56 protein-coding genes and 1 tRNA gene (1 of these 57 only partly in view) are annotated in these 56,628 nt (G+C 66.5%); 8 read left to right on the top strand and 49 right to left on the bottom strand.

What is annotated here, in order from left to right; genetic code table 11:
* The 4 genes from K228_RS0101855 to K228_RS26670 form a co-directional block, all read right to left on the bottom strand.
* Positions 1-940 carry the 5' portion of a thiopeptide-type bacteriocin biosynthesis protein gene (locus K228_RS0101855; protein ID WP_025616867.1) on the bottom strand. It extends 164 nt beyond the left edge of the window, so the window shows 940 of its 1,104 coding nt (coding positions 1-940); the start codon lies at positions 938-940; its stop codon lies off the left edge, out of view.
* 14 nt (positions 941-954) lie between these two features.
* The gene (locus K228_RS0101850; RefSeq protein ID WP_025616866.1) at positions 955-2,217 is read right to left on the bottom strand and encodes a lanthionine synthetase C family protein; all 1,263 of its coding nucleotides are present in this window, start codon (positions 2,215-2,217) and stop codon (positions 955-957) included.
* On the bottom strand, positions 2,214-5,108 hold the full coding sequence (locus tag K228_RS0101845; RefSeq protein WP_245603404.1) for a lantibiotic dehydratase: 2,895 nt from the start codon (positions 5,106-5,108) through the stop codon (positions 2,214-2,216). Before K228_RS0101845 ends, K228_RS0101850 begins: the two co-directional genes overlap by 4 nt.
* A gap of 248 nt (positions 5,109-5,356) precedes the next feature.
* On the bottom strand, positions 5,357-5,491 hold the full coding sequence (locus K228_RS26670) for an FxLD family lanthipeptide (RefSeq protein ID WP_016815038.1): 135 nt from the start codon (positions 5,489-5,491) through the stop codon (positions 5,357-5,359).
* Positions 5,492-6,009: 518 nt separating this feature from the next.
* Here K228_RS26670 and K228_RS0101835 point away from each other — a divergent pair.
* Positions 6,010-6,885, top strand: a complete 876-nt coding sequence (locus K228_RS0101835) for a helix-turn-helix domain-containing protein (RefSeq protein WP_025616864.1) — start codon at positions 6,010-6,012, stop codon at positions 6,883-6,885.
* On the top strand, positions 6,882-7,091 hold the full coding sequence (locus K228_RS0101830) for a DUF397 domain-containing protein (protein ID WP_012180837.1): 210 nt from the start codon (positions 6,882-6,884) through the stop codon (positions 7,089-7,091). The genes K228_RS0101835 and K228_RS0101830 overlap by 4 nt, the downstream gene beginning before the upstream one ends.
* 111 nt (positions 7,092-7,202) lie before the next feature.
* On the opposite strand, the gene K228_RS0101825 is transcribed toward K228_RS0101830, so the two are convergent.
* The 6 genes from K228_RS0101825 to K228_RS0101805 all read right to left on the bottom strand — a co-directional run bounded on the left by K228_RS0101825 (position 7,203) and on the right by K228_RS0101805 (position 17,399).
* Entirely contained in the window at positions 7,203-7,598 is a 396-nt protein-coding gene (locus K228_RS0101825) for a hypothetical protein (protein ID WP_025616863.1), read from the bottom strand.
* Position 7,599: 1 nt separating this feature from the next.
* The gene (locus K228_RS0101820; protein WP_025616862.1) at positions 7,600-8,934 is read right to left on the bottom strand and encodes an NsdA family TPR-like regulatory protein; all 1,335 of its coding nucleotides are present in this window, start codon (positions 8,932-8,934) and stop codon (positions 7,600-7,602) included.
* Positions 8,935-9,506: 572 nt separating this feature from the next.
* Entirely contained in the window at positions 9,507-13,964 is a 4,458-nt protein-coding gene (locus tag K228_RS0101815) for an NACHT domain-containing protein (RefSeq protein ID WP_025616861.1), read from the bottom strand.
* A 589-nt stretch (positions 13,965-14,553) separates the two neighbouring features.
* The gene (locus tag K228_RS29320) at positions 14,554-14,751 is read right to left on the bottom strand and encodes a hypothetical protein (RefSeq protein ID WP_080671520.1); all 198 of its coding nucleotides are present in this window, start codon (positions 14,749-14,751) and stop codon (positions 14,554-14,556) included.
* A 310-nt stretch (positions 14,752-15,061) separates the two neighbouring features.
* On the bottom strand, positions 15,062-17,017 hold the full coding sequence (locus K228_RS0101810) for a DUF3987 domain-containing protein (protein ID WP_025616860.1): 1,956 nt from the start codon (positions 17,015-17,017) through the stop codon (positions 15,062-15,064).
* Between the two features lie 130 nt (positions 17,018-17,147).
* Positions 17,148-17,399: a hypothetical protein gene (locus tag K228_RS0101805; protein ID WP_029723288.1), complete on the bottom strand. Its 252-nt coding sequence runs from the start codon at positions 17,397-17,399 to the stop codon at positions 17,148-17,150.
* Between the two features lie 142 nt (positions 17,400-17,541).
* On the opposite strand from K228_RS0101805, the gene tcmP reads away from it, so the two are divergent.
* The gene (tcmP, locus tag K228_RS0101800; protein WP_025616858.1) at positions 17,542-18,735 is read left to right on the top strand and encodes a three-Cys-motif partner protein TcmP; all 1,194 of its coding nucleotides are present in this window, start codon (positions 17,542-17,544) and stop codon (positions 18,733-18,735) included.
* A gap of 1 nt (position 18,736) precedes the next feature.
* Here tcmP and K228_RS0101795 read toward each other — a convergent pair whose 3' ends face one another.
* From K228_RS0101795 to K228_RS0101715, 14 genes are all read right to left on the bottom strand, one after another.
* On the bottom strand, positions 18,737-19,501 hold the full coding sequence (locus tag K228_RS0101795; RefSeq protein ID WP_080671515.1) for a DUF5131 family protein: 765 nt from the start codon (positions 19,499-19,501) through the stop codon (positions 18,737-18,739).
* 129 nt (positions 19,502-19,630) lie between these two features.
* Positions 19,631-19,897 carry a hypothetical protein gene (locus K228_RS0101790; RefSeq protein ID WP_025616856.1) on the bottom strand — a complete coding sequence of 89 codons (267 nt, stop codon included), beginning with the start codon at positions 19,895-19,897 and terminating at the stop codon, positions 19,631-19,633.
* 574 nt (positions 19,898-20,471) lie between these two features.
* Positions 20,472-22,598 carry a hypothetical protein gene (locus K228_RS0101780; RefSeq protein WP_029723286.1) on the bottom strand — a complete coding sequence of 709 codons (2,127 nt, stop codon included), beginning with the start codon at positions 22,596-22,598 and terminating at the stop codon, positions 20,472-20,474.
* Positions 22,595-24,175 carry a hypothetical protein gene (locus K228_RS29315; RefSeq protein ID WP_245603395.1) on the bottom strand — a complete coding sequence of 527 codons (1,581 nt, stop codon included), beginning with the start codon at positions 24,173-24,175 and terminating at the stop codon, positions 22,595-22,597. Before K228_RS29315 ends, K228_RS0101780 begins: the two co-directional genes overlap by 4 nt.
* Positions 24,172-24,366 carry a hypothetical protein gene (locus K228_RS0101760; protein WP_025616852.1) on the bottom strand — a complete coding sequence of 65 codons (195 nt, stop codon included), beginning with the start codon at positions 24,364-24,366 and terminating at the stop codon, positions 24,172-24,174. The genes K228_RS29315 and K228_RS0101760 overlap by 4 nt, the downstream gene beginning before the upstream one ends.
* A gap of 1 nt (position 24,367) precedes the next feature.
* On the bottom strand, positions 24,368-24,877 hold the full coding sequence (locus K228_RS0101755) for a Pycsar system effector family protein (RefSeq protein WP_155251545.1): 510 nt from the start codon (positions 24,875-24,877) through the stop codon (positions 24,368-24,370).
* Between the two features lie 17 nt (positions 24,878-24,894).
* Positions 24,895-25,584, bottom strand: a complete 690-nt coding sequence (locus tag K228_RS0101750) for a diguanylate cyclase domain-containing protein (RefSeq protein ID WP_025616850.1) — start codon at positions 25,582-25,584, stop codon at positions 24,895-24,897.
* A gap of 109 nt (positions 25,585-25,693) precedes the next feature.
* A complete protein-coding gene (locus K228_RS28710; protein ID WP_188116153.1) occupies positions 25,694-25,852 on the bottom strand; it encodes a hypothetical protein in 159 nt (52 codons plus the stop codon).
* A 21-nt stretch (positions 25,853-25,873) separates the two neighbouring features.
* Complete coding sequence (locus K228_RS0101740) at positions 25,874-26,677, bottom strand: hypothetical protein (protein WP_025616849.1); 804 nt, start codon at positions 26,675-26,677, stop codon at positions 25,874-25,876.
* Positions 26,674-26,988: a hypothetical protein gene (locus K228_RS0101735; RefSeq protein WP_025616848.1), complete on the bottom strand. Its 315-nt coding sequence runs from the start codon at positions 26,986-26,988 to the stop codon at positions 26,674-26,676. The genes K228_RS0101740 and K228_RS0101735 overlap by 4 nt, the downstream gene beginning before the upstream one ends.
* Positions 26,989-27,116: 128 nt before the next feature.
* Positions 27,117-27,437, bottom strand: coding sequence for a hypothetical protein (locus K228_RS0101730; protein WP_155251544.1), 321 nt, complete (start codon positions 27,435-27,437; stop codon positions 27,117-27,119).
* 21 nt (positions 27,438-27,458) lie between these two features.
* On the bottom strand, positions 27,459-27,923 hold the full coding sequence (locus K228_RS0101725; RefSeq protein ID WP_025616846.1) for an NUDIX domain-containing protein: 465 nt from the start codon (positions 27,921-27,923) through the stop codon (positions 27,459-27,461).
* Between the two features lie 78 nt (positions 27,924-28,001).
* The gene (locus tag K228_RS28705; RefSeq protein WP_188116152.1) at positions 28,002-28,145 is read right to left on the bottom strand and encodes a hypothetical protein; all 144 of its coding nucleotides are present in this window, start codon (positions 28,143-28,145) and stop codon (positions 28,002-28,004) included.
* A gap of 30 nt (positions 28,146-28,175) precedes the next feature.
* Entirely contained in the window at positions 28,176-28,412 is a 237-nt protein-coding gene (locus tag K228_RS0101715) for a DUF6284 family protein (RefSeq protein ID WP_018829188.1), read from the bottom strand.
* A 642-nt stretch (positions 28,413-29,054) separates the two neighbouring features.
* Between K228_RS0101715 and K228_RS28125 the strand changes: the two genes are divergently transcribed.
* Complete coding sequence (locus K228_RS28125) at positions 29,055-29,291, top strand: hypothetical protein (RefSeq protein ID WP_155251543.1); 237 nt, start codon at positions 29,055-29,057, stop codon at positions 29,289-29,291.
* 9 nt (positions 29,292-29,300) lie between these two features.
* Here K228_RS28125 and K228_RS0101710 read toward each other — a convergent pair whose 3' ends face one another.
* Complete coding sequence (locus tag K228_RS0101710; protein ID WP_025616845.1) at positions 29,301-29,543, bottom strand: helix-turn-helix domain-containing protein; 243 nt, start codon at positions 29,541-29,543, stop codon at positions 29,301-29,303.
* Between the two features lie 144 nt (positions 29,544-29,687).
* On the opposite strand from K228_RS0101710, the gene K228_RS0101705 reads away from it, so the two are divergent.
* Together K228_RS0101705 and K228_RS26650 are read left to right on the top strand one after the other, a co-directional pair.
* Positions 29,688-30,446: a hypothetical protein gene (locus tag K228_RS0101705; RefSeq protein ID WP_025616844.1), complete on the top strand. Its 759-nt coding sequence runs from the start codon at positions 29,688-29,690 to the stop codon at positions 30,444-30,446.
* 4 nt (positions 30,447-30,450) lie between these two features.
* Complete coding sequence (locus tag K228_RS26650) at positions 30,451-30,921, top strand: NUDIX hydrolase (protein ID WP_033776393.1); 471 nt, start codon at positions 30,451-30,453, stop codon at positions 30,919-30,921.
* On the opposite strand, the gene K228_RS26645 is transcribed toward K228_RS26650, so the two are convergent.
* The 21 genes from K228_RS26645 to K228_RS0101600 all read right to left on the bottom strand — a co-directional run bounded on the left by K228_RS26645 (position 30,909) and on the right by K228_RS0101600 (position 50,050).
* On the bottom strand, positions 30,909-31,457 hold the full coding sequence (locus K228_RS26645) for an HD domain-containing protein (protein ID WP_245603393.1): 549 nt from the start codon (positions 31,455-31,457) through the stop codon (positions 30,909-30,911). The genes K228_RS26650 and K228_RS26645 overlap by 13 nt on opposite strands.
* 72 nt (positions 31,458-31,529) lie before the next feature.
* Positions 31,530-33,047, bottom strand: a complete 1,518-nt coding sequence (locus K228_RS0101700) for a tyrosine-type recombinase/integrase (RefSeq protein ID WP_025616843.1) — start codon at positions 33,045-33,047, stop codon at positions 31,530-31,532.
* Between the two features lie 81 nt (positions 33,048-33,128).
* Positions 33,129-33,201, bottom strand: a tRNA-Arg gene (locus K228_RS0101695).
* 379 nt (positions 33,202-33,580) lie between these two features.
* Positions 33,581-34,033 (bottom strand): SitI3 family protein, encoded by a 453-nt coding sequence (locus K228_RS0101690; RefSeq protein WP_025616842.1) that lies wholly within the window; start codon positions 34,031-34,033, stop codon positions 33,581-33,583.
* Between the two features lie 14 nt (positions 34,034-34,047).
* Complete coding sequence (locus tag K228_RS0101685) at positions 34,048-34,458, bottom strand: CdiA C-terminal domain-containing protein (protein WP_025616841.1); 411 nt, start codon at positions 34,456-34,458, stop codon at positions 34,048-34,050.
* Positions 34,459-34,643: 185 nt separating this feature from the next.
* Entirely contained in the window at positions 34,644-35,171 is a 528-nt protein-coding gene (locus K228_RS0101680) for a DUF6244 family protein (protein ID WP_025616840.1), read from the bottom strand.
* A gap of 354 nt (positions 35,172-35,525) precedes the next feature.
* On the bottom strand, positions 35,526-35,990 hold the full coding sequence (locus tag K228_RS0101670; protein ID WP_025616839.1) for a PPC domain-containing DNA-binding protein: 465 nt from the start codon (positions 35,988-35,990) through the stop codon (positions 35,526-35,528).
* Complete coding sequence (locus K228_RS0101665; protein WP_025616838.1) at positions 35,983-37,041, bottom strand: asparaginase; 1,059 nt, start codon at positions 37,039-37,041, stop codon at positions 35,983-35,985. Before K228_RS0101665 ends, K228_RS0101670 begins: the two co-directional genes overlap by 8 nt.
* Positions 37,042-37,181: 140 nt before the next feature.
* Entirely contained in the window at positions 37,182-37,394 is a 213-nt protein-coding gene (locus K228_RS0101660) for a hypothetical protein (protein WP_025616837.1), read from the bottom strand.
* A gap of 129 nt (positions 37,395-37,523) precedes the next feature.
* Positions 37,524-37,973 carry a SitI3 family protein gene (locus K228_RS0101655; protein ID WP_025616836.1) on the bottom strand — a complete coding sequence of 150 codons (450 nt, stop codon included), beginning with the start codon at positions 37,971-37,973 and terminating at the stop codon, positions 37,524-37,526.
* Positions 37,974-37,986: 13 nt separating this feature from the next.
* Positions 37,987-38,787 (bottom strand): class I SAM-dependent methyltransferase, encoded by an 801-nt coding sequence (locus tag K228_RS0101650; RefSeq protein ID WP_025616835.1) that lies wholly within the window; start codon positions 38,785-38,787, stop codon positions 37,987-37,989.
* Positions 38,788-38,992: 205 nt separating this feature from the next.
* Complete coding sequence (locus K228_RS0101645; protein WP_018255323.1) at positions 38,993-39,445, bottom strand: SitI3 family protein; 453 nt, start codon at positions 39,443-39,445, stop codon at positions 38,993-38,995.
* 15 nt (positions 39,446-39,460) lie between these two features.
* The gene (locus tag K228_RS0101640; protein ID WP_025616834.1) at positions 39,461-39,862 is read right to left on the bottom strand and encodes a CdiA C-terminal domain-containing protein; all 402 of its coding nucleotides are present in this window, start codon (positions 39,860-39,862) and stop codon (positions 39,461-39,463) included.
* A 200-nt stretch (positions 39,863-40,062) separates the two neighbouring features.
* Positions 40,063-40,590, bottom strand: coding sequence for a DUF6244 family protein (locus K228_RS0101635; protein ID WP_025616833.1), 528 nt, complete (start codon positions 40,588-40,590; stop codon positions 40,063-40,065).
* Between the two features lie 309 nt (positions 40,591-40,899).
* Positions 40,900-43,881, bottom strand: coding sequence for a glycine--tRNA ligase (locus K228_RS0101630; protein ID WP_025616832.1), 2,982 nt, complete (start codon positions 43,879-43,881; stop codon positions 40,900-40,902).
* Between the two features lie 5 nt (positions 43,882-43,886).
* The gene (locus K228_RS0101625; RefSeq protein ID WP_050564730.1) at positions 43,887-44,873 is read right to left on the bottom strand and encodes a glycosyltransferase; all 987 of its coding nucleotides are present in this window, start codon (positions 44,871-44,873) and stop codon (positions 43,887-43,889) included.
* 62 nt (positions 44,874-44,935) lie between these two features.
* Positions 44,936-45,799 (bottom strand): SDR family NAD(P)-dependent oxidoreductase, encoded by an 864-nt coding sequence (locus tag K228_RS0101620; RefSeq protein ID WP_025616831.1) that lies wholly within the window; start codon positions 45,797-45,799, stop codon positions 44,936-44,938.
* The gene (locus tag K228_RS0101615; protein WP_018255329.1) at positions 45,796-46,503 is read right to left on the bottom strand and encodes a class I SAM-dependent methyltransferase; all 708 of its coding nucleotides are present in this window, start codon (positions 46,501-46,503) and stop codon (positions 45,796-45,798) included. Before K228_RS0101615 ends, K228_RS0101620 begins: the two co-directional genes overlap by 4 nt.
* Positions 46,493-47,848 carry a hypothetical protein gene (locus K228_RS0101610; RefSeq protein ID WP_245603392.1) on the bottom strand — a complete coding sequence of 452 codons (1,356 nt, stop codon included), beginning with the start codon at positions 47,846-47,848 and terminating at the stop codon, positions 46,493-46,495. Before K228_RS0101610 ends, K228_RS0101615 begins: the two co-directional genes overlap by 11 nt.
* A 50-nt stretch (positions 47,849-47,898) precedes the next feature.
* Positions 47,899-49,035, bottom strand: a complete 1,137-nt coding sequence (locus tag K228_RS0101605; RefSeq protein WP_025616829.1) for a cupin — start codon at positions 49,033-49,035, stop codon at positions 47,899-47,901.
* A gap of 25 nt (positions 49,036-49,060) precedes the next feature.
* Positions 49,061-50,050, bottom strand: a complete 990-nt coding sequence (locus K228_RS0101600; RefSeq protein ID WP_245603403.1) for a glycosyltransferase family protein — start codon at positions 50,048-50,050, stop codon at positions 49,061-49,063.
* Positions 50,051-50,524: 474 nt separating this feature from the next.
* On the opposite strand from K228_RS0101600, the gene K228_RS0101595 reads away from it, so the two are divergent.
* Positions 50,525-51,907, top strand: coding sequence for a helix-turn-helix domain-containing protein (locus tag K228_RS0101595; RefSeq protein ID WP_025616827.1), 1,383 nt, complete (start codon positions 50,525-50,527; stop codon positions 51,905-51,907).
* On the opposite strand, the gene K228_RS0101590 is transcribed toward K228_RS0101595, so the two are convergent.
* The 3 genes from K228_RS0101590 to K228_RS0101580 all read right to left on the bottom strand — a co-directional run bounded on the left by K228_RS0101590 (position 51,880) and on the right by K228_RS0101580 (position 55,902).
* On the bottom strand, positions 51,880-53,067 hold the full coding sequence (locus K228_RS0101590; RefSeq protein WP_025616826.1) for a prolyl oligopeptidase family serine peptidase: 1,188 nt from the start codon (positions 53,065-53,067) through the stop codon (positions 51,880-51,882). The genes K228_RS0101595 and K228_RS0101590 overlap by 28 nt on opposite strands.
* Positions 53,068-53,949: 882 nt before the next feature.
* Positions 53,950-54,666, bottom strand: coding sequence for a creatininase family protein (locus tag K228_RS0101585; protein WP_025616825.1), 717 nt, complete (start codon positions 54,664-54,666; stop codon positions 53,950-53,952).
* A 3-nt stretch (positions 54,667-54,669) separates the two neighbouring features.
* Entirely contained in the window at positions 54,670-55,902 is a 1,233-nt protein-coding gene (locus K228_RS0101580; RefSeq protein WP_025616824.1) for a helix-turn-helix domain-containing protein, read from the bottom strand.
* 277 nt (positions 55,903-56,179) lie between these two features.
* Between K228_RS0101580 and K228_RS0101575 the strand changes: the two genes are divergently transcribed.
* Positions 56,180-56,628 (top strand): APC family permease (locus tag K228_RS0101575; protein WP_425414490.1); only part of this gene is annotated, 449 nt, incomplete at its 3' end.

The raw sequence follows: 56,628 nt of genomic DNA, 5'->3' as shown, positions 1-56,628 counted from the left end.
CGAGCGTGCTGGCGAGTTGTTCGCGGAGCGTCGCGGCACTCGACGTTCCCGGTGCGGTGGGGGAAGTGTTCACTGCGTTGACCCTACTTCCGATCTTGGCGGCGGGTTGATAGCCGGATGGGGTGTCGAACTGGTGGTGGAAGGTGACGGTCACGGCCGCCGTCGCGAGTAGCCAGGTGTCAGCGGCGGAGATGCCGAGCCGGTTGAACAGGAACAGAAGGTGGTGGGTCAGCACCTCGCGTAGGTCACGGGTCAGCGCCCCGTGCCGGTCGAGGAAGCCGAGTTCCCCGCCCGCCTGCTCGTGGGCTTGTGGCCATGGCGGGGTGATGACCAGAGGGCTTCCGGCCGTGTCGTCGGCTGCGGTGATCAGGCGCTGCACGGCCACGACGAGCCTGGGGCTCGGCGTGGGGGCGTTCGGTTGGTGCCGGCGGGAGTTGAGAAGCCGCCAGACGTCGCCCTGCTCGGAGAACTCCAGTCCGGCGGCGCGCATGAGGCGAGTGGCGAGCAGGACGCCGAGTTCACGCCGGTGGGTGCCGCCGGCGGTGGCGAGATGGCCGAGGATGTGGCGGCTGTCGGCGTGGAAGAGGGTGTGGGCGATCGTCATGGCCTGGTCCCCGCCGAAGACGTACGCCTCCGGGCGGTAGACGGGCTCCGTGACACCGCGGATGCACTCGTCGTCGGTGATGGAGGCGAGGAGGGCATAGACCTGGGCGAGCTGGTCGCCGGGCAGTAGCCGCAGCCGCCACGTCTCGCTCTTACGGATAAACCAGAAGGCGGTAATCGCCCGGTGGTCTTCCGCAGCGGTGAGCTCAGAGGCGAGCCGCGTTGCGGCGAAATCCTCAGCGGCCTGCCAGTCCGAGAAAGTCAGGTTGAGCTGGCGCCATCGGCTCGCCGGCGCCAGGCTTGGTGGCTCGGTGTCGGGTTCGGAATCGAGATCCACGACGCTCTCCTTGTCTAGTTGATCAGCAGGCTGGTGGCCCAGCGGACGTCGGTGCCGGTCGCGACGGTATGCAGGGTGAGTGCGATTCCGGCGGGGCCTGTGATCAAGCCGGATCGTGCCGGGGTGGTGTCCGTGGCGTGCTGGATCAGCAGGCGCACGATCTGGGGCAGCTGTTTCTGGAGGCTGGTGGTGCGGGCGTCGGCGGCGGTGTACCAGGCCGTAGCGGCAAGTCCTGCCCAGCCGTGACACAGCGACGGATCGACGATCCGGTTGAGTTGGAGGGGGTCGGCCAGGCAGCGGGTCAGGACCTCTTCTGCCGCCTCGTGCCGGGCAGGGTCGTCGAGGGCGATCCCGGCCAACTGCTGGGCGCGGGCGACTCCAGGGATGCCGTAGCACCAGGACGGCCGCGCCGGTCCGCTGATGGAGGGCTTTCCGGCGTGCAACTCCGCGACGGTGATCTTCTCTGGCCACCACGGGCCCGCAGGGCTCGCCTGCTGCCAGCAGTCGAGCCACGTGCAGATCCGGCGGATCGCCTCCGCGTGCCCCGACACCCGGATGTCCTGCCGCATCGCCAGAGCCAGGAGGGCCAAAGGGCCGGCGATGCCGTGCGCCATGCCGACGTTGGCATGCCCGCCCTGCTCCGAACCTTCGCGGTCGGCTGCGTCTGCGCTCCACCACCCCGGCGCGAACCGGCCCGCAGCGTCGTCGGTGTGCACCGGCTCGGTCAGCCGAACCAGGTACGCCAGCACCCGCCGGAGCAAAGGTCCGTCCGGGGCGCGGCGCAGCAGGTGGGCTCCCAGGCCCGTCAGCCCACGTACGAGGTCGAACTCCGACAGCGAAGGCCGGGAACCCGCCGCGAGGCGTGCTGTGGCAGCGGCCAGACGGCATTCCACCAGGTCATCGAAGGCATGATCAAGCACGTCCAGGGCTGCCGGGCGGGCGTGCGGCATGGCGATGGTCAGTGCGTGGGTGACAGCGGGTGCGCCGAACCAGAGTCCGGCTCCGCTGCCGTTGTTCAGGGTGTCAGCGGTCGCGCGTCGCAGCCATGCATGGACCGGTTCCCACCCGCCGTGTCCTGTTTGCGCTCGCGCCCCGTGCAGGAGTGCCACCCCGGCGGCGCCCCGGGACAGCGACTGGGCGTACCAGCGGGTACTGCGTGGCCCGTAGTCGTTCGCTCCGAAGTCCGGGGGCGGCGGCTCGGTCAGGGTGTCGGTGATGCATGCGGCCATCGTCTCGGCCGCCCGTAGCAACGGTGTCCTCATCAGTGTTGCGGTCATCGGGACGCTCCTTCGGCGCGCACCCGGCGGCGCACCGCCGCCAGCGCGATATGGCGGGCCAACCGGTACGTGAGCTGTTCGGCTTCTTCGTCGGGGCCGAGAGCGCGAACGACGTGCAGGTGTATCAGCGACGTGAGCACCGAGGCGGGGGTGAGCGGGCCGGCGACGGCGGACAGTTCGGCGGCGTAACGGTTTGCGGCCTTGGAGCGTTCCTGCCATGCATGCTGGATGGGCTCGGGAAGTTCGCTCGGGTCGAGGGTGACCGCTTGGCGCAGCACGTCTCGCTGGACCGGTGCCTGCCCGGTCTGCTCGGGGCGCGCCACCAGCCACTCGCACCCGGCGGTGCGGCTGCCGAGCATCGAGGCGGCTAGATCGACCATGCTCTGGGCGGTCAGTGTCCGCCGATCGATCCCAGACTCAGGCTGCGCAACCAGCTGTGCCAGGGCTGCGGTGGAATCAGCGGCGAACAACATCTCGGCCGCTGCCAGCGCGGTGCCGCAGCCGTAGCGACCGGACTCGGGATGGTACGTGTCCAGGCTCCAATCGCCGGCAAGGCGCTGCTGTCGGAGCCCGGCGACCCACCGCCCGACCCGTACCGCCGCGTCGCCGTAGTCATCGGTGTGCAGTCGTAGTCGAAGATGCGGAGTGGGGCGTTGCATGCGCACGAACCACCACAGCGGCGGCGCGGGCCAGTCGGCGAACAGCGCGGGCAGCCCCCGCATCACCACCAGCTCCATCGTCGAAGGCTCGACGGCCACCGAAGCGGACAGCAGGCCACTGGCACCCGGTATGACCGGCTCGGGGGGAGCGGGCGGGGGCCATGCGCCGCGCTCGGTCACCGCAGCCGGCGCGGCAGCGGGCTCAACCGTCGAGGCGACGGGCACGACGATCTCGTGGGCGCGGCCGGAGAGCCAACCGAAGTCCTCTGGGCCCGCCGCGTCCACCACGGTTACCGGTCCGGCGCTGGCGTCCAGGTGGGCACGAAGCAGGGCATGATCCATGGACTGATCGAGGTGGAGCCGAAGCCGCTGGTCACCGTTGCCGACCTGCACCCACGCCGGCAGCCGCAGCCTCGTCCGCAGCGCCTCCCAGGCCGTCAACCATTCGCCATCGCCTGCGTTCGCACCGGGCAGGGACGTCGGATCGACGCGCCACCGGGCCGCCACCAGGAGGACGCGGCCGTACCTCAGCGCGGGTCGAAACGGCAAGCAGGAAGCCGCACCCCAGTCGAACGGTTTCAGCCGGGCATCCGTGGCTCGCGGCAGCTCCAGGAGAAACCGGACGAGCAGCGGCATCGTGTGTACGGCCGCAGCATGCGCCACCGTCGGCTCGACCACCCGCCGCCGCGACATCGACACCAGCACCAGCCGATCGCGGCCGGCGGTCACACCGAGGTCGTCGAGGTCAATGACGTTCTCGGTCACGGGTCGGTGCTCGGCGAGGCTGATAAGCCGCGGGAGTACCTGCCGGGAGTTGAGCACGTTCTGGCTGTGTAGCTTCCGCGGCGGGAAGCTCAGCTGCGCCGGCATGGCCCCGGCGACCGCGACAGGAAGGTGGGCGAACTCCCGGCACATCAACTCTCGGTCGGTGTAGGGCAGCCCTTCGAGAAAGCGCCCGCTCGTCGCCATCGCCGAGCGGCCCATGCCGGTCAGCGCGACAGTGAACCGTCCCTGGGTCAGCGCCTCCAGCGAGACCGAGCGGACCTCTGCCGAGACGTCGACGTGAGGGCTGACAGGCCCGGAGACCTGGCCAGTGCCGGCGAGCCGTTCGACGGCCGCGTCATCGAGAACCACCTCACGAGCACCGTCGATCACCGCCTGCTGAGCCATCGCGAGCAGGCGCTCGTCACGACCGGACATCAGAGCCGCAGGCGCGTCGGCCACGGTGTCGAAGTGTGCTGGGAAGCCCAATCCCACGAGTGGATCTACCAGCCGGGCGAGCGGCACCACTGCCGTCATCCCGTAGCGGTCGACGAACCGGGTCCGGTACGCACACCACTCTGGCCGCCCCGCCGGATCTGGCGTCAGCCGTCGTAGCACCTCCACCGATGCGGCGATCTCGGCGGCGACCTGCTCCGGCAGGGCGACCTGATCCGCGAGCTGAAGATCCACCGCGAGCGGCTGGGTGGCCGTTGCCGCGCTGCGCATATCGTCGGCGAGCCCACGAAGGTACGTCGTGCGCCATGCGCTGGTACCACCGAGACGACCATGCAGCGAGCACAGTTTGGCCCGAAGGGCTCGCTGTCCCTCAGGAGCACCGTCGAACGCCGCATCGAGGGTGTCCAGGACATGCCTGATCGGGTCCATGCACGTCGATGGTGGTCGGAGAGCGGAGATCAACACTCCGTGGTCCACCAAGCCGGCGACCATCGCGTTAGCGGACGCGCGTGGGAAGCCTGGAAACGCAGCAGCGACCGCGTCGACCAGCTCAGCCCACGGCAACGGGGCAGGGGCGAGTGACACCGCCAGGCGTACCGCTTCGGTGTTCCTCACCGAGGTCGACTCCGCGCTCGCGGAGGCGTGCGGCCGGCGCGCCACGACGATCCGAGGCCCCTCCACCAGCGCCAGTTTGTTTGCCTGCACGGGCAAACGGCGGCGCACGTCGGGGTCAGCTTCGAGGCGCGCAATCAGGGACGCTAGCCAACTCGCGTCCGGCCGTACCCGGATCGCCGGCTGCCCTGCCGGCACCACCGCAGCCACCGTGTCGAACCACAGGGTCGCCACGCCCGAGAACAACCCGAAGGGCGTCGCACGCCGCTGCGCACGAACCAGGTACCGCGCCAGCGCCAGCGCCATCCGCCACCCTCGGTCCGGACCAGTGCTTCCTGTGACGAGTACGGCTTCTACGCGAGCAGCGAACTCAGGGCTGGCGGCCCAGACAGCCTCGGCCAGGCCGACCTTCCGCTACGCCGCGTGCAACCAGTCCCCGATTCCGGAGGTGTCGCTCCGGTCCGGCCACGGCGCTGGGCCGTCGGGCCATGAGTGAGCGGCCATGCGGATCGTCGCGGCATCGACCGACCGAAACATGGGTTGTCCTCCTTCCGTCACGAAGCGCTCCTCCGGGGAATGGCTGGGCTGTAGGGGTGCCGGTTCCGGCAGGCATCGGGGGATCGCCTGCCGGAACCAGCGGGGGTGTTCGGTCAGCAGTCGCTGCCCTTCACGGTGTCGCAGCCGTCGTCCGTGTCGGCCAGCAGCGCGGCGGCGACCGGCCCCTCCGTGACGATCTGCACGTCGAGCTCGAACGGGTCGTTGCTGACGGCGAGCAGGCTGTTCATGGCAACCTCCAATGGGACTGGGATGATGGGTGGGCAGGTAGCCCCCGCAGCTACCGGCACGTTGGCAGGCGGATCGATCCGCCTTCCTGGAACGGCGTCCCAAGAGAACTCGCGACGTTCGGCCTGCCCGCCGCCACGCCCTCCTTGGCAGTGACAGCGGGCAGGGGCCCCAGGTATGCCGGATGGCGATCAGCGCTCGTGGCGTCCATGCCGCTCCTCCCGCATTTCGGACGTGGGGGTCCGCCGCGAAACTGTCGCCACCTGCCCCCACTTCAAGCCGTATACACATCGCTTGTTGTGCTTCCACGATCGCGGTTCTTGCGTATCCCCGGGAACACCGGCCAATGGGGAAAGTTGGGGAGAGACTTACCGGTCGCTGCGTGCTTGACCAGGGATTTCTATAGGGAAAGCATGATCGGCGCTGGCGGGGTTCGGCAAAACAGGCGTTACGCTCTCGTCTGCCGGAGTCCAGGCAGGATGGACCCTCGGGCTATTCGCGTCTCACGCCGGAGGTGTCGGTGATCAGTCCATATGTTCGTCGTCGCCGGCTCGCTACCGAACTCGTGCGACTACGGGAGGAACACGGTTACTCCGCTGAGCGGCTCTGCAAAGAGGCAAAGATCGCCAAGCAGAAACTGAGCCGTTTGGAGAACGCGAGAGTCCGACCAGATCAAGACGAGATCATGCGAGTCCTCGACCACTTTCGGGTTGGCGAGAAGCGGTGGGAAGAGATCATGGCCATCGCTCGCGAGTCCCAGGAGAACGGATGGTGGGAGAAGTTCCGCGTCGAGATGGGACCACGGCAGGCCCTCTACGCGGACCTGGAAGCCGGTGCGGAGCACATCGCCGAGTACCACATCACCCTGCTGCCGGGCTTGTTGCAGATCCCGGCGTACACCGAGGTCCGCGCGGTGGCAGATCGTGCTGCCTACCCCCGAAGATTCACGGTGGAGCGAGCACTGGAAGCCCGAGCTGCCCGGCAACGGGTCCTGGACAGACCGGGCGGACCCACCTACGAAGTGATCATCGATGAGCTCGCGATCCGTCGGCATGCCGCACCGCCGGAGATCGTCCGCGCGCAGCTTGACCACCTGATCAACGTCGGTCACGAGAAGCAGAAGACCACGATCCGGGTACTGCGGCTGGCCACGCGAATCGCTGGCAACGCGGTACCCCGGTCGTCGTACTTCAGCTACCGATACCCCGACCCGAGCGATCCGGTGGTCGTCGCGGTCGACACCATCACCAGCGACCTCGTCCTCACCGACCCCGACGAGGTTGCCAACTACGCCTCCCTGTACGAGCGACTGCGTTCCGCGGCCCTCAGCCCTGCCGACAGCCTCGACTTCCTCGCCAGCGTGGCGGAGGAACTGCCCGACTACACCAGGAGATGACCATGCACCCCGAGAAGTTCACCAACTGGCGGAAGTCCAGCCGCTCCGGCGGTGGCGACAACTGCATCGAGGTCGCCGTCGCGCTCGACGGCACCGTGGGCATGCGGGACTCGAAGGACCGGACGGGACCAGTGCTGGGGTTCACCCGAGGTGAGTGGACGGCGTTCACTGACGCCATCCGCGACGGTGAGTTTGACGCCTACTGAGCTGCTGCCTCGTCGGCGCGCCCGGAAGCCGGGCGCGCCGTGCTGACCTCGGCCGACGTGCGTTTCACCCTTGCAGGCGCAGCTCATGCTGGTCGGCGTAGTGTCGTCCGCTCAGCGCGTCGAGACGAGCGCCTGCTCAATGTGTTCGAAGATGTCTGAGTTCGTCTCCTGGTGCCACTCCGGCATGTCTGACCAGTCGGCTGCGTAGGAAGCCTTTGGGCTTGCGAAGTGTTTGAATATCTGCGCAATCCAGCACAGGGCGACGAAGCGTCCTTTCTGCTCACGGGTCAGCTTCGTGGTTGCGCCGTCGGCTACCTCGATGAACTGGCGGACCTGCTCATACACAGCAGCGGCACTCTCCCGTTCCCATTCGGGCGTATCTTCCCAGGGCGTGACGTAGCCCGGTTTCGGTGCGCCGGGGTAGTGCTTGCGGACGCCCGCGATCCATGCCTCGCGGAACACGCGCCCCGGTTCTTCGACCTGCACGCTGGTCCTCCCTCTGGTCATGTCAGTTCCCTGCCCTTGTCAGGGCGCTGATCTGGCGGTTGAGATGCCGTACGTGAGTGTCGGCAAGGAACGGCTGCAAGCGGTGGTGTAGTTGGTTAAGTTTGGAGCCGACCACGCCCGAGCCGCTTTGGCGGGCAGTGTCGAGGGCGGCGCTGCCGTAGAGCACGATCTGGTGTACGTCGCTACGTTGGACTCCGACCAAGGCGAGGTCCGTCAGAACGGTTCCGCGTCGTCGCGTGGAGAGGGTCTGCGACAGAGCGCCGGACAGCACCGGCTCGGCCAGGTCTGGCCGCCTCAACTCGACGTAGCAGGCTCCGCGTTCCTCGGCGAGCCGGGAGCCGTCGAAGCGCAACCAACCGCCGTTGTGAACCTGGCCGGGCAAGTGGTTGACCTCTTCAGCTTGGTCGAGCGCCCGCCGGCATCCGCCCAGGTCACCGAGGCCCGCGAGAGCCTGCGCCTGCACAGTTCGTGCCCAGTGTCGGGTCGACAGCGCGCTGTCGCCGTTCTGGGCCAGGTCGGCGGCAACGGCCAGCATCGGTGCGGCGTGCCGGAAGTCGCGCTCGTAGACGCTGATGAAGGCGTGACGGATCATCGCGCACGTCCAGAGGTCGTAGGCAGCGGCTTCTCGCGCGGCGGTCGCTGCCAGGGTGTAGCAGTGCGCGGCCTCGCTGTACGCGTTCGCGTCGAAAGCGACCTCGCCGGCGAGCTGAAGCAGGTCAGCGGTGACCCCGCAGAGCCGACGGTGCACGGGTGTCGTGTGGGATCGGCGTAGGTTGGCGGTGAGCATCGTCAGCTGACGGTTGACCAGCGGTGATATTGCCGCCTTGGACTCGGCCGCGCCGAAGGCCGCCCACAGCTGGGCGTTGAGCCCCTCGTACTCGTCGAGGGTCGCTGGGTCTAGTCGCCTGTTCCCGTCACTCGAGGACTCGATGCGCGCCCAGTCGAGCTGGCTGCCCGGGACGGGCGCGGCCAACAGCGCACCTGTCAGACTCAGCAGGCGTAGCAACTCGCGGCGGTTCATATCGCCAGTGTCCGTGATCTCCCCGCCGATCAGCGACTCACCCGGGTCATCATCGGCGGCGGCGAGCGCCTCACCCGGAAGTATCCGTTGCGCAACGGGGTCAGTATGGCGTTGGCCACGGGTGATGTAAAAACCTAGGTCGGCGTCCCGCGATGCCTTCAGCACCGCACGGAACGCCTCCCGGGTCGTGGGCTTGGGCCAGCGGTGTTCTCCCCGCTCAAGTTTGCCGACGTGGTTGGCGTCCATGCTGGTTCTCGTGCTGTAGGTGTCCCACAGGTAGTTGTTGACCGCCTCGGCGACCTCCTGCCGGGACATCCGACGGCCTGAACCACTCGGGGACAGAAGTCGGCGGCGGGCGTCGCTGAGCAGGGTGTTGGGGCCATCTGACACACCCGACTTCCGTGCCAACCCATCGCCGCCCGTCGAACTCGCTGGTAGTCCTATCAGGCGGCCCTGCGAGATCGCTGCCACCCTCATCCCTGGCCTGCCGGACCTCGGCCTCCCCTGCCGAACGAGGCGATCCGACGGTCCGGTTTGCCGGAATGCCACGCCAGAATGCCAGCGTGACTACCTGATTACAAGGCGAACTACCATCGGAACGTCAGGCTGACGGACCGCAACCGTCCGGGTGGCCTGCTCGCCCCTGACAGGCACGGCAGTGCCACCAAGGGCTGCCGCAACCAAACGGGCCTACTGATCTGCCGCCGAGCGAGCGTCACGGTGAGTGATGGAGTTCGGTGGAGATCGACGTGCGGTCGTGTCGAGATAATTGCGGTGGGAGACACCTCGACCAAAAGGCAGCCGGATCGCGCGATGTTCGATCCGAGGTGTGTTTTTCTGCTCCTTTAGCGCAAACCATCCGGTCAAATGACGAGACAATCTCGCGCTTACCGCTCTGATTCCCTAACGACGTCGGTGACGCCATATGCTCCGGCAGCAAGCAGCCGATCCAGCAGGTCGAGCACCCTTGAACGGCTTTCTTTTGATGTCGTCTGGGCGTACGCCCGCACCAGCAGCTTCCCCACTTGCCGCGCATCAGCCGCGGCACCGGTCCTGACATCTCCGGCGTCTGCGCCGGAGACATCAACGAACCGCTCGCAGCACAGCAGTACCAAGTCATCGACCTGATCCGGTGCGCGCTCCAATGTGATCAGCAACTGCGGCAGAGCGTCGACGAAAGCGGCAGATGCGATAAGGCTGATGAGCGTTGCCTTAAAGGAACGGAGTTTTTGTCCCCGCAGCGCGCCGGCGACTTTGGCAGCTGCCTTGCGGACGTCCTCCCGCGAGTCCTCCATGAATTGTTCCAGGGCCCGCCTCGCCACCTCGATGTTGCCGGTCTCCAGGAGGCCGAGAGCACATGTGGTGGCCGCTCCTGCGCGGGCGGGAACGTCGTCCATGCCGAGTACATAGTCGAGCAGGTCCGACCTGCCCCACTGCATGGCTGCCAGAGCAGCCAACTGGCCGCCGACCTGTCGGGTCTCGTAAACAGGCGATCTAATCATCCGCTCGATCACCGGGCCTGCGACATCGGGATTCTCGTAACCGAGGTGTGCGGTTAGCCGTCCGACCGCTTCGGTGGCCAGTAGCATGTCATCTGCATCGACAAGAAGGTGGAAGGCGCGCAGCGCGTCTCGTCGAGCATGCCTGATGCTGGCATGGATGAGGTGAGCCACACAGGCGCGCACCGTGGTCGCCCGGTCCGACGCCAGGCGATCGAGCATGGGCAGGACCAGTGCCGTCCGGGAGCCATCGGCGTCGTGCACAAGGAGATCACCCAGAACCTCCGCGTTGCTGCCACGTGCAGAGTTGGCCCCTGAGCTGTAAAGGTCCTGACCGCCAGTATGGTCACGGTTGGTATGCCACACCTTCAGGCTGCCGTCTATGGGATCACTGGCGTTGGCTGCTCGGTCGAGCACGATCTCCATCACATCCTGCGGTACTAGCTTGAGGTACTTCCGCAGCGCCCAGCCCACCCAGCGGTCGTTGGCTGGCTGGCCGAGCGCAGCAATGTGGCGGACCGTCTCGAAGACTGCGGCAGGGTCTGCCCTGCCCTCCCCCTGAGCTAAGCCAATTAGGACGGCAGTCCCGTAGGCCGGGTGGGTCTCGGTGGTGAATCGCAGTGCCAGGCGTGCAAACCTCTCTGGATCGGCAGCAGTCTGTTCTTGGAGAACGCCTGCCTGTTCCTGAGCACCGCCGGTAAAGGTTCGCCAGTCGGTCTTTCCGGCGTTGTGCTTGACCATCGCGCGCAGCCACTGCTCGTCATTCATTTTTTCGGCAGCATCGCGAGGGATTGGTGGGCCGACTGAACCGCCCGTTACGCCTTCCGGCTCAGGCGGCTGGTCGGCACCTATTCTCCGCCGCAGTTCGCCGAGGCGACGTCGTCCCACTTCCGAGAGACGCGTTTCATGCATTGCCGATAACAAGCAGAACATGTACCAACCTGGACGGCGCTTCTCCCACGAAAAGCGGAGTGCCAGGATAGCGCTTTCGAGATGCCGGAAGGACTCTTCGGCAACGAACGGACTCGTAGCCTGGATGACCTGCCGTGCGGACCAAACTCCGTTCGAGATGTAGCCACTCATGAAACGGTGGCTGCCTTGAAGCAGGAGGTCTGCTGCCCACTGCGCAAGCGGTTGCCCTGCCGTTCTCAATCCTTCGTATAGCAGCCATTGCGCCGCTTCATGTGAGTCAGCCGCAAGAAGGTCCAGAGTGGGCCGCGCCGCAGCAAGATCGCGCTCCACCTCTAGGCGAATCGCCGCTGCCGCCCCTGCCAGGAGCGCCTCATCCAGCTCATCTGGGTTGTTGTTCGGTAACCGATAGCTGAAATGCCTGTCCCGCAGGGGACGCTCATCTCGGTCCTTGTACGCCGTCAGGGCCATCACCCGCAGCATGTGGGGAATGATGAGCTCACAAAATGACTGCGGGGCACCATCAGCGGCCAGTTGCACCAGCTTGACTGCGCCGTGATCCCGGTCGAGCAACGCAACAAACTTGCATTCATCGTTCAAATTCAATGCCCCGGGTCGATCAACCAGGAAGGCGGCGAGTAGCTCTACAGCCCATGCCGGTTGATGCTCGCCTAGGTCGTTCGCAGCAAGCCAAAGTTCGTGCTCTGCGCCGTCGTACTTCCCTTCTCTGACAGCCTCCAGAACGAGGTCGAAAAGATTCCGGTTTTGGCGGAGATCAGCGAAGCGCACGACCCATTGAAGCCAACCCGGATATTCGGCCTTCGTAAGGTGAGATCGCAAAATATGCGCCAGCCGATCGGGGTGACGCTTGGCTGCCGCCGCCATAAGATCCAGAGCATGCGAATGATCTACCTGATCCGCCGCGCCTAACCACTCCTCGATCATGCCTTCGGTGTCGAGGCGTTCGAACCAACTGACGTGGCCGAGTGAACGCCATAGCTGATTTTCAAAGGTCGGGTGTGCCTCCAAAACATTGGACACCATCGCCCATTCGCCCGCCGTCGGGCTATCGAGTGCCCCAACGAGAGTGAGGGCCACGTCCTTTATGTGATAACGTACGGCGGAGCTCGTCAGCAGTGCTTCGACCTCTGTCAGGAAGCGGTTGGATTCCAACTCACGCAGGTAGTTCACGATCTGTCGAACCTGTGCTCGCCGGAATAGTTCTTGCTCGCTGCCCTCAAGGAACTCAACGAGTGTTTGGTTACGCCTCGTCCACACGCGGGCGAAGGCATAGTCGAAAAACGACTCGTGAAAAAATGAGATTTGCTGGCCGTCGCGAACCAGAACGTGCTCTGAAACCAGAACATCCGCATCAACCGAGAGGTCACCGTCGTCGAGCACGGTAACTGGTACTGAAAGTTTCTGCCTCCCGCTTATCGCCTCGGCGAGCGTCGAGACAATGTGGTTGAACCGAACCGAGGCTCGCCTCTGTGTGCAGTCGATAAGCTTGCGCTGCCAGAAAGCGTCAAGCAGATGATTGGTCGTTTGGAACGAGAGGGCGTTCGCCTCATCGGCTATGTGCCGGAGTAGTACCAAATTCAACGGTGAGCTGAGGAGCTTCTTTTGTTGAACATTGAGAGTCGACGCGTCGAGGCCCATTGCCCGAACCGCCTCCACGACCTGCACGTCAGACAGCTCCCCGACGTGGACACGGGCCGATCGTTTCTCGCTCACGAGCTCCCGGATGCGGTAGTCATTATCGACATCAAACTTGCGACAGGCGAGGACGACACGCATTTCCGGGAAGGCAGATGCCTCACGTACCAGATTGGCGACGGCGTCATAGTTGGTCGGCACTCGTCCGGAGACCAAGCTAACGGCGTCCAGTTGGTCAACAATCAGTACACACCCACGCTCCCCCGCAACCGCTGCGAGCGCGGTCACGGGCGAGACGTCCAAGCCGACTCTACGCCCAAGGTCTGTCGTGGTAGAGAAGGGATCGATTCGATCCAGTCGGAACCCGAGGACGGGCATTCCAGTGCCTCGCAACGACTGAAACACCTGATGCAACGCAGCTGTCTTGCCTCCGCCCGCAGAACCTGTCAAAAGGAACAAACGGTCCGGGCCATTGAACGAGTCGAGAAGTTGGGTCGCTTCCGTCCGAGATATCGTGGGCTGAAGGAGTTCACGCTCTATGCTGACGGCCCATCCGACAGTTATTGACTCGGCCTGCTCGACCATCACCTTGCCACGCCGGGCATCAGAACGCTGGAGCCCATACCGGTTCAGCTCCGCGTCAATCTTGGCGACATCGAGGCGAACACCGAGGTTGTTGAGAACCAAGTCGCCAAGGCCGGCTGCGGCTAGCGTCCCCGCCGCACCCTCTAGCTGCAACTCGGCCAACGTTGCGTTGACCTCGATGATGTCGTCTTCGCTCGGCCAATCGATCCAGAACCCTCTGAGTAGCCGCCAAGCGAGCTCAGCATCCCCGAAGATATCGGGCGAGCAGAGACCATCAAACGCCTCGCGTAGGTCTTTGTTCGTTAGCCAATCACTCACCAACTCGGTGGCACCTTCGGCACGTCTTGCCCGACTTGCCAAGCTCTTGAGCGTCACGGCCGGCACGATGGATATGAAGTGGAACTGTCGGCCCGCGTCGACATGGTGCCGGACGTTCGCCCATACGCCTTTGTCGTGAAGAGATTTCACCGTCCAGCTGTTGGCGTTGTAGTTCTGGCGCTTCAATTGGTGAACCTGGACGACTTCACCGCGCCGGTAGGTGAATTCAACGCCCAAGGCGAGGTCATGAAAATCCTCGACAGTTACGGACTCTGCCCTGCCCGCGAGCACATAGAGGAGGTGCCGGACCGTCCACGCGCCCTCATAGCGATTGCCGAACTTGTCGGCCTCGCCGCCGGACCGGGGACTCACGAGCATTCCTCCGTCGTTCGCAATTCGGGCGCACACCCTCGACCACATCAGTGTTGCGGTTCCGCGAGAGCGGGAGTATATACGACGGCACGAGCGAGACGGGGCTGTGTTTCTTTGTAGTCCCCGTCGAGCAGCCTGGCAGGTCCTGTGGGTGATCAACCATGCGCGCCCCGGGATGAGCTGCCCAGCAGAGCCCGCTTGGAAGCGTGCTTGGGTGGAAGGCGCTGTTCGCCGGCCTCGCAAGACCAGCGCCTTGTTCTGCCGCGATCCGGGCGCGTTCGGCACCCGTACACCCACCCAACGTCCGATGCCCCGGCCGAGCGGCCGGGGCATCCTTGATCGTCTACTCCAAGGCGAAACTGGCTTCCACGATCAGTGACTGACCGGTCGCGTTTCGCGTTTGCAGTTCTGTGACGTGCCCCCGGCAGGAATCGAACCTGCGACACACGGTTTAGGAAGGGCCATGACTGCTAGATCAGTGCTGTCCTGAAGTGTCTTTGCGGTCGACTTACGTAGCTCCACGGTCTCTCTAGTCATCAGTGTCTTCTAGTTCGCTCCATAGATGGCTCCACAGCCCACGGTGGATCGGCCCATGCTAGGGCCGCACATCAGGCCGTCCGCGCTTACCCTCCGTAGCACACGCTCTAGGTGTGGCGTGGAGGTAGATGCGGTGGTGGGTGGATGGTGGTCGGTCGAGGTAGGGCCGGCTGATGTGGTGGATGTCGAGCACGTGGGTGAGTGCGGCGAGAGCGGCGGTGAGTTCGGAGGCGGTGCCGTGGAGTCTGATTCGCACGGTGAGGGCCTTTCGGTTGCCACGGGTCATTTGTGGAAGGCGGGAAGGCGTTGATCGCAGTGCAGCGCAGAGCGGCCCGCTGAGAGCGCCGTAGAGCCAAGATCTGAGGTGTCTAGGTGTGGATGGGTGGGACTGTTTCGTTCAGGGGCTCTCAGCGGGGCGGTGTGAGTGGCTGTTTGCTTGCGGGGGTGTGGTGGGTTCGTGTTGGTGAGGGCTGCGCGGGGTGAAGGTGGCCTGCCAGAACCGCCAGAACTGCCAGAACCTCGAAGGGGTGGGGGTTGTGGCGGTTGTGGCAGTTCTGGCAGGCCGGTTACGCCGTCTGTCGTGCCGTGGGTAGCTCTTGAACGGGTGCGACGGGTTGGTGTATGTGGGGGTGCACTAGGTAGGTCGGGGAGGGTGGTCGGCCTCCGGTTCGGGGACGCTCCGGTGTTTCTGTCTGTCGGAGGTAGCCGTGTGATTCGAGGGCTGCCAGTGGTGCGTCGAAGTCTGCGGCGGTGGGTAGCTGGGCCGATTTGAGTGCGCGGAAGACCTCGCGTTTGGTGAAGGTGGTCGCCCCGGTTCGTTCGATCCATGCGGCGATGTGTCGGGCGTTGTGGGTGGTCTTGTCGGCGCCCATGTCGGAGAACGCGGCGAGGGCGTGGGCGGCGAAGTAGTCGCCGAGGAGCGCGGCCCGTTCGACAGTCTCGGCGGTGATGGGGTTGCCCCACCCATCGCGGAGGTGTTCGGCGAGGTGGATTAGTCCGGCGATGCGGACGACGGCGCCGGTGTATTTGCTGCCCCAGTCCACGATGTGTCCCCAGGCGCCGCCGGGGGCGAGGCGGGGCTCTACGGCGCGTTCGATGTCGAGCACCCGCTCGTTGGCGTCGGGGGTGAGGCATAGGACGGCGGGGTCGGTCCAGTCCGCGAGGCTGCCCACGAGCGCGCCGAGGTTGCTGGTGTAGGTGTCGGCGACGGTGTCAGGCACCGGGTCGGCCCCGACTTTGCGTCGCCCGACGGTGTTCTCAGGCAGGGAAAACAGGATCCGTGCCAGCAAGCCTTTGCCTCGGAAGCCGGGCATGTCGGCGATGTCGCGTAGCACGTCGGGTTGCACGGCCAGGCCCAGGGTGAGGGCGGGATGTTCGACGTGTTCGGGGTTACGGGAGCGGCGGTTGACGCGCAGCATGTCCCCGGCGTGGCCTTTGAGGAAGACTTCGAGGTTGGGGGTGCCGGAGTAGCGGCCGGCGATGGTGGCGAAGATGCCGCCTTCTGGGGAGAGGACGGCGAGGCGTCCGTTCTGTTCGGCGAGCAGGGAAGCGGCTTCTTCGCTGGTCACGTCGTCGGCGACCAACTGCGGTAGGACGGGCACGGTTACGGCGTCTGCGGTCATCGCGGCGTCGGTCGCTTCGGCGAGGAGGGTGTCACGGCCGGACACGTCGGCGTTCGCGGCGGCGATGGCGGCCTTCTCGGCCGCTTTCCCGGCAACTCGGGCGGCCAGCTCCGCTTCCACGATCGCCGGTTTGGTCCGCTCAACAAGAGCCTTCTCGGCGGCCAACAGTGGGCCGGTCATGGCGGCGAACACGGCGGATTTGCGGGAGCCGGGCGGCAGGACAACGACGGTGAACAGGTTGGTTGGTTCCCGCCATGATCCTCTTACTTCGACTTCGGCGCGGCCTCCGGCGGCGGTGGATAGGGCGGCGAGGGCGATGCATCCGGCCAGGTCGACGGGGGTTTGGGTGAACTCGGCGACGCCGTGCACCATCTCGGCGACCCAGGCGGGTAGGGCGTGGCTGGGGAAGTCGGGGAGGTGTCGGTGGTCGCCGAGCGGGATCAGCGGCGGCCACTGCGCGCCGTCGGAGGCTTGGTCGAGTATCGCCCGGCCAGTAGCGACGAGGTCGGCTACGTCGGTGCCGTCGTCGGCGCGTTGGGCGAGGTAGGTGCCGAGGTCGGCGACCTGGCGGCGGCGGGCGTGCTCGACAACGATCCGCGCGTAATGCCCGGCGTTCGCGGCGGTGGGCACGGTGGCGATGAGGGTGTGCAGGTACGGGGCTCCACCCACCATGCCCAGGTCGCCGGTTTCGGCGAGGCGGCCAGCTACCGAGATCGGGTCGATCGGCTGTGCGGCGGCGTGCATGTGGCACAGCGTTTCCCAGAGTCGGGTGTGTGCGGGCCGGTAGAAGTCGGCCGGGGTAAGGGTGGCTGCCAGGTCGGCAACCACCCCGGGGGCGAGTAGAGCGGCACCGATTACGGCTCGTTCGGCCGCGAGGTCATGCGCGGGTGGTCGAGTCACAGCAAAGCCACCTCCAAGTAGGGGTGAGAACTGGGTAAGACGGTGATGAAGACGTGGGTGGCCAGCGCCCCGTTCGGGCGCTGGCCACCAGGAAGTGTGGGCGCGGAGGCCGCCAGTCAGGGGTTCGGGGTTACTCGGCGCCCTGGTCGTGCGCGGCGGCGATCGCGCCGAGTTGCAGGTACCAGAGGGTGACCAGGGAGCGCAGGTCGCGTGCCTCGGCTTGGCCGATAAGGTCGCGCGCCAGGTTCAGCAGCGAGTTGCGTAGGTGCTGGTCGCCGGTGGCCTCGGCGTGGCGGCGGGCGGCGTCGATGTCGAGGAGCCGCTGGGCTAGGAGGTCAACGCGCTGTCGTTGCCCGGTTAGCGCCGATGAAGCCTCAGGCATGGTGATCCCTTCAGAGTACGGGTCAGTGGTGACGGCGCGGAGCGCGCCGATCCAGGGTTTCTCTGCGTGGTCCTGTGGGGTAGCCAGCACAGACACTCATAGCTATCGTTTGATTACTTAGGGCTCGATGTGGGGAGGTCGGGTGTCAAGTAACGACGACTTTTTCGCGACGAAGAAATCGGAAGCGGTTTTTAAGCACGGCATCCTGTCGAGGTATCCCGTGGTGTTCGCCGCGAAAGCGGGCATGAACGTGCGTGATCATCGGGTGACGTTTCTGGACGGCTACGCTGGCCAGGGCCGCTACAACAACGGTGAACCTGGTTCGCCGCTGTTGCTGGTCGAGTCCGCTCGCCAGGTGGAGAGCTTCCGGTCGGTGCGCGGGATTTTCGTTGAGCGAGATGACGCGCACTTCGCGAATCTGTCCCAGGTGCTCAGCGAGGTCGAGTGGTCCAGGGAGCCGGTGCTGTTTCACCGGTCTTTGGATGACTGTCTGCCGGAGATCCTGGACCTGGTGAAGGACGACGCGTTGTTTGCGTTCCTGGACCCGTTCGGGCCGGCGCTGGATTTCCAGCTCATACGGTCCGGTCTGTTGAGTCGTCCCAAGCAGCCAGCGACGGAGGTGTTGCTGCATATCAGCGTGTCGGCGGTAGCGCGTATGGGAGGGCAACTGCGTACCGCCCTTGCCGACGGTAAGCCGTTGACGGGATCATCGTTGGCCACGGCGCGACGCCTGAACCGGTTCCTTGGCGGCGAGTGGTGGCAGCAGCACTTCGCTACCGTCTCCGGCAAGGACGATGGCTATCAGGCGACGCAGGCAGCGCTATCGGTCGCCGACAGGTATCGGGACATGATCGCCGAAGGGACAGGCTTTACGTCGATGAGTATGCCGGTGCGGCCCCGACCGGATCTGCTTCCCAAGTACGTGCTTGCGTTGTTCACCCGCCACGTTGAGGGGATGTGGTGCTTCGCGGACGCGTTAGGCAAGGCCGGTGTGGAGTGGCGTCAGGCCTGCGACACCGCGGCCTGGAACCGAGGCACCTCACCGGACCAGCCGACCCTGTTCGACATGGAGATGATGGCCCCGGCCGGCGACACCGCTAAGCCGGTCAAAAATAAGGAGTGGACCGCCGCGATCGCCGCGAACATTCTGCACCTGGCGACAACCATCGGCCCGTTCCGGATCGCCGACCGGGTGGCCGAGGTATACGGTCACACGCTCGGTTCGGCCTGGATCCCGCACGTACGAGCCGCCGTGCGGGACCTGCACCGGCAGGGGCTCATCGCCAACGACGGAAAGGGCCCGCGATTTCACTATGCCCTGATCCGCCGCTGCTGACTCACACCCCTACCGACACCCGGTCTGTCACGGGCATCTGGCCCCAGATGCGACCGTCGAGGGTTCGCCCGCCAGCTTTCGGGGTGCGGCCACCCCACTGCTTGAAGAAGAACGGCACACCGTCTTCGGCGCAGCGGTCCCGCACTGTGCGCGCCCAGTCCGGGGCCATCGGCCGGGCGGACGGCCCGGACTCGCCTCCGACGATCACCCAGTGCATCCCGGTCAAATCAATGGTGGGCAACGGTCCGAGTAGGGGTTCGGCGGAGACGAACCGCACCGCTGCCGGAACTTGACGCAGATGGTCCAGGCGGGCGAGCTGCCCGGCGTCTTCCACGCTGACGCCCATCCACACGTTGGCGGGCCAGTCGAACAGGTGCGCCACCTTGGCCAACCGCGCGGCCCGTTTGGTCAGGATCTGGTAGGTGTGCTGCGGCGTTGCCGCCATCACGTCGAAGACCTCGTGGATGAACGAGGTCGGCACGCGGGCGTGGAACAGGTCCGACATCGAGTTCACGAACACCATCCGCGGCTGCTGCCACCGCAGCGGAAGCCTCACCGCGTCCGGGTGCACCGTCACCGCGAATCCAGGACCGGACGTGCGGGGATCACCGTCGTTTTGGTACTTCGCCGAACCCATCGCCTTCAACCGCTTGGCCAGCGTCAGGGCGTAGCAGTTGTCGCAGCCCGTGGAGATGCGGTCGCAGCCGGTGGTGGGGTTCCACGTGGCCTCGGTCCACTCGATCGCACTGTGATCAGCCATGGCCATCCCCTCTCTTATGATCGACATTCTGTCGTACATAGGTACGGCTCGAACAGAGAGCAAATCACATTCGTGTAATCCGCTGTGACCCTGTGTCTGTAACGGGTGACGGCAGGTCAGAGCAACGACACGGCATCAGCCGGTACGCCGGTCGGGAAACGGCAGCACGGTCCCGCCCTGGTCGCTAACGCTGGTGCGGCGGGCGGGGCGCGCCGGCCGGCGGTTGGTGGCGGTGATGGTGAGGCGCAGGTAGAGGCGGGCGCGGCCGGTGTCTGCGCCGGTCATCGGGTGGTGCTGGCCGCGCTGGGCGAGGCGACCGGCGGCGGCCAGGGCGTCGGTGGCGGCGTCGAGTTCGGTCGGGGTGCCGGTGAGCCACACCTCCAGGCCGGTGATGGTGGCCATCAGTGGGTCTGTTCGGGTGGGTAGCAGGTGGGGCAGGCTAGTGCTCCGAGGTGGTCGGCCCATCCGGCGGTGTACTGCGCCCACCCGTGTCCGGCGTGTGGGTCGTCGGGTTCGGGGGTGGGCTGGCAGGCGGGGACCGTGACCCATACCGGTGTGTTAGCCACTGCTTCGTTGCCGGCGTTGGTGTTGTGGGGGGCTGGTGTGTGGGCTAGGACGCCGGGGCCGAGTCGGACGGGGGCGCAGACGATGATGGTGGCGCGTTGGCTGCGGGTGAAACGGGTTGGGGAAGCCATGGTCAAGTCGCCTTTCTGGCTACGGAGTGTTACGGCATCTGGGTGTGCGGGAGCGCGCCGGGTGTGGTCGGCGTGGGGTGTGTGTGGGAGGTGTGTCAGGCGTGGAAGGCAGGGGGGGGTGTGGGGCGGGTTTTCGGGCCGGTACCCCCCTTGTGGGTGTGGGAGTGACACGCGTGACACGGGCAGGTCAGGGGGTGTTTCGGGGGGTGGCACAGGGTGTGGGAGTCCCACGGTTTGTGGGAGGTGCTGGCGTGTGACTCCCACACCGGTTTGTGGGAGGGTCAGGCGGCCTTTTGAGTGCCAGCCCGGTAGGCGTTTACGGCGTCACGGAGGGTGGTAGCCAGGTATCCGGGTTTGGATGTTTCGCCGACGCGTAGTCGGCCGGTGTTGTTGTGTCGTTCGATGTTGACGTCGCGCAGGATGCGGCCGAGTTCGGTGCCGAGGTCGGCGGGGTCCATGTCGAGTTGGGTGGCGAGGTCGGCGGTGTGGATGCGTCCTCCGGCGGCTTCGGTGGCGTCGAGTGCACGGGTCAGTAGCTCGGGCACGGGGTTGCCGGTGTGGTTGGTGATGGTGGTGAGTCGGTGGAGGGCGGCGTCGAGGGTGTCGCCGGGGATGGGGTCGAACATGCGGGCGATGTTCGAGCCGTCGGTGTTGTCGGGTGTGGCGGTCGGTGTGGGTTGAGGGTTGCTGTTCGTGGCGGTGATGGTGGTGGGTTCGGTGAACAGGGTGGGCATGACCCGGGTCCAGCGGTCGGTGTAGGCGCGGGTGCCGCGTACGGCTACTTGGTCGGCGAGGTGGGCGGAGGTGGGGTCGAGGTTGGGTCGCCATCCGGCGGCGGCGATGGCGGCGGTGTCGATGCGGCCGGGGTCGGTGCGGTAGCCCTTGAACGGCATCGGCGCTGCTTCACCCGGCTCGCCAGCGAGCAGGAACCCGCAGCCTTGGTAGGGGGCGGCCTCGGAGTCGATGTTGTACTTCCACCCGTACAGGTAGTTGAGTTCCTTCTCGTCGGAGACGCGCATCCCGACCCGGACCCGCGCTTGCTCCTTGATGGCCACAGGGAGGTAGTCATCAGTCGCACGCAAGGCGCAGGACAGGGTGCGGACCCCGGCGGCGCGGCCGGTGTCGGAGATTTCGGTGAGCATGGCCACGATGTGCGCGGGCACGGTTTTGATCTCGTCTACCACGATGACGATTTCGGGTAGGTCGGGGCCGACGGGGATCTTGTCGTCGTTGGCGTCGCGCATGCGCTGCTGGTAGGCGGGTTTACGCCCTTTGAGGATCTCGATGGCGGCCCGTGTCATGATCTCCGCTTCGGCGGCGGTGGTGGCGACCCAGTCCACGGCCGGGGCGGGTGCGCGGCCTTCGGCCCATGGGGTGACCCATGGTCGGGCGAGGCCGCCTCCGGCGAGGTCGATGTGCCACACGATCGCGTCCACGGCCCGGATGAGCTGGGTGTTGATGGTCTGCAGTTGGTTGGTTTTGCCGGAGTCGGTTTGCCCGACCAGCACCCCGCACGCGTACCGCAGGTTGATCAGGGCCTGCTCGCCGTTGCGGTGCACCCCGATGGCGAGGGGGTTGTTGATCGATAGGGGGCTGTGGTCGTCGAGGTAGTGGTCTTCGCCGAGGCGGTTGACGGTGGACACGTGCAGCAGGACCGCGCCGCGGCTGTCGCCGGGTTCGACGGTGACCTCGCATCCGTTGGGGAGGCGGGCGTCGGTGGCGAGGCCTTCGGTGCGGCGGGCGATGTCCCGCCAGGTCGCCCCGCCGGTGGGTAGGTCGGCGTCGAGGGTGAACCCGGATCTGGTGGGCCACGCCTGCACCGCTCGGATCGTGACTTTGACGTCGGTGACGCGGGCGATGCGGGCTTCCCACGCCACGGCGACCCGCTCCCGGGCGGTGGCGGCGTCGGCGCGGGCTGCCTGCTGGTGGCGGGTGACGGTGCGGCGTTGGCGGGCGCGGCCGGCGGCGGTGGCGATGGTGGCTGCGGCGGCGGTGCCGGCGGCGAGGGTGCCTAGCGCCGGCCCGGACCATACGGCGTCGAGGCCGATGGTGGAGGCCATCCAGGTTGCGGGCAGCATCCAGCTTCCGGCCCGCCAGAGTAGGCGCCGTCCGGACAGGTCGTCGGTCATTCCTCCGGCGACGGCTCCGGCCGCGCCGAGCGCCCCACCGATCAGGGCGAACGGGGCGGGAACCCCGGCGGCGGCGGCGATCCCGGCGGTGCCGAGAGTCGCTCCGGCGGCGTTGATGGTTCCCCATGCGGGGTGGGGGTGCCGCCAGTGCCAGGTCGACAGCGCGTAGGTAACCCAGCCGGCCGGCTTCGACCGGGCTGCGGTGGGCGTGGCGGTTGGGGTGGGGTTGGGGGTGGCCCCCGGCTGGTTGGCCGGGGGCGTCTGCGGGGCGTTGGTCATCGGACGTTCCACTCCTGTTCGTTGTTACGGGGGTTCTCCCGGCGGGCCAAATCGACCGAGTGGGCTTTGCGGAACATGGGGGCGATCGTTTCGGCGGCGGTGATCGTGGCCCGCTGCGCGTGGTAAAGCGCAGCCAAGGCCTCGACAACGAGGGGGTTGACCGGTCGTTCGGTGCCGGTGCGGATCGCCATCGTTTTGAGGCCTTCGGCGATGTCGGCCATCGCGGCGGGCATTTGCGCCAGGTGCAGCCCGAACTCGTACATGTCATCCGGGGTGTACTGCGACGCCGCGGACCGGAACTCTGCGGCGGCGGCGGGTAGCGGGAACTGGCCCATCCCTTGTCCTCCCAATGGTTGCGGTCCGGTAGGACCCGGACCGTCGTTGCGTGCTTGCGTGCCGGCCGTAGACGCGGCGGCGGCTTCGATCGCTTTGACGGCGTCCTTGACTCCGGCGAGGGCTTTACGGATCTGTCGGGCCTGCCGCACGGCGTCCTCAGCGCTCACCGCAGACGCCGCCGGGCGGGGGGCGTGACGGCCACGGGGCAGCGCAGCCACACCGGACAGGCCAGAGCCGGGCGCCGGGGTCGGCGGGGTCCGTGCCCCGGGTGGTGGGGTTGCCGCCGGCACTCGCAGTCCGGATACCAGGCCGCGCCACCAGGATCGGCTCGCCATCGACGGTGGCCGTTTCTCGCTCGACCCGGACCTTTCCTTGCGCCTGCTGTTCCAGGGCTTCCCGATCGCGGGCAGTTTCGGTAGCCATGCCCGGCCCCGGGCCAGCGGCCCACGACGACGGCCGCTGTTGCTGTTGCGGGTACCGCTGTTACTGGTCGTCGGGTTCCGGCCGGCGCGTTTGCCCCACCATGACCTGCCCTTCGAACTGCCCGTGCCGGTGTTGCCGGACTTGCGGGACTTCGCCGAGCTGGACCGCCGAAACGGCGACGAACGGCCGAACCCCCGCCCGAACAGGCCCTGGCCTGACTTCCCGGTCCCGTCGCGCCCGGACCCCGGCCTACGGCGTCGGCTGGACTTGCCGGCCCCACCGTGACCCGGATCCGCGCCCCGACGGCGGCGGCGAGTTTTACCGGCCCCGTCTCGGCCGAACCCCACACCACCACGGCGGCTGGTGCTGCGGCCGCGAGTTAGGCCCGGCGTGCCGGCGGTGGAGCGGCGTGGCGCGCGTGCCGTGCCTCCAACCCGCCGGCCGGCTTCCCGGCGGCGGCGTTCATCCCGGCGGCGGGCGGCTGCTGCGGCACCAGCGGCGGCGAGGCCACCAGCGGCCAGCAGCATCACCCCGGCGCCACCGGCCCCGGCCACCAGAGCGCCACCACCAACGGCCATCACGTCAGCGGCCGAGGCCAACACTGCCCCGCCCGGGAACCCGGTCGGCGGATCCTCGCCTTCCTCGGCCGGCGGATCGTCCTCCGGCGTTGACGGGTCGGCAGTGTCTCCGGGTGCTTCCACGGCTGTCGCCTCGGCGTCGGCCGGCTCGGTGGCGCTGTCGCCGGGCGGACCGGTGACAGTGTCGGGTTCGGTCGGCTCTGCCTCGGCGGTGGCGGGCGGTGTGGTTGTGGTGGTCATCGCCGCCCGACCCGGATCAGGGCCTGCGTGATGCCGTAGCCGGCAGCAGCGATCAGTGCGACCAGAGCGATCCAGGCGGTCAGCTCGGCGTCACGGGCCAGGCCATAGCCGAACCCGAACACCACCACCGGAACAATGACGGTCGCGGCAGCAACCACACCACTACGAGACGGGCTGTTCCTGTTCTGCATGTCAACCTCCGGGGGTCAGGACAGCGAGGACAGCGGTGCCGGCGGTACCGGCAAGCGCGGTCAGCAGCAGGTCGACCGCGAGGCGGATCCGCCGGTACTTGCGCAGCGCCAGGCGCGAAAGCCACACCAGGTAGCGGGCTTCCTGCTCGGCGGTGGTCCGGGCCGGATCGGCGGCCTCGGCGAGTAGCTGGTGGGGGGTGGAAACGGCGTAGTGCATCAGGGCATGGCCGCCGGCTAGACACGGCCGGACCGCCACCGCCAGCACCGCGGTAGCCACACCAGCCAGGAAGACCGTGGCCACCCCGACCGCCAACGCCACCGCCGGCAGGTCAGCTCTGGTCAGAGCGGTGGCGCCGAGCGTGGCCGCCGCTCCCGCGATCGCCATCAACGTCGACGCTTTGCCGTCCACACGCGTCAACTCGCCGCGCGTGAACTCGGCACGGGCGAAAAACCAGGCCGGATCGGCCGGCACGCCGGTCTGCGCCGGCTCGGAAACTTGCCCCATCGTCATGGGTTTGTTCCTCCAGGTCAGGCGATGCGGGGCCGGATCGCGGCCAGGTGAGAGGTGGGACGCTCCTTGTCTCGGGAACGCACGGCGGGCCGGCTCTCCGGCGGGTGTGGGGTACTGGTGATGGCGGTGGCGGTCCGGTGCGCGCGTGCGGCGTACATGGCCTTGTCGGCGGCGGTCAGCCACGCGCCGACAGGCAGGTGGGGACGGGCCAGGCTCGCCCCGATGGTCGCCCCGACCGGAAGCGGCTGGCCGCCGTAGCTGACCGGGATCGTCAGGTGGGCGTGTAGCTGGGTGAGCCACTGCGACACGTCGTCGTGGCGGCGGTTGGGGCCGGCGGTCACTACTGCGGCGAACTCGTCTCCACCGAGCCGGGCGGCGATCCCGGCCGGTTCGGCGATGGTGGCGAGTCGGCCGGCGACGGTGGTGAGGACGGCGTCGCCGGCATCGTGGCCGTAGGTGTCGTTGACGGCCTTGAAGCCGACCAAGTCGACCAGCAGCACCACCACCAGGCCACCGGCGGCGTGACCAGCGCTGATCAGGGCATCGGAGGCAGCGGTAAGGCCGGCGCGGTTGTAAATGCCGGTGAGCGGGTCATGAGTTGCCGCGTACCGGGTCGCGGCCAGCTCGGCGGCCAGGGCACGGCGGGCGGTCAGCCACCCAGCGGCGGCGGCACCAAGCGCGGTTACCGCCAGCGCCGTGACCTGCACGGGAGAATCTGCGAACATGGTGTTCTCCTGACGTTCTTCCACGAACCGAGGGAGAAGACCGGCGGCACAGCACAGGTTTCGAGGCCACGGGCTGTGCCGCCGGGCGGGGCTAGGAACCCCGGCCTGACCGGGGTGAACGGGTCGCCAAAGCGGCTACCGTGAACGCGATCGCGGAAACCGCGTGCAGCACACGGCTTGCCGTGTCGGCGGCCACCATCAGCACCACATTGGCCAGGGCGGCGGCGGTAAAGACGTGCCAAGAACGCATCGTCAACTCCCCTTCTCGGCGTCAGTTGTGTGATCGAACGAGGTGGGCGAGGGCCGCGCCCATGCCGAGCACCGCGACGGGCAGGCACGACACGAGAGTGGTGATCCACCACGGGGCGACGGTGACTCCGGCGGCCACGAGAAGGTGGTAGGCGACCTGGCCGAGCGCGCCGACGAGCAGGGACGCGATCGCCGACCATTTGGCGAAACGGCGTGCCCGCGCGGGCACCCGGCCGGACAGCCACACGTAGAGCGCGTACGCGCCGTAGGTCTCCACCCCGATCGGCAGGGTGATCGCGGTGTCCAGGGACAGTGAGTCCCAGATGCCCGGTAGCGGGTGGACCACGCCGAACCCGGTGAGTCCGCCGAGTCCGACCCACCCGGACCAGACCGCCACGAACGCCGGCAGCGCCAGCAGCACCACCGGCCACACCACCGCCGGACGGGCCGGCGAGCTGGTGATGTTGGTGCCCGGGTCTTCGGCGGGTGTGGGCTGCGGGTCGACGGCCGGCGGGGCGTCGTCGGCGACTGGCGGCGGGTCCACCACCGGTCCGGGCTCGGTTGGGGCCGGCGGGGTGGGTTCGACCGGGCCCGCCGTCTGTTCAGCGGCAGGTTCAGGTGCGGGGCCGTTGTCGACCGGCGGGGCGGGCAATGGGGTACGGGTCAGCTCGGCGAGGATCGCGTCGGCTTTCGGCCCGCCTACGTGCAGCTCCTTTTTGATGCGGTTGCGAGACGGGACCGTACCGAGCTGCGCGGCCAGATCCCGGGCGGCGGGCACCAGGTCTTCTACCTGTTTCGGGTATGCGGACAGCGTGGGGGCGGTCATCCGGTCACCGCCAGGGCGGCGAGCCCGCCAGCGGTCTGCGTGTCGAGGTCCCCACGGCCGTCGGTGAACTCCCTGGCCGAGGCGTAGAACTCCCAGCCATGCCACTGCGGGTAGGCGTGAACCGCCAGGTAGGGGCGGCCATCGTCGCTGGTGCCCTGCCGCTCACTCATCAGCAAGTCCGGTTCGAGCAGGCCGGCGAGGTTCAGCCATGACTTCAGATCGGCGACGCTGTCGAACTTGACCGACAACGCGACACCCTCGGTATGAACGTAGATGTGGGACGGGTTAGCCAACAGCAGCAGCGCGGCCATCACAGCCCGTCGACTCTTACGGTCACTCACAAGACCTCCAACAGGTCAGAACAGGGGTCATCTGCCGGCTTCAGGTAGCCGGCCTCCCGATGCACCAGAGTCAGCGGGCCGAGGTCCCGGGCAACCAGCTAGGGATGAACCTGGCTACCGCGTCCGTACGCATCCGGGCTGCACAGCAGGACTTTCTCCTGCCCGGTGTGGTCGTAGTCGGCGGCGTCGAAGGCGAACCACGGAACGCCGCAGCGGTCCCGCCACAGGTCACCGGGACGCGGCGGCCATTCGGCCGGGGCCACCCGGTTCACGGTCAACCCCGTCGATCCGCACTCCAACGCCACGGCATCGCCTTGCGGCAAGACGACAGTCAGGTACGCGGCATTGAAGGCCACCACCCGAGCACCCTCAACGGTGATATCGACAACCTCACCCGGCATGTACGTCGTAACAGTCATCAAAAGCTCCTTCCTGGTCAGTCAGTGGACGGTGAGCAGGTCGGCGATCAATGCGCGGTGACCGGCGATCACCTCGCCCGAGTAGGCGGTGCACAGATGACCGGCGAGGGCGGCGTACGCGTTGGCCGGTATCCACTCGGCGCGGCCCGCCCCCTCGACCCCGGTCAGTGCAGGAAAGTCAGCCCGAGAGCGGGCGGTAAGCCGGGCCACGGATGGCACGGTCGCTACCCACGCCCCACCCGAGGACCGGGGGTCAGGCACCACCCGGGCCGGCAGGGCCTCCCAGGTGACCTCGTCCTCGGCATAGAGCAGGAGCCCGGTAGCCTCGCCCAGTTCACGCACGGCGGCATCGGCTGCCGTCTCGCCCGGTTCGACGTAGCCGCCAGGCAGCGCCCAGCCGTGGCCGTCCGTGCGCTCAACAAGAATGATCCAACGGCGGCGGTACCCATCGGTCGCTAGCACGATCGCGACGGCGGCGCTAACCACGGGCGGCGTGCCGTGGTGTCGAAAGACCGGCACAGGCCATCGCTGCGGCGGTAAATAACATGTCAGGGATTGCCGTGGTCACTGGCCACCCCCAGCAAGGGCGGAGGCGAACTCGCCGACACCGGCGGCGACCTGCCGCACCATGCCCGCGGCGTCAGCCGGATTACTGATCACGTAAAACGCGACGAAGGCCAGCACGGCCCAGCCGAGAATCTTGCGCATCCAAACCTCCAAAGAGGGAAATCAGGGGGGTTAGGCCGCATCGCGGCGCGGCCCGGGGGCACGAACGGCCAACAGGTCGCGGGCCTCACGCAGCACCTGCCGCTGCGCCCGGCGTACCTGCTGCCGGGTCACATCAGTCAGGCCGAGACGCAACACCGCGATCTGCGCGTCCAGCAGCAGCACCTCGGCCTCGATCAGCGGCATCTCCGCCGAGAGTTCGGCCAGGTCGGTCGAGGTCGGCCCATCAAGGGCATCCAGGTCAGTCACTTACGGTTCCTCCGACGCTTGCCCGCCGCGCTCCGGCGGCGGGGAACACAGGTAGACGGCCGGCACCGCCGGCACATCGGCTCCTCGGGTGGAAGCGGGGCGAGCTGGCCGCAGCTGCGGCACTCGCCCCAACAGGCCACGTCGGAGACCATCAAGTGGTAGGAATCGGCGATAGACGCCATGTCGGTGCCCTCACTTCACAGCTCGGACCCGACCCCAACGGGCGACCGTAGGGCCAGGTCAGGTCGGAAAGGTGTGATCGGAAAAGGGGGCGGTGCGTCACCACCGCCCGCTAAATCGGCCCTGTCAGAGCCGTCTGAGGCAGAAGTCCATGCCGCGCGCCGGATCCGGCCCGCTCGCCCCGCTCGCTCGGGATCTACCGAGGTCGGCCACCGTGTGGCTCAAGGCGGGGTTCCGGAGGTCAGTGAATGCCACCGGATGCCGCAGACGGATCTACGCGGCGCTTCTGCTGTGAAGTTCTCAATGAACGAGCGCGCGGCGGCTCGTGGGCGCGCAGCGCCGCGAGGCGCTGCCTTCCCCGGTAGCCAACCGGCGGTCCTACCTTGTTGCGTAACTCTGTTGCGCAACAAGGTAGCGATACGAGGGTCTGTTGCGCAAGTAGGTAGCGGTAGACTTGTGGGCGTGACTGACGCCCGAGAGCAACTTTCAGCAGCTACGAAGCGGTATCGCCGCACCGAGGCGGCGCACGAGACTGCCCGAGAGGCGGTCATCATGGCGGTTGTTGCGGCCCTGAGAGACGGCCTCAGCCCCACTGATGTCGAGCGGCTATCGCCCTTCAGTGGTGCCTACATCCGAAAGCTCGCCCGGGAGCACGCGATCCCACCAGCGCCGCCAGGTCCGAAGCGGGCCGTGTCGTAGCGGCGCGTGTCAGCCCGCCGGCCGCAGAGCGTAGGTACGGGCGTCAACCAGGCCGTTCGCCAGGGCGGACGTCTCCATGTCGTCAATGGCGCGAGCCGGGATCACAAGCCGCCCCCGGACCCTGATTGCCGGAAACTCGCCGGCCCGGATCGCCCGGTACAGCGTCGGCTCCGACAGGCGCAGCAGCTCGGCAGCCTCGGCTACGTCGTAGAACCGACGTACCTGCCGGCCGCTGATCACATTGGCGTTCATCTGTGTTCCTTCCGTTGTCGGTCGAAGCTGGCTCCACTGTGCCGAGATGGAAGGTCACGACTTCACTGCCTGGCTGGATTTCTAGGGACGTCCTTCGTAACCTGAGGTCGTCCCTAGAAGTCTGTCGATCAGGGGTGGCAACCGATGCCGAACGACCGATTGCGTGACGCGATCCTCCGCAACGGCTTTACCCACGCAGCCATGGCTGAGCATGTGGGCGTCGACCCGAAGACAGCAGAGCGATGGATTACGCAGGGCCGGGCTCCATATCCGAAGTACCGACACGCAATTGCAGCCTTGGTAAAGGAGAGTGAATCCTACTTATGGCCGGACGCCGTGCCGGCGGAACGGGCACAGCGCATTGCCGAGTCCGAGTGCGTGCGGGTGTACCCGCGCCGCGGGGCGGTCCCTGACGAACTCTGGCGTCGCCTCATCAACGACGCGGCGAAGCGTGTTGGCGTGCTGGTGTACGCCGGGCTATTTCTCCCCGAACAGCAACCGCAGCTCATTGCGGCGTTGCGCGAGAAGGCCCAATCAGGCGCACGAGTCGAAATTCTCCTCGGTGACCCCGAGAGCCCCGAAGTGTCGAAGCGGGGAGCAGAGGAAGGCATCGGAGACTCTATGGCGGGGAAGGTGCGCAACGTGCTTGCCTTCTATCAGCGTTTGCGAGAGGTGCCCGACGTCGCCATTCATTTTCATCGCACAACGCTCTACAATTCTATCTACCGATTTGATGACGAAATGCTCGTGAACGCTCATGTATTCGGATTCCCTGCCGCGCACACACCGGTTATGCATCTCCGGCGGATTTCCGGAGGGGACTTGTTTGACACGTACGCCGACAGTTTCGATCGGGTGTGGTCAACGTCCGTGCCGGTGTGGGAGCCTAAGGTGGTAGCGTGATCACATGGCGCGCACAGAGTACTACAACGATCCGGCGGCCCCAAAGCCAAACAGTATCGTAGTGGCAGTTACGGTCTTCGTTACCGACAGTAAGGGTCGCGTGCTCTTAATCAGGCGTACGGATAACGGGCTCTGGGCCATCCCCGGAGGGGCTCAAGACTTCGGTGAGTACATCGCGGAGACCGCCGTACGCGAGACGAAGGAGGAGTCGGGAGTAGACATCCGCGTTGCTGGCGTAGTCGGGATCTATACCGACCCGAAACACGTGATGTCCTACAGTGACGGCGAGGTCCGGCAGCAGTTCTCTATTTGCTTCCTTGGGGAGTGCCTAGGTGGTAATCCTACGCCTAGCAGTGAGTCATCCGAGGTGCGCTGGGTGTCACGCGCCGAACTGGATCAGTTTTCGATTCATCCGTCTATGCGACTCCGTATTGAACACGGATACGAGCAGCGCCCAAAGCCTTACATCGGTTGACCTGCCTCGACCCTGGCTACGGCGGCGAGTAGCGCCGGTTCTGCCCGTGCCCAGAACCGGGTGACGATGTGGTCAGGACCGTACCGCTGTCGAACCTCGGTTAGTCGTTCGTCCACTGTAAGGTCTTGCCCATCCGGGCCGGTTGTCATATCTGAGTACCAGAGGGCGTCGGATGTCGGCGTCTCCTCAGGCGGGAACTCGCTTCGAAGGGTTACGGCAAGTCCCCGTTCTTCCGCCTCGTATAGTGCGCATGAATGATGGGCGACGAGTGACGTGACACGCGGGTCATAGCCGTTTGCGCGCAGCCACCGGGCGCCATCCAGAGCATGCATTTCCGAATCTTTGAGTCCCGGTGAATAGCCGATGTCATGCAGCCAAGCCGCCGCTACCAAGATCGGTCGCTCTGACATCGGAAGGGCCTCGGCGACACGAGTCGCCTTTGCGGCGACCGATTGAACGTGACGCCATCGACGTGGTAGTTGCTGCGCGAGCAGTCTCTCGGCGGTGTTCTTCGCTGCACTCATGAACTCGTTCACTCCATCAGGTTACGTGCCGCGGCCTGGTGCCAGTAGTCCGACAAGCGGCGGATATTCGCACCGGTAGACTTCTTATGAGCCTGCCACGAAAGCCCGTTTGCCACGCGAAACAACCACATCGCCGTCTGCCGCGAGGATGGCAACTGCCCTCTGTGCGGTGCTTGGCGCAACCTCGTAGCGTGCCGCAAGGTCGACCATGGTCGGCAACGGGCCGCCCTGCCGCAATGCACCGCACTTGATGGCGGCCCGAAGGTCCGCAACCACACGCAGATACGGCGCTGAGTCGTCCGTGATCGGGTCAGGTAGAGGGGCGGAAAGCGCTCCGTCTGATTCGAGACCAGCGGGGAGGGTCGGCATTCGGTCGGTCAGGGTGCCCGCAGCGCGTTGGTCCGCTTCAGATACCCATGCGCTGTAAACCCGCAGCGTGGTCGAGCCTCCTCCGCCGTGGCCGAGTCGCCCGGCTACGGTTCGCACGTCTACGCCAGCAGCAATCAACTCAGTGGCGGAGTAGTGCCGAAGTTGGTGGATGTTCATGTCCCATCCCAGCCGCGCGCACATGCGGGCGTACCGCTGGGTCACTGTGTCGGGCTTGAGCCATGTGCTCCCGTCAGGCGATAGCGAGAACACACGGGCGTCGGTCGGCAGGGTGAAGCCGAGCGTGGCGGCCCGCTCCGTGTAGCGGCGTAGGTACGCCCGCAGTAGCGCCAACGTCTGATCATCAAGGGTGATTCGGCGCTGTTGGTGGGTCTTTGTATCCTTTTCCCACGTTTTCGCTCCGCTCTGCGCGATGCTTGATCGGATCGTCAGAACGCCCGTCGCGAAGTCGATGCGATCCCAGCGAAGCGCGCACAGTTCGCCGCGCCGAGCACCCGTCAACAGGGCAAGCCAGACGAACATGCCCCAGTCAAGGTCCCGCCAGGCTGCGGTGGCAATGCTCGCGGCCTGCTCTGGGGTCGGCGGGCGCGGATCGGGGCGAGCCGGAGACGGTGGCTCCGCCTGGTCAATCGGGTTGGCCCCGATCCAGCGCCAGCGGACGGCCCGCTTGCATGCGCCGCTGAGGATGCCGTGAATCTGCCGGATGGACGAGTCCGCGAGTGGCCGACACGCATGTGGTCGACAGCGGTCGCTACACGAGTGCTCTCCTGCGGTCTGGTGCTCGATGTACTTTCGGCCCTGGCAGTGCGCGCGACATAGACGGAGCACCGCGTAGAACGAATCGAGTGTTTCCCCATCAAGCCTGCCCACGGCCAGTTCGCCGAGTAGCGGCCGAACGTGGTTGCGGATATACCCCTCGTAGGTGCCGCGCGTCGTCGTCTCGACGTCGAGCACCTCCAAGTACCGGTCCATAAGCTGGTTGACCGTCGCCTTGGTGCGGGGGTTGCGCTTCTCGTCAACCTGGTTGAGCAGCCGCGTACGCGCCTTCTCGGCTTCGCGGGCGGCCTTCGGTCCGGCAGGCACGGTCTTTACGAGGTAGTGCCGCTTCTTTGACACGGGGTCGACGCCGGCGTAGACCCTTACGCGGAGTGACCCACTGGGTAGGGTCTCGATTTCACCACGCGATCGCTTGCGCGCCTTCGATGTGGAGGGCATGGAGCGACCTTAGCGTGATTCGCTCCACGCATGGCTCCATCAGTTTGGCAGCTAGATCGGTGATCAAGCCTCTGACCTGGGTGCCCCCGGCAGGAATCGAACCTGCGACACACGGTTTAGGAAACCGTTGCTCTATCCCCTGAGCTACGAGGGCGCGAGCGCCCAGTCTAGCGACCCGGGGGTTCACCTGGGGTGGCAGGGAGTGGCCCACGTTCACCCACGTCACCCGGACCCCTGTTCGCCCAGTCCAGGAGCGCACCCCGAGCACACGTACCCCGGGTTGCGACCGGCGGTCGGCCGCGGTGGCCCGTGTTGGCATCGGTTCACCCGGGTTGGCATCCGCTGGAGAGCACACACCGCGCACATCGTCGAAGATCATGTGGGCTGCCCTCTCCTAGCTGGGCATCGCGTGCCTCGGGGGATTCGACCAGTTCGTCATCAGCCGCGTGGTGGCCCAGTCGTCGCTGTCGCGGTTCAGGTCCTTTGGGCCGAGGGGGACGTCGTCGTCAGCGAGTCACTCGCGCGTGGCCGGCTCATGGGATGAGGTCGTCTCTGCTGTAGTGGCTCCACCAGGTATGCCGGTGTCTGCGGAGTTCGCCGGTGGTGCGGGTCAGCAGGAGCCAGTTGCCGTTCTGGACCAGCGCCGCGTCCTCCTGTCGGGCGGTCAACACCTGGGCCACGGCCTTCATCATGTTCGGGATCCCCTTGTCGACCAGGTCGTCAGCCTTCATGGAGAAGTCGATGTCGACGTATGTCTCTGGCTCCCACTCCCAGCGGGCACCGTCTTCGGCCTCGGCATCGAAGTAGCCCTGGCTGCCTGAGGAGACGGTCAGCGCGTACCCGCGGGTGTCGTAGAGGCGGGCACTGAGCAGCTGTGGGTTGGTGCCGCTCGGCCTGGGCTTCTCGGCGGGTTCGGCTGCCACGAGATCAGCCACGTGGTCCAGGGGCAGGTCACCGGCGAGGGTCAACCTGAACTCGACAGCCATCTCTGCGCCTCTCCTCAGTCTCGACGGACGATCTGCACGATCGCGCGGCTCGGCGTTACCGCGACGAGTTCTTTCAGCTTCTCGACGGGCCAGGTGTCGAACTGTGTCCGCAGGGCCGCGAGGTCTCCGTGCCAGTCGTGCAGGTTCAGCACCACGCGTTGGGTCTGCTCCTTGTCGACCTTGGCGCGGACCTCGCTCCAGACACCCCGTACCGGCTTGCCGAGGGTGGGCGAATAGCAGTCGAACACGTGACCTTCGATCAGGTAGTCCGGGTCTTTGTCCGGGTTGCCGGAGTCGCCGGTGCGGAGCCGGGCGTCGGTGATCTCCTGCCTGGTGGGGTTCTGGTGGACCCGGTAGCTCGTGCTGGCGACTATATCGGCGCATTCGTTCTCGAGCTCCAACGGACGCCGCCCTTCGTCGTCCAACCTGGGTGGAATTCTGGTTCTCGGACCGGTCGGCGTCCCGCCCGGGACTCCGGTTGGCTGTCTGGTCCAGGGCGTGCCGTGGTCATGGTCATCCGATGGGCTGTCGTCGGCGGCATGAGGTGTCGGCGGCGGGTCACCCTGCTGGGAAGGGGTAGGGCTGGCCGGTGGGTGACCGCCAGCCCCTGTCAGTTTCCCGACGACCCCAACTGCCGGGCCTGCGCGATCGCCGCTTCGATGGCCTGCCGGGCCCCGCCGGTGCGTTGCACGACCAGCACCAGGACCTGCTTAATGGCCTCTAGGGCCTGCAACAGCGGCCCGGGCTGCCCGCCCTGTAGGACCATGGCGACGAGTTGCTGTGCCTCACCGACTCCGGTGATGGCCCCGGACGCCGCGTCCCGAGCGGCGTCCACGGCACTCTGCACAGGCGCCAGCCCGGCGATCGTCTCCTGCGGGGTGGCTTCGTTCGGCACCGCAGCGGCGGCCGTCGTCGCCTCACCGATCGAACCAGCAAGTCTTCCCAGGCCGCCCTGGATGCCCGTGATCGCGTTGCGCACCCGTGCCACACCCGCCGCCACCGCAACGAAGCCCGCACCAGCAGCCCGTGACGCTGTCTCCTGCGCCTGACGGTCGGCGGCGGCGGCCGACCCCTGCGCGCGTTCGACCCCGGCCATCAACGCACGGAGTTCACCGGTGATCTTCTCGATCTGTGACACGTGGCCGGCATCCCCTATCGATGAAAGTGGAAGTTCTCGACCGCTGAACCTACCGGGCTCCTCGCGAGGCCACTAGACACTGGGCGGGTCGGCACCGCAGGTGGCCAGTCGCATGAGCGGCTTCCGGTCCAGGTTCCAGCGCGTGTGGTGGGAGTGGATGCTGCTGGCCTGTCAGTTGTCGCTGATGGGCAACTGAGGCATGTCGTAGAGGCTCGCCTCGGGGATAAGACGCATGATGGGCCCGCAAATCTCGATGATCAGCAAAGGGATGGTTGACACGATCGGGGCCCGTAGCCCTTCGCGTGCATCGCGGCAACCCGTCAGTCCACAAGATTACGCCGCCATCTGAGATGATCAGCCGTTGCCGAATTGTAGGAGTGGCACGTTGTACATCGTGGGATCGGGGACCCGGCGCATTGTTGGCGCGGCAACCTCCGTAACCAACATTTCGGTGAGGAACTGGACGGTGGCGGCAAGCAGGTGGCTGGTGTGGCCGGTGGCGCTGTGTTCCTTGAGGCCGACGCTGACGTGGATGTGCGGCAGGATCCGGTCCTCGGCCTCGTCGTAGGCGATGGTGCCGCCGCCGAGTGCTTCGACGTTGGACAGGTGCACGCGGTCCCACAGGGGTGCCTGGGGGTTGTCGAGGCGTTGGCATGTGCCGACGATTTCGACACTGCTGAAGCCGGCGATGAAGACGGGGATGTAGCCGTGGCGGATGCCGTTGATGCGGCAGGCGTCGGCGAGGGCGGTGAAGAAGTCCTCGCCGTGGTCGAACGTGACGCCGATCATGCGGCCGGGTGTGAGGTCGTGGCTACGCATACTGCATCTCCGGCTGTTGGCTGAGGGCCGGCCAGGGCCAGCGGGCAGGATCGCCGGTGCCGTAGGCGGCGAATGCGGCGGCGATGGTCTCGGGCTCGGCGCCGGCGGCGAGAAGGGTGTGCAGCAGGATGCGCGCCTTGTAGGGGTCGAGGAAGCCGGCGCCGATGAGCCCTCGGCGCTGCAGGTCGCTCTCGGAGCCGGGGAAGGCGTAGGTGGACGCCAAGACCGGTCCGGCACCAGTACGGGAGGCGAGCGCGACCGGGATCCTCGCCGCGAGGGCGGTGAGCTTCTCGACGAGGCGTTGAGGTACGTGGCCGACGCCGAACCCCGCCACGACGAGGCCGTCGAGCCCGTCGGCCCCGGCGAGGAGGGCGCCGTCATCGCCCAGGGAGACGGTGTACAGCCCGACTCGTGGAACCCGGGTGACCGTCTCCAGCGGCACGGTCAGGCGGTGCGGTGGGTGGGTGAGCAGCCGTACTGTGCCCTCGACGACGTGGCCGAGCGGGCCGGTGTTCGGCGAGCGGAAGGCGCCGCCGCTGGTGGAGTGTGTCTTGCGGACGTGCTGGGCGGCGTGGACCTCGTCGGCAAAGACCACCAGGGCGCCAAGGCCCCGGGCGGCGGGGCTGGCAGCGGTGCGGATCGCGGCGAGGACGTTCGCGGGTCCGTCGGCGCCGGCGATGGTGGGGTTGCGCATCGCACCGGTGACTACAACCGGCGCCTCGCCGGTGTGCAGCAGGTCGAGCAGGTAGGCGGTTTCCTCGATGGTGTCGGTGCCCTGGGTGACCACGACGCCATCCATACCTCCGGTCGCGGTGTGGTCGGCGATCAGTGCGGCTAGCGCCGTGAGGTCGTCGAAGCTGAGCGAGGCGCCCGGCAGTTGGCGGAAGGTCTGGACGTGCACGTCGATGCCAGTCTCGGCCAGTCCAGGTACAGCGGCGATGAGCTCCTCGGCGGTCAGGTTCGGCACGACGCCGCCACCGTCGCTGCCGGCGGTCATGGCGGTTGTCCCGCCGAGGGAGAGCATCAAGACCGATGTCGGCCTCTCCGCCACCGCACCTCCTCATCCGTGCCTGTGTGTCTGCGGCAGCCTGTCACAGTTTCTGAGTGAAGCGAAGGCTCAAGGGAGGCTGGCCAGGTAGCGGCAGGCCGCGTTGAGCCCGTCAGTGGTCAGTAACCGGCTGCGCGGTCGGATCATCCCGTCGATGCCGACGGCGGCCAGCTCTTGCCCCGCACGGCGGTTTCTGGGATGCAGAAGACGCGGGCGGCCGGGACGGTGGGTGTGGTGAAGCGTTCGCTCGTGGCGTGCAGATAATCGATCTTGTGGCGGAAGAGCAGCCAGGTAGTGGCTTCTTCGCCGTACTGCTCGCGGGTCCAGAAGACGGGCTGGTCGGTCGCGGCGTGCAACGATTTGCACCATCGCGCTTATTCGCCGTTACCGAACCGTGTTCCTTCGCCGCTACGCGATGCTGCGGCAGATGATGCCTCGCACGGGCGAGCCAGAACACGCCCTCGCCGCCCCGATTCATAGACGCGTCAGGGGTGGAGAAACCTGTCGTAGTCTTCGTCGTACCAGCCGTCGGTGTTGTGCTTTCGAAGGGTGCCTGCGACACGGGTCAGCATCAGCACGTCGCCGTTGAGGGTCAGGGCCGCGTCCTCGGCCCTGCCGGCGAGGGTCCTGGCCACGGCCGCCAGCATGTGGGTTTTACCCTTGTTGGCCAGGGTGTCCTTGCGCATGTAGAAGCTGACGTCGACGTAGGTCTTCGGCTCCCATTCCCACAGAGCGCCACCGTCGTCCTCGGCACTGTAGTAGCCGTGCCGGCCGCCGGTGATGTCCACTACGTACCCGTGCTCGTCGTTCAGGTCGGCGCTGAGCATTCTGCCGCCGGACGCCGTGGACATCTCGACCGCTTCGGGAGCGGCCAGCTCCGCCACCTGTTCGAGCGGGACGTCGCCTGCCAGCGTCAGCCGGTACTCGACAGCCATCTGCACCCCTTCATCAGTCTCGCCGATCTCGCCGGCCGATGCGGATGAGGAACTCGTTGTCCTCGGTGAAGGTATCGGTGTCGCTGTATCGGGCAAGGGTGGCACGGACAGCGCTGTCGAACGCGTCGAGCCGGTCGCCAAACAGTTGTGGCGCGGCGAACGAGGTGGAGTGCAGGTACCCAAGGATGCTGTCCGCGGTCCAGGTTCGGATGACCGACACGGCGTGCTCCTCGACCTGACTGAACGGAGACTCACGCATGATCTCGCTGTACGGGCGGTGGTGATGCTGGAACGTGCGTTCGCCAGCGCGACGCTGCTCGCCGAGGAAGTCCTGGATGACTGTGCGGATTGCGGCCTTCCAGTCGTTGGTAGCGGTCCAGAAGCTGTTGTCGGCGAAGATTGCGACCGCGCCGTCCGGGCTGACCTGCGCGTCCAACCGGGTTAGGGTCGCGGCCTGGTCGAGCCAGTGGAACGCTCGGCAGATTGTCACCAGTTCGGCCTGCCATCCCGCCGGTGGCGTGAACTCCTCCGCCGTGACCTCCTGCAGCCGCAACTGAGCGTCGGCGGGTAGCTGTGGGCGGAGCGCGTCTTCGGCAGCAGCGAGCATGCCTGGAGCGTTGTCGATGGCGATGATGTCATCGAAACGGCCAAGCAGAGCCTCCACCACGAGGCCGGTGCCGGTGCCTACGTCGAGAAGGCGCCGCGGCTGACAGTCGGGGACCGCGGCGTCCAAAACGTCGGCCACGGTCGCCGGGATGCCGGGCCGGTACTGCCGGTAGAAGCCGACGGTTCCGTCAAACAGACTCATGATCATCTCGGTGGGCGAGCTCGGTGATGTGGGCCGGGTAGCGGGGAGATCAGCTGCCACGAGCAGGCCAACGTCGTCGAGCCGTTCGGGCTGCGAAGCGCTGGTCGTCCGTCCGACCGGGATGACGATCACCCCGGCAGAGCTACTGGGAGCCTACGCTTCCCGGTGGGTGTTGCTCGTTGAGCGGAGAGGTATCGCGAAATGTGTGAGTTCAACCCGCGGTCATGCCTTTGACGTCGTAGTTGTCCCACCAGGTTGGCCGGTGTTCGCGTAGTTGTCCCGTGACTCGTGTCAGCAGGAGCCAGTTGCCGTTGAGTACGAACGCGGCGTCTTCCGGCCGGTTGGTGAGGACACGGGCCACGGCCGACACCATTGTTGGGACCACGTCTTCGGGTGGGTTGTTCTTGCGTAGGTCGAAGATGATGTTGGTGTAGGTGTCGGGTTCCCATTCCCACTGGGTGCCGTCGTCGTCTTCGGCGTCGAAGTAGCCGCTGCTGCCTGCGGAAACGGTGACGGTGTAGCCGAGTTCCTCCCCGAGGTCGGCGGTGAGCAGCCGGGGGTAGCCGGGCAGGGTTGACTCCTCGACGCCGTGCGGGGCGACGAGGGACGCGAGGTCTTCCAGGGGGATGTCGCCGGCTAGGGTCAGTCGGTATTCGATGCCCACGTGTTGCCTGCCTTCTCAGTTGCGTCGGACGATCTGAATGATCGCACCGTTTCGGGTCACCGCTGCCAGTTCCTTGAGGTGCGGGACCGGCCAGTCGTTGAACTGCTTTCGCAGGCCGGCGATGTCGCCGCGCCAGTCGCACAGGTTCAACACCACTCGCTGGGTCTGTTGCCTCGCCACTTTCTGCGACACCTCCGTCCATACCCCGCGTACCGCCTTGCCGGCAGTGGGGGAGTAGCAGTCGAAGACGTGGCCCTCGATGAGGTAGTCCGGATCCTTGTCCGGCTTCCCCCTGTCGCCGGTGTTCTCGCGGGCGTCGGCGATTTCCTGCCGCGTCGGGTTCTGATGCACGCGGTAGCCGTCGTGGGCGAGAGTGTCGGCGCACTCGTTTTCCAGCTCCAGCGAGCGTTGTACCACCGTGTCCTCTCGTGGTGGGATCTTCGTTCGGGGCCCAGTGGGCGAGCCGCCGGGAACGCCGGTTGGCGGCCGGCTCCAGGATGTGGGACTCGATTCGGGGATGGCTGGGTCATCCGTGGCGGCTGCTGTCGTGGTCGGGCCGTCGGCGGCAGCGGTGGAGTTGGGGGCAGGGCTGGCGGATGCAGGGCCACCAGCCCCGGTCAGTTTCCCGACGATCCCAGTCGTCGTGCTTCAGCGACCGCCGCCTCGATAGCCTGCCGGGTAGTGCCGGTACGTTCCACGAGAAGCACCACGATCTGCTTGGCTTCATTCAACGTCTGCAACAGGGGTCCTGGCTGCCCGCCGTGCAGAACGGCTCTGACGAGTTGCTGCACATCGCCGAGTTGACTTATCACCTGGGTCCCCGCATCGCGGGCGTTGTCCAGTGCGCTCTGCACCGGTGCCAGCCCAGCGACGGTCTCCTGCGGCGTGCCCTGGCGGGGCACCGCCGCGGTCGCCTTTGCCGCCTCCCCGACCGACGCGGAGAAGCGACCAAAGCCGGCCTGAACGTTCTGAATCGCGTCGCGGACCCGGGCCATACCGACGGCCACAGCGGCGAAGCCAGCGCCCGCGGCACGAGCGCCGACCTCCTGCGCCTGGCTACCGGCTGCGGCGGTCAGACCGCGAGCTTTGTCGACACCAGCGATCAGGGCACCCAACTCGCTGTGAATCTTCTCGATGATCGACACGTAAAGCAATCCGCCGATCGGCGATGACGATGACTGCGTCCTAACGGGTCGTGCCATCGTGCCAGTGACCGGCCCCGAGCGACTCGTCGGACTGGTCCACATGGCACTGACTGCGGGCTTGCCGGTACCACGAAGCTGGGCGTAGACGCCGTGAGGCCTCTTGGCCTTGCGCTCTACGAACATCTGCCGGATCACCCAAGACGTGCGCTCCGGGCCTTCCACGATCAACTGGTCAACGAGGTCCCTATCTCGCTCGAAGCGTGAGGTGGCGGTACTGCGTTCTACCGTCGGTGTTCCGTGCTGCTGGCGCTATAGCCGAAGTGCCTGCCAGTCGAGCACGCCGTCACCGAGCGCGGCGACCGCCCCGACTAGGCCCAAACGGCGTGCTCGCACATCCGGGTCTTCTGCTATCACGAGGATGTCGTTGAAGAACGAGTCCACCGCGGCAGGCAGGTCACCACCTGCGGCGACAAGGTCACCGAGGTCTGCGTGTTCAGGAAGCCGGCCGACGGTCTTCCTGACGACCTCGTGCAGGTCAAGCTCCGCCGGTTCGGTCAGCGTCATCGGTTCGTATTCAGCGCCTCCGTTCGTCGCGATCCTTCTGGCTCGCTGCAGGGCGGCGGCGAGCCGCCGGAAGTCCGGGGTTTCGACGAGCTCGGTGAGTTGACGAAGCACGCGATCGGCGGTGCTGGGCTGGTCGGCATGGATGATGACCGCGCGTACCCGGTCGACGGTGTGCCCCTCGTCGAGGAGTAGCTGCTCCAGCCGCCGTGTGACGAACTCAGTGACGGCGTCGATCGTTTCGCTGGTGACGGGCACGGGCTGTAGTCGAGCGGCTTCGGTGAGGGCGTTGCGCAGGGAAAGTCCGGCGAGGGAGGGTATGCAACGGTGGATCGCGATCGTCCCGACCGCAGCTCGACGGAGGGCGAAGGGGTCGCTGCTGCCGGTCGGCAGGCCCACCGTGGCGGCCAAGCCGATCAAAGAGTCCAGTCTGTCCGCCAAGGCCAGCAGGGCGCCAGGCGTGCTCTGCGGGAGCAGGTCGCCGGCGTACCGAGGCAGCTCAGCCTCGAACATGGCAGCGGCAACGGTTGCAGACTCACCGGCGTGCAGTGCGTACTCGCGGCCCATGACGCCAGCGAGGCTGGTCATCTCGGTCACCATCTGGGACCCGAGGTCAAACTTGACGATCTGCGAGGCTCGTTCGAGCGTCGCCAACTCACTGTCATCCAGGGGTACGCCGGACGCGAGGGTCTGGGCAAGGGCCGCGATGCGGTCTGCTCGATCGGACATGGAGCCGAGCTTGTCGGTGAAGGTAAGCCGGTACAGGCGTTCACGCATGGTGGTGATCGAAATTGTCTGGTCGGCGCGGTAGAAGTACGCCGCGTCCTCGAACCGTGCTCGCAGCACGGCCTCGTTTCCTGCCTGGACGGTCGTCGGGTTGATCGCGCCATTGGCGATCACGACGAAGTGGGGCAGGAGCTGGCCTTCGCTGTCACATACTGGCAGGTAGCGCTGGTGCTTGCGCATCACGGTGGTGAGGATGGCATCGGGTAGGCCCAGGTAAGTGGGGTCGAAGTCGCCCAAAATCGCCGTCGGTTGCTCGACCAGAAACGTGATCTGGTCGAGCAGGGACTCCTCGCCGTCGGCATCGATGCTGCCGCCGACGCTGGCGGCTGCCGTGCGGGCTGCATCGACGATGACCTGCCTGCGGACGGTCTCGTCAAGCACGATGCCGGCAGCGTCCAGTATCGGAAGGTACGCGTCGGCAGAGCTGACGGCGGCGATCCGCTGGTATGCGTTGCGATGCAGCCGCGTCTCGGTATCTGCCCGCAGATGTGAGGCGGTGACCGGGACCGGCTCGCTGCCCCACATGGCCAGCAGCCACCGGATCGGTCGGGTGAACGCCAGCTCGGGATCGTTCCAGCGCATGTTCTTCGCCGACCGCAGGCCACCCACTACCGTGGACAGGATCTCGGCGAGGGCTTCGACGGCGGTACGGCCGTGCTCCTCGCGGTAGACGCAGACGTACTCGACGCCGTTAACGACGGTGGTGGCCAAGGCATCCACGCTGACGCCGTTGGCGCGGGCGAACCCCTGGGCCGCCGGCGTCGGCGCGCCATCTTTGAATGCTGCCGAGACGCGCGGGCCACGCACGGTGGTGACGGCGTCGGTCTCCCGCTCAGCGACCTCGGCGACGATGGCGGTGATGCGTCGAGGCGTGGCGTGGACGCGGATCGAACCGTATGCGAGCCGGCCCGCTGCGAGTCGTGTGGTCAGCGCGTGTTCGACCTGCTGGCGCGCGTCGTGAGCCTCGGTAGGTGGCATCTCTTCGATGCCGACTTCGAAGACGAGCAACTGCGGCCCGTCCTGCTTCGGCTGCTCCCGCCGGGTAGCGGCCGCAATCTCTGGCGGTACCACCTGACCGAGCGGGAAGCCCTCCTTCCTCCGGGTCTCAATCCACAGTCTGGCAACACTGTTGGACAGGCGGCGCATGCGGGCGAACTCACTGGCCCGGTCAGCGGTGGATACAGCGCCACGGGCGTCGAGGATGTTGAACGCGTGCGACATCTTGAGCACGAACGTGTGCGCCGGGATCGGTAGCCCGGCATCAATCATGCGTTGGGCCTCGGCCGCGTACGCCGACAGCAACTCCCGGTTGGTCGGTACATCGGCATCGTCAAGGTAGTAGCGCGACATTTCGTACTCGGCCTGCCCGAACACCTCGCCGTAGCTGACGCCGGGCGCGTACCTGATGTCCTTGAAGTGGCGTACCCCTTGCAGCGCCATGAGGATGCGCTCCATGCCGTAGGTGATCTCCACCGAGACCGGGTTGAGCGTGATGCCGCCGGCCTGCTGGAAGTAGGTGAACTGCGTGATCTCCAGTCCATCCAGCCACACTTCCCAGCCAAGACCCCACGCGCCCAGCGCCGGGGAGGCCCAGTTGTCCTCCACAAATCGCACGTCGTGCTTGGTGACGTCGATGCCGAGCGCCTGCAGGGAACCGAGGTAGAGCTCTTGGGCGTTGCCCGGCTCGGGCTTGAGGATCACCTGGACCTGGGTATGGCACTGGATCCGGTTAGGGTTCTGGCCGTATCGGGCGTCATCCGGACGAACCGACGGCTCGACGTAGGCGACCTTCCACGGCTCCGGGCCGAGGACCCGCAGGGCGGTCGCTGAGTTGAGGGTGCCCGCTCCGACCTCGGTGTTCATGGGTTGCACGGTCAGGCAGCCCAGTCCACCCCAGTAGGCGGAGAGCCGGGATAGCGCGTCCTGCATGGTCAGGTCGGTCACGGATGTCACCTCGGTTCGGTCAACTCGTGGAACGGATTCGATCTGCGGTCACCGTGGATTACGGTGGCCCGGTTCAACTGGGCCTCAGCGTGGTCGTGCAGCCATGTGTCGCCGCCGGTCGGCATCGGCTGCGCCAACAGCGAGTGGAAGAACGCGACGGTACGGGGCAGACTGTTCAACTTCCTGCTGTGTTCCGACTGGGTCTCCGGCGGATCGACGTGCAGCCCAATCGCACTTCGCACAGGTGCCACCTTGCAGCCCGCAGCGATGAGCTTGGCACCGACGTAGGCGTCCTCGGCGCCCCATAAGCCGTGGAAGCCCGGGTGGAAGCCGCCGACATCGATGACCGCCTCCCTGGGCATGGCGACGAGGGCGGTGATCACGGTCCGTGGCAGCGACCAGTCGAACACCCATCGCCCGTTGCCGAGCCCACGAAGGTCGTCGGTCTCGTCCAGCAGCCGGCAGCGCTTCGGGCTGTCGAGGATCGTGCCGCTAAACGGCAGGAGGCCTGCGGGGAAGACGGTGCTAGCCCGAGGGTCCTGGTCGAGGTCGACGCTCGTGGGCGTGAGCGGCCCGGCGGCGAGCGCCGCCGCGGGCACATGCTGGCGGAAGCCGAGCAAGACGAGGTCGTCGGCGGCACGCGACGCCAACTCGCGCAGGGTGAGCGGCGGCAGGACCATGTCGCCATCGACGTAGAGCACGGTCGGTGCGGACGTGAGGACCGTTCCGACGTTGCGGGCGACCGACGAGCCGACCGGCTTCGCCAGCCGGATTACGGTCGGTCGGGAGGGGTGCGCGGCGGCGCGGAAGGCCCCGTCATCGTCGCTGGCGTCATCGACAACGATGATCTCCAGGTCGACGCCTTCACTCGCGGCGAGTGCGTCCAGGACGTGCGTGATCGCGAAGGCGCGGTTACGGATCGGTACGACTGCACTCAGGGGTGCGCATCCACTGGTGCGGATGTGGTAGTCGTTGTCCTGCTTTGTGATCATGGCCGTCACGCTGCCGGGCTTTGCTGGCGGGCGTGTCCGGCGAACGGTGCTGAAATCAACGGTCACTGCGGTTCCTCACCAAGAAATGAATCGGGTGCGGATACCGCAGCACGATGTCTGGAGGACGCCGGCCAATGCGGTGATAGTACCCGATCTGCGGGCTGGGGACTCACGCGGTTATTCGTAGCGTCCGTTGGCGCTGGTCCGCGCTCGATATCGGCCGGTCGGAGCTGCACGGTCAGTCCGCCGTCCAGGGTGATCGTGTGGCCGTTGGCGCAGTCGAGCGCCGCAGATGCGACCGTGATCGCCGCTACGGCGACCTCGTCCAGGCGCGGGTACCGGCCGAGCGGCACGAGCCTGATCAGGGCTTCGGCAAGTTCGCCATCGGCACGGCTGGTGGCGGATTCGGCGATGGGTCCGACGGCAAGAACACGGGTGGTGATCCCGTGCGCGGCGTACTCCAGTGCGAAGGATCGTGCCAGGCTCTCCATGCCAGCCCGCGCCGCGTCGTAACTGATCATATAGCGGTGTGGGTAGCGGGCACCGACCGAGCCGATGAGCACGATCGAGCCGCCGATCGCGTACGACTGTGCGGACTTGGCGAACACGGACATCGCCCGGAACGTGGTCATAACATCGCCGAGGGCCGCTTCCACATCAAGATCCGTGGCGTCGTCGACACGGACCAGCGGCGGAATGCTGCCACCGGCAAGGATCAGCTCGCACCGGGATGCGCCGACTAGCTCCGCCTTTAACCTGTCGCCGAAGGCGGGCGATCCGGCGTCGGCGCGAAGCAGTTCGACGCCAGGCGGAACCTCGGTAAGCAGCGGATCGACGGCGAGCGTGCGGTCGCCCTTCCGAGTCGAGGCGGCGGTGACCGCTGAGCCGAGCTGGCCTGCCGCCCCGGCGATGACGCGCAGGATCATGGCAGGGACTCCCTACGCAGTTCTGCGGCGTACTTCGCGCCCCAGGTCATCGTCTTGACCATGGTCAGCCCGGCCTCCTGCGCGTGCGCCTGCAGCGTCGGCGGATCGACCCAGAGCCAGGGAAACCAGTCCCCGATCCGGTCGCGGTATCGCAGGCGCAGGGTTACCTCGCCCGGGTACGCGTCGCGGCTCTGTGCGGTCTCGCCCCATGCGACGTGGCCAGGTCCACGCCAGTCGACGCTGGTGACGAGCAGGCGCCCGGCGGGTGTCATCCATCCAGCCAGATGGACGAGCCACCTGCCGAGTTGGTCAAGGGTGCCGCAGATGCCAAGACCGCCGCCGAGTGCGGCTACTACGTTGACCGGCTCAGGCGGAGACCAAGCCGTGGCGTCGGCCTGGACCGCGGTGAGCCCATGGGCCGCAGCGAATGCCACTGCGGTGGGGCAGGAGTCCACGCCGATGCTGGCGATGCCCCGGCGGTGCAAGATCTCCAGGTGGCGTCCCGTGGCGCAACCGACATCCGCGACCGACTGGCCCAGCTCGACCCAGTCCAAGATTTTGGTGTCGACAGGTGGCTGAGCGGCCGGTTCCCGACGCCACCAGGCCAGATCGGTGACACTGCGGTGGCCGTCACTGCGTTCGACGATGAGCGGGGCGTCGGGTTGTGGATCGCGTAGCGCGATCTCCAGAAGGTCAGTGGGCATGGTCGGCTCCAGACGTAACGTGAGGGGAAACCCAGGCCGCATCGAGCCGGAACTCGTGCTCCCGGGCCGGGCCAGCCGGTCCTGACCGCACGATCAGGGAGTCGACTCCGTGTAGGCGGGACAGCGCGCGTACGGCGGGCACGTTCGCCGCCTGAGCCGCGAGCGCCGAGTTGGAGCGCAGGCCACAGGCGACAGCCATGATCGCTAGGTGGATCGCGTCGTAGCCGGTGAAAGCGGCTTGGGCGCGTCCGGGCTTGCCGTGCGGCGAGGCGGCGATGAGGTCTGTCATGGTCAGGGTTTCGAGTACTTCGTGAACGCGTTCGTGGAGGATCGCCGCATCGAGGTCGCCAAGGAACAACACATGGCAGCCTGCTCCGGTTGCCAGGTTCCTGAAGCCGGCCCGGATGGCGTCGAGATCGACCGATCGGTATAGCAGAGTCGGTGTGATGTCATCGACAATGAGCGTCGCCCTGGCGAGCGTCGCCGCGGCCTCAACGAGCGAGTTGGTCGAATCCGAGATCTCCCGCGCTCCGAATAGAGGGACCGTGACCGTGGCGCGGCGCCTACCCGAGGCGACGACACGGCGGGCGTCCGATGGCTCTACGCCGTGGTGGATGGTCAGGCCGGTTCGGCGCAGCGCTCGCCACGCCGGCTTCAGTCGCTGCCGGACCCTGCGCGCGACATCGAGGCGTTTGTCGTCGGGCAGCGCCGTCGCGTTCGTCTCGCCGAGCGTGAAAGCGGCGCCCCAGATCTGGTCGTAGCCAGCGGGCCGCAACTTGGCCCCTCCTGGTGCCGGGGCGAACGGGTCGCCAGGTGTGTGCAACCGACCGATCGGTGCGACGGCGGGCAGCCGCCCGATGGAGCGCCCTCCGGTCACCCCTTCACTGAGATACACCGCGGATGCGCCGACGGTGTCGTAAGCGCCGGCGATGAGCAGGTCTGGCAGGTCGGTCGCACGGCGGGTGAAGGACGTGCGGCGGGCGCGCGCGGCCAAGTGCCATGTGCAGCCGTCGAGTTCCGCGACGTCGCCGCCGAACTCGACTGGCCAGCCCTCGTCGTTGAGGACTTCGCAGATCCCGGCTAGGTCGTAGGAGGTGTCTTCGGCGGGCTCGCCTCGGCCGACGGCCGCGCCGACCAGACAGACCCGCCGCCGGGTGCGGCGCCCTTCCTGGCATGCATCAATAACCTGGTGAAAAAGGGCGGAGGTGACACGGGGGCGGTGGTGGTAGAGCAGTGGAAAGAGCAATGGCCCTTCGCGTTTCGCCGGGATCGCGCGTGGCGCAGCCTCGGGCACGGAACCGTGGAGCGCCTCCTGCAACGTCCCGGCTGCGGACGTGTCGCTCAACCACCGACCCGAGACACTGGAAATCCAGTCAGTCAACTCTCGATGCCGAATCACCTCAAGGGCTCCAGCACATCGAGGCCACGCCAGCGCGGTGTCACCCGCCACTCACGGACGAGGTCGTGGTCCAGCCCGGTCAGCGCCACTGTGGCTTCGAACATTTCGGTCATCCAGGTCTGGTCGTGAACGGTGACGAGGCTAGCCTTCAACCTGCGGGTCGCTTCGGCGAGTCGATCCGGCTTGGCAGCAGAAAACCAGCGCCGATCCTCGTGGCCGGGATCGATGCTTACCGCGGAATAGAATCCTGGTAGCGCCAGCCAGGGCTGGTAGACCATGCCGACTGCGAGCGGAACCGGAATCCGATCAGCGACGCCGTCGAGAGCCCGCACCGTCTTTGACGCGACCGGGAGTTCCTCCGGGCGGCGTACCATCACCAGCAGGTCAAGATCCGAGCCAGCGTACGGTGGTTTGACCGACAACGGCGACTGCGAGCCCTCTACCACCACGGGAGCCAGGCCCGCCACGGCCGCGTGGATCTCATCGGCCAACGATCGCGATAGGACGGCGGCCACCGGGGTCACTGCCCGCGCAATCTCGAACGGCCCGATCCGCTCGACCCGATACGCCTCTGGTGCCTGGGTCAACGTCGTAACCAGTGACGTGAAATCCTGCGCCAGGGCACCCACCGGGTCGTCCCTGCGGAACGCTGTTTCCGCGCAGCGGAACAACACCGTCTCGTCGGGCTGTCGCTCGCTCCGACCCGCAGCGAAGGCCGCTGCGAATGCGGTGTTCACCTCCTCTGCGTGGGCGATAGCGGTACCGCCGACCCGGTCGGTGTCAGGCAGGAAGGCGTTAACGGTCACGTAGGTAACACCTTCCAGCGAGTCGGCAGCCACCGAGTGGTGCCAACCAACCGGAACGAAGACCGTGTCGCCGGGTAGACATCGGTAGGAAACCTGATCGCCAGCACGGCGAAGGGTCGCGGTGCCCACCCCGGACAAAAAGACAAATGTTTGCTCCATGTCGGAGTGCACGTGCCCGGGAACTGTGCCCAGGCCGGGTACGCGGACCAGAAACACCTCGGTCGACCGCGCCTGTTCGCGTTTGACCAGAAAATCGTTAGCATGTGTGCGGAAATCGAATGGTTCGCCCCTTGTCGCGGGCGCGTGGATGGGAACGAGGAAAGACATAGCGGCTCCTCAGACGGGGATGGACTCAGGAACGGCGGGGTGGGGCGGCGATGACGGCCGCGTAGAAGCTGACGAGTGCCGAAGCGGCATCAGGCCAGGTGGGCAACGTGATGCAGCTCCGCGAGACAACCGAGCGCCAGGCGCGGATCGCGGCATGGTCGTCCCATTCGGGAAGCACCAGCCAACGATCATGCTCAAATGAGCCGTAGAGCGAGGCGCCGCCGAGCGGTGCGACACTGAGCACGCGTGTGCCAGCCTGGAGCGCCTCCACGAGCACCCCGCTGGAGTGCAACCGCTGGTACGGCAACACAACCCATTCCACCGCCGCTAGAAGTTCACGGAACTCGGCGGTCGACAGAAACCCCGGCCGGTAGTCGAGCCTGAAATCCGCCTCAGCCATCGTGCGTAGGCGGCGGTCAGTCTCGGCGTCGTCGGGATGGCCCGCCACGAGCAGGCGTAGATTATCCTCGCCCGCGAGGACCGCTGCCGCGAACTCCGCCGTTCGTTTGTAGGGCCGCAAGCGCCCGAGGCAGGCCATCGGTACCGCGGGCCTTGGCGTGCTGTACCGGGGGTGCGGTAGATGGAGTGCCAGCGCGGGAAGCGCTGGACGGTGTTCGCGAGCCACACGTTCGTGCTCGGCGCTGAAGTACTGGGCCCCGTCCGTCATCGCATCGATCGTGGTCCGGAAGCGGGCCAGGTCAGGTCGCGGCTCATGCGGCGCCAGGTTATGTAGGGTCTGCACGATCCGCGTGCCTGCCTCGCGGAGCTCGCCTATGAGCGCCAAGGCGCGCTGCGCCCCCAACGCCGCAGCAAGCTTTTCTGGCCAATGCAGGTGGACAATCGCCGGGATTGGGCCGTTCCACGTTGTTCGCGATGCCGGGGTGAGAGTTGGGGTGTCGTGGCAAATGCGAGGATGCAGGACCGTCCATCCAGCAGATATAAGTGCGTGATCCGCTTCGCGTACGTAATCGTTCCAGTCGCAGGTCTCGGGGACCTGCCAAACGCTGGCAGGCATTGTCGGCACGTGCCCTCCCTCGGGTGTAATCCGATGCTTAGTTGCTGGTCGCGCCAGTGACCGGGCGGCCGTTGCCGGTAACTGAGACTTGGCAACGACAGCGAAGTCGAGACGACAACCCCATATAGGTCACCGTTTCTGTCACTGTCCCTTCAAGTGACACCGCTCAAGGTTGTTGGGCTTGCCCCGTGCTCCACTGCACCTCCCAGGGGTGTGAAGAACTGGAGCGAGTTGGACGAGTGGACACGCCCGTTCTTTCACCTTCACCTTCACCTTCGCCCTCGCCGACGCTGTCGTGAATGCCGAGCATGCGGACGAAGTAGTTGTCCGCATGCGCCGCACCTCGTGAACCGCCGGTCTTGGGTGTTGTTTCCGGCGCTCCTGGTTGCGCTGGGCAAAACCCTGGGTGACTCTATGGGGCGATGTCCATGTTGCTCGATGTTGTTGCTCGCGAGCAGTCTGAAAGGCGGTGCCATGGGTCAGACCCCGCGGAGGCTCCAGCCGTCTCTGTCCGAACGCCACTTCTTCGGAGCCGAACTGCGTCGGCTGCGCGAACGCGCGAACCTCTCGCAGGCGCGGCTGGGCGTCATGATCCGTTTCAGTGCGGACCTCGTTCGTCGCGTGGAAACGGCCGACCGGTTCCCCTCCCGTGAGTTCGCCGAGGCCTGCGACAAGGCGCTGGCGACCGGTGGTGCCCTGATGCGCCTGCTGCCGCTGCTCGACAAGAACCGGGCCAGCGGCGGCAAGCCGGCCACCTTACGAGCCGGGGCCGAATTTGGCAGCGTGCTTTCCGACCGCCTGACGGCAACATCCGGGTTGGCCGAGATGATCGCTGGAGTTCCGTTCCAGCCGGGCGCCCTCGACCGCGCTGCCCTTGACTGGCTGAACGCGGCGACCGGACCTCGGCTGTCCCGGGCCGGAAGGCCCGGTTCGCCTGACCAGGTTGACGAAGAGGATCTTCATTCGGCGGAGACTGCGCTGGCGATGTACCGGCAGCTGGACCATGCCCATGGAGCCGGACGAGTCCACGCTGACGTGCAGCGGTACGTCGAAGGTGAACTGAACCGGCTGCTGGCGAACACCCCCGTCTCCGAGACGGCGGGGCGGCGGCTCTACAGGCTCGCGGCAGGTTTCTTCGAACTGTGTGGATACCAAGCGGTCGACAGCGGTGCCCATGGCCTTGCCCAGCGCCGCTATCTTCGCGCTCTGCGTCTGACGGAAGCCGCCAATGACCGCTTGTACGGAAGCTATTTACTCGCCGTGAATATTGGGCACCTAGCGCTTCACTGCGGGCACCCCGAGCCGGCGCACAGGGTGGCGATGACGGCGGTGAGAGGAAGCGAAGCCCAAGTGACACCCGCTGTGGCAGCAGCGCTGCATGCGGTGGTGGCGCGTACACACGCCCGTCTTGGCCGCGAAGGCGATTGCCTTACCCACCTCGACATCGCCGAAAGGCAGTTAGCCCTAAGTAAGGTCGAAGACGAGCCCGTATGGATTCGGTACTTCAACGCGGCGTATCTCGCCGACGAGATGGCGCACTGCTTCCATGACCTGGGTCAGCCGCGGCAAACCCAACGGCACCTGGGCGATGCCCTTACCGCCCTGAGCCCCACACATGTCCGGCGACTCGCCATCGACACCGCGCTCATGGCCTCGTCGTGGGCCGTGTCCGGCCGCATTGATGAAGCCTGCGCCACCGCACGACAGGCAGTCGACTATGCCGCACAAACCACCTCACATCGCTGCCTGCAGCGCATCGTCGAGGTGCAGGTTGACCTCGAGCCCTATCGGTGTGAGCCGGAAGTCCGCGAACTCGGCGAGTACGTTCGTCACCGGCTACCGCTGGCAGCGGTGTAGCCCCCGCTGACCGTTGCTCCATCAACCATCACCGAGCGGTAGTGAGCCAGCTCGGCCTCCAGCGCCGCGCCTGCTCGATGGGACGACGCCACATAGTGGCCGACCTCAGGAAGAAGCAAAAGCCCAGCCGCTCTATCTGCGGATGTCAACTCGTCGGCGAGTTCGCGAACATCCTCGGCTATGGCTACTTCGTCTGCGGTGCCGTGAATGAGGAGCACCGGCCGTTGGATTGCGGCGGCGCGGACCGGGCCGGCGCCCCCGCGCAGCCGCATCGCGTGGGGCCGCTGGAATCGGGGTACCGTTTCCGCCCACCGGTCAGGATCCACAATCGCTGACACGGCGGTGGCGGCGGCGAACGGGGTGTCCTGTGCCACCGCCTGCAACGCGGTGTATCCGCCTGCGCTGGCACCACGGATGAATACCTGTCCGGGCAGCGCCCGTCCCGTCGATAGCAGGTGATCCGCCACCGCGGCGCAGTCATCGACATCGTCCAGGCCCCACCGACCGTAGAGCGATTCCCGGAACGTCCGGCCGTACCCGGTGCTACCCAGGTAGTCGACGTCAACGACGGCGAACCCGCGGCTGGTGAAGAACTGGGCCTGCCAATCGAGCCGCAGCAAGCAGGAGTCGGTGGGCCCAGGATGTGCCCGCACGATCACTGGCGCCTGCCAGTCCGTCGTGGAGCCCGTCGGTGGATACACCAGGGCAAGGACCTCCCGACCACTGGTCACTCGAACACGTAACTCCGTCGGCGTGGAAACGCTTGCCCGGTCGAGTGCGCTGTGTTCCGAGCGGGCAAGCACCACCACTTGGGGGACAGTGTCAGCCAAGTCCACGAGCGCCACCTGCGGGGCTACGCTCGGTGAGGATCCGATCAACGCCACCGTCGTCCCTTGAACAGCTAGGTACGGCTTGATCGACGTGTATGGCAGATCGACCGGGTGAACAGAGCCGCTAGCCTCGACGACGACGAGGCGGTGTCGCGGCCCCTCCTGCACCGCTATGACGATCCGACCGTCGTCAAGGAGCCCATACGACGCATAGCCCAGTTCCCACGGATCTGCGGCGCACTCGCCCGCAAGCGGTGCGACCGCCTCCACCCGGTGGCCGTCCCATCGGTAGAGGTTCCACCAGCCGTTGCGGTCCGACACGAAGTACAACGCCCCGTCGGGTCCCCACTGCGGCTCCAGCGCAGACTCATGCGGACCGCCGGCTATTCTCGCTGCGCCTTTGACCGATCCCCGCGGTGAGTAGGACGCTACCCATACCTCGCTGGCGTCCCAGGGCATGTCTCGTTCACTCCACGCGGTCCACGCCAGCAATCCCGGACTTGGCCGTGGCGCACCGAGAAACCCTGGCGACGAGACAAGAGTCCGCACCTGCGGAGGGCCGGAAAACGACGCTGCGACGAGTTCGTCACCGTGCCTCGACTCCCGCACAGCCAGCAACTCACCGTTGCTGATCGTCAGGTCACCGAAGCATCCACCGCTGACCATGTCGGGTTCATTGCGGTGAAGGCTGCTCCGATAGAGGCCGTCTCCGCCGACACACCACAGAGTCCCTTCGACGGCAGCGAACGATCCACCTCCGTACGCGTGAACGTTACTGGTGACATCGAAGCCCGCCGGACTGACAACACGCTTGCCCTCCTCGGACCGCCAACGCGTTACCGTAGTACCCCCGCCTTCGGGGTGAGTCTCCAGCCAGTACAGGCCGTCATCACCGGCACGTAGCTGGTCATAGCTAAGGGAGGCGCGAACGGCGTCGTCCAACGACACTTCAGCGATTCTGTCGCCCAGCCTCACGGGTCCTCCTCCAGCAACGTCAAGTGGGGCCGGACGAAGGCCGGCTCGTCAACCGGGCACCGGGACAGCGGCGTGCCTACCGGCAGGACGAGGCTTTCCGAACTGGCGCAGGCGTCTGGACCTGGCGCCGCTACGTCTGCCCTCGTCCCTACCTGGTTCACTTGCAAGATTTCGTCACCCGAGGGCTCTCCCGGGCGTCGCCGATGCGGACAGCAATTGCCGTCCCGTGACGCCTGATCATGCTTTGGCCCTCGGCGGGAGGCCGTGATGGTCGGCGAAGGAGCGAACAAGCGCTTCGAGTACGGCTTTACCCTTGGTTGGGGTGGCGTGGGACGGCAGACCAATGACGCCGCTGGTGGTGTAGCCATCCATGCCCCGCGTGAGAAGGTGGCGTCGATCGTCGGCTAGGTGGTCGGCCTGCTCGTAGCCATCACGCACCACTTCGGGCGCAACGTGCAGAAGCAGCGAAACCTCGAGCTCACCAGCGTGCATGTCCTGGTGAGCTGTGCTGTGCATTCCGGCGGCAACGCGAGCGTCGTCCCAGTCAGCCCGAGTTGGGAACAGCGTCATCGCTGGTCCGGCGACGTTGGCTTCCTGAACGACGTTGGCGAGCGCGTAATTTCCGCCGTGTCCGTTGATCACAGCGAGTCGATCAATGCCAGATGCGCGCAGAGAGCGGGCGATATCAACGACCACGGCGGTGAGGGTGGTGGCGCTGATACTGACCGTTCCACGCCACGCCGCGTGCTCGTGGGAGCAGGAGATCGTCACAGGCGGCAGCAGGAAGAGGTCATAGCGCTCGGCGACTGCTTTCGCGATCGCGCACGCCACGACAGTGTCGGTTACTAGCGGTAGGTGGGTGCCGTGCTGTTCGAAACTCCCGACCGGGAGGACTGCGACGGAAGCCGCTCGCTCGGACTCGTCGCTGCTCGTCGCCGTGGTGATCAGATCCACGGGCTAATGGTTGCACGCTTCGAGAGTCGCCTGCCGATAGGTGAGCACAAAGGCGGCCGCTTCGGGAACGGCTGTCTGCTGGCGAAGGGCGACCGCTGTCGGGTTCAACCAGCGCAGGGCCCGTGTGGAGGAGGTGCCAGCGGCCAAAGCCAGGGCGTTGGCGGCCTCGGTCGCCGCGCGTTCGATGTCGCCGGTGTTGATGTAGGCGGTGGACAGGGCCGATCGCCAAAGGGCCTCGTCAACGCGCCACTGATCAGGCCACTGGCCCAGGAGTTGCTCGAGGAGTTCGGCTGCGGCTGTCGGTTGGCCGAGGAGTAGACGGCATTGCGCTTCGTGGGCAGCTATGTACGCCGGGTTGCAGTGGGAGCCGAGATCGATCGGTAGTTCTGAACCCCAGTCGGTGCTGCCAGCGACGCTGTGCGCCTTGTCGATGCTGGCTGCGCAGGCGTTCTGGTCACCTCCCATGGCGTACGCCTGGGCTTGGCGGATCAGTAGTAGAGCACGGATGCGGCCGGGTAGCCGAACCTCCTCCAGCGCCCGCTGCGCCAAGGCGATGGCATTACCCGGATCGAAGCGCTCGAGAGCGCGCTGGCTCTGCCTCATCAGGACGTAACTCGTCAGCGTCGGCGCGTTAGCTTCAACGGCGTGCTGCTGGGCGTGTCGCAGCCAGGCGTCTGCCTCGACGGCGTCGCTTTGCTCGTCGATCCAGCTGAGGAACTCCGCCCACAACGCCTGCGCGATGAGTGCCTCTCGACGGCGGGCGGAACGGCTTCGTCGCCCGATGGTGGCTGCGATGCTGATCTGTGCATGGGCAGTGGAGGCCATCCCGGCGTATCCGATGCGGTTTCCGGTAGTGGCGAGACTAGCGAGCTGTTCGTGCCACGAGCGGAGCAGATCGGGCGCGTCTGGATGGGGCATGACGACCCGGAGTTGGCTACGGGCATCGTCGGTCAGGTGGTAGCCGATGTCGGTCAGGCGACGTTCACGTTCGAGGTCTGGAAGGAGGCGGACCAGTTCACCAGCGGCCTGCAGTGCGGCCTCGAATGACTCGACGAGGTGGGAGGACGGCCAACGTTCGGCCTTTTCCACCTTGCCAACGAGGTCTCCGCTGACGTGCACCCGCTTACCCAGAGCGCGCTGGGACAGCCCGCGGCACTCGCGCCATTGCCGAAGCGCGGCACCGAAGCCATGCAGCGCTGATCGATGTGGGGTGAGCTGTCTTGGAGCTTGCGCCACCAGTACTCCTGGGTGCTGTCCGTTCGTCAGGCCGTAGCCGGACAGTCTGACCGTACGTGGTCGAAGGCTACGCGGACGGTGGCATGCGGACAACACCGCATGTCCGCATCAACGCTATCGACTCGGCTGGCCCGGTCGGTAATTCTCGTTGCTGAGATACCCGTTCGCATGCTGGCCAGAAACATTATTGGCGGTCAGGTCTAGACGAGTAATTTGCCTTCGCTGTCGGCTCCAAAGTATTGAGATTGGCCAGTAAATAAAGAAGTTGAGGAGTTTGATGAGTCTTCATGGTGGCCTTGCCCAATACGGCTATCGTCAGGAGTTGAGTCGGCAGTTGCGGTTCCGGGACCTGCTGGCGTATGGGCTGGTGTATATGGTGCCGATCGCGCCGATGGCGATTTTCGGTAGTGTGTATGCCGGGTCTGGTGGCATGGTGGCGCTTGCCTATGTGATCGGTGTGGTCGCGTTGGTGTTCACTGCGTTTTCGTATGCGCAGATGGTGCGGGCGTTCCCGATGTCGGGCAGTGTTTACAACTATGCGGGTCGGGGTATCAGCCCTCCAGTCGGTTTCCTCGCCGGGTGGGTGATCCTGCTGGACTATGTGCTCGTGCCGGGCCTGCTGTATTTGGTGGCGTCGGTGGCGATGCACGCGACCGTGCCAGCGGTGCCGGTGTGGTTGTGGCTGCTCGGGTTCGTCGCGGTCAACACGATCGTCAACTCGGTCGG

The organism is Salinispora cortesiana (assembly GCF_000484695.1).
In the GTDB taxonomy this organism is placed as follows: Bacteria; Actinomycetota; Actinomycetes; order Mycobacteriales; family Micromonosporaceae; genus Micromonospora; species Micromonospora cortesiana.
The sequence above is the reverse complement of the archived record's forward strand: the minus strand, read 5'-3'. Positions and strand labels throughout refer to the sequence as shown.

What these genes read in the sequence shown, in the direction of transcription:
- K228_RS0101850 (WP_025616866.1), bottom strand. Translation starts at nt 2,217, where the DNA reads ATGACCGCAACACTGATGAGGACACCGTTGCTACGGGCGGCCGAGACG.
- K228_RS26670 (WP_016815038.1), bottom strand. Translation starts at nt 5,491, where the DNA reads ATGAACAGCCTGCTCGCCGTCAGCAACGACCCGTTCGAGCTCGACGTG.
- K228_RS0101830 (WP_012180837.1), top strand. Translation starts at nt 6,882, where the DNA reads ATGACCATGCACCCCGAGAAGTTCACCAACTGGCGGAAGTCCAGCCGC.
- K228_RS0101825 (WP_025616863.1), bottom strand. Translation starts at nt 7,598, where the DNA reads ATGACCAGAGGGAGGACCAGCGTGCAGGTCGAAGAACCGGGGCGCGTG.
- K228_RS0101820 (WP_025616862.1), bottom strand. Translation starts at nt 8,934, where the DNA reads ATGTCCCGGCAGGAGGTCGCCGAGGCGGTCAACAACTACCTGTGGGAC.
- K228_RS0101815 (WP_025616861.1), bottom strand. Translation starts at nt 13,964, where the DNA reads ATGCTCGTGAGTCCCCGGTCCGGCGGCGAGGCCGACAAGTTCGGCAAT.
- K228_RS0101805 (WP_029723288.1), bottom strand. Translation starts at nt 17,399, where the DNA reads ATGCCTGAGGCTTCATCGGCGCTAACCGGGCAACGACAGCGCGTTGAC.
- K228_RS0101795 (WP_080671515.1), bottom strand. Translation starts at nt 19,501, where the DNA reads ATGGCCATGGCTGATCACAGTGCGATCGAGTGGACCGAGGCCACGTGG.
- K228_RS0101790 (WP_025616856.1), bottom strand. Translation starts at nt 19,897, where the DNA reads ATGGCCACCATCACCGGCCTGGAGGTGTGGCTCACCGGCACCCCGACC.
- K228_RS0101780 (WP_029723286.1), bottom strand. Translation starts at nt 22,598, where the DNA reads ATGACCAACGCCCCGCAGACGCCCCCGGCCAACCAGCCGGGGGCCACC.
- K228_RS29315 (WP_245603395.1), bottom strand. Translation starts at nt 24,175, where the DNA reads ATGACCACCACAACCACACCGCCCGCCACCGCCGAGGCAGAGCCGACC.
- K228_RS0101760 (WP_025616852.1), bottom strand. Translation starts at nt 24,366, where the DNA reads ATGCAGAACAGGAACAGCCCGTCTCGTAGTGGTGTGGTTGCTGCCGCG.
- K228_RS0101755 (WP_155251545.1), bottom strand. Translation starts at nt 24,877, where the DNA reads ATGACGATGGGGCAAGTTTCCGAGCCGGCGCAGACCGGCGTGCCGGCC.
- K228_RS28710 (WP_188116153.1), bottom strand. Translation starts at nt 25,852, where the DNA reads ATGCGTTCTTGGCACGTCTTTACCGCCGCCGCCCTGGCCAATGTGGTG.
- K228_RS0101740 (WP_025616849.1), bottom strand. Translation starts at nt 26,677, where the DNA reads ATGACCGCCCCCACGCTGTCCGCATACCCGAAACAGGTAGAAGACCTG.
- K228_RS0101735 (WP_025616848.1), bottom strand. Translation starts at nt 26,988, where the DNA reads ATGGCCGCGCTGCTGCTGTTGGCTAACCCGTCCCACATCTACGTTCAT.
- K228_RS0101730 (WP_155251544.1), bottom strand. Translation starts at nt 27,437, where the DNA reads ATGACTGTTACGACGTACATGCCGGGTGAGGTTGTCGATATCACCGTT.
- K228_RS28705 (WP_188116152.1), bottom strand. Translation starts at nt 28,145, where the DNA reads ATGCGCAAGATTCTCGGCTGGGCCGTGCTGGCCTTCGTCGCGTTTTAC.
- K228_RS0101710 (WP_025616845.1), bottom strand. Translation starts at nt 29,543, where the DNA reads ATGAACGCCAATGTGATCAGCGGCCGGCAGGTACGTCGGTTCTACGAC.
- K228_RS0101705 (WP_025616844.1), top strand. Translation starts at nt 29,688, where the DNA reads ATGCCGAACGACCGATTGCGTGACGCGATCCTCCGCAACGGCTTTACC.
- K228_RS26650 (WP_033776393.1), top strand. Translation starts at nt 30,451, where the DNA reads ATGGCGCGCACAGAGTACTACAACGATCCGGCGGCCCCAAAGCCAAAC.
- K228_RS0101700 (WP_025616843.1), bottom strand. Translation starts at nt 33,047, where the DNA reads ATGCCCTCCACATCGAAGGCGCGCAAGCGATCGCGTGGTGAAATCGAG.
- K228_RS0101690 (WP_025616842.1), bottom strand. Translation starts at nt 34,033, where the DNA reads ATGGCTGTCGAGTTCAGGTTGACCCTCGCCGGTGACCTGCCCCTGGAC.
- K228_RS0101670 (WP_025616839.1), bottom strand. Translation starts at nt 35,990, where the DNA reads ATGCGTAGCCACGACCTCACACCCGGCCGCATGATCGGCGTCACGTTC.
- K228_RS0101655 (WP_025616836.1), bottom strand. Translation starts at nt 37,973, where the DNA reads ATGGCTGTCGAGTACCGGCTGACGCTGGCAGGCGACGTCCCGCTCGAA.
- K228_RS0101650 (WP_025616835.1), bottom strand. Translation starts at nt 38,787, where the DNA reads ATGATCATGAGTCTGTTTGACGGAACCGTCGGCTTCTACCGGCAGTAC.
- K228_RS0101625 (WP_050564730.1), bottom strand. Translation starts at nt 44,873, where the DNA reads ATGATCACAAAGCAGGACAACGACTACCACATCCGCACCAGTGGATGC.
- K228_RS0101620 (WP_025616831.1), bottom strand. Translation starts at nt 45,799, where the DNA reads ATGATCCTGCGCGTCATCGCCGGGGCGGCAGGCCAGCTCGGCTCAGCG.
- K228_RS0101615 (WP_018255329.1), bottom strand. Translation starts at nt 46,503, where the DNA reads ATGCCCACTGACCTTCTGGAGATCGCGCTACGCGATCCACAACCCGAC.
- K228_RS0101605 (WP_025616829.1), bottom strand. Translation starts at nt 49,035, where the DNA reads ATGTCTTTCCTCGTTCCCATCCACGCGCCCGCGACAAGGGGCGAACCA.
- K228_RS0101600 (WP_245603403.1), bottom strand. Translation starts at nt 50,050, where the DNA reads ATGCCTGCCAGCGTTTGGCAGGTCCCCGAGACCTGCGACTGGAACGAT.
- K228_RS0101595 (WP_025616827.1), top strand. Translation starts at nt 50,525, where the DNA reads ATGGGTCAGACCCCGCGGAGGCTCCAGCCGTCTCTGTCCGAACGCCAC.